The sequence below is a fragment of the Marivita geojedonensis genome, from assembly GCF_002115805.1.
Classification (GTDB): domain Bacteria; phylum Pseudomonadota; class Alphaproteobacteria; order Rhodobacterales; family Rhodobacteraceae; genus Marivita; species Marivita geojedonensis.
The window spans coordinates 1-56,839 of record NZ_JFKC01000021.1 but is presented as its reverse complement, the minus strand read 5'-3'; the positions used below and the strand labels follow the sequence as shown (position 1 = coordinate 56,839).

General features: G+C 59.9%; 53 protein-coding genes, 1 tRNA gene and 2 riboswitches (1 of these 56 cut by a window edge). Of the genes, 27 read left to right on the top strand and 27 right to left on the bottom strand.

Annotation, left to right across the window (positions count from 1 at the left end; translation table 11 throughout):
* On the top strand, positions 1-720 hold the 3' portion of the coding sequence (ribD, locus tag MGEO_RS16720) for a bifunctional diaminohydroxyphosphoribosylaminopyrimidine deaminase/5-amino-6-(5-phosphoribosylamino)uracil reductase RibD (protein ID WP_233139967.1). 369 nt of this gene lie to the left of the window's left edge; 720 of the gene's 1,089 nt are visible here — the last part of the coding sequence; the start codon falls outside the window, past its left edge; its stop codon occupies positions 718-720.
* Here ribD and MGEO_RS16715 read toward each other — a convergent pair.
* The 3 genes from MGEO_RS16715 to MGEO_RS16705 all read right to left on the bottom strand — a co-directional run bounded on the left by MGEO_RS16715 (position 696) and on the right by MGEO_RS16705 (position 5,283).
* Positions 696-2,720: a capsular polysaccharide biosynthesis protein gene (locus tag MGEO_RS16715; protein WP_233139965.1), complete on the bottom strand. Its 2,025-nt coding sequence runs from the start codon at positions 2,718-2,720 to the stop codon at positions 696-698. The two genes, ribD and MGEO_RS16715, sit on opposite strands and share 25 nt — an antisense overlap.
* A gap of 6 nt (positions 2,721-2,726) precedes the next feature.
* The gene (locus MGEO_RS16710) at positions 2,727-3,833 is read right to left on the bottom strand and encodes a polysaccharide biosynthesis/export family protein (protein ID WP_085640487.1); all 1,107 of its coding nucleotides are present in this window, start codon (positions 3,831-3,833) and stop codon (positions 2,727-2,729) included.
* A gap of 139 nt (positions 3,834-3,972) precedes the next feature.
* Positions 3,973-5,283 (bottom strand): capsule biosynthesis protein, encoded by a 1,311-nt coding sequence (locus MGEO_RS16705; protein WP_085640447.1) that lies wholly within the window; start codon positions 5,281-5,283, stop codon positions 3,973-3,975.
* A 107-nt stretch (positions 5,284-5,390) separates the two neighbouring features.
* Here MGEO_RS16705 and MGEO_RS16700 point away from each other — a divergent pair, with 107 nt between their 5' ends.
* Positions 5,391-5,975, top strand: a complete 585-nt coding sequence (locus MGEO_RS16700; RefSeq protein ID WP_085640445.1) for a riboflavin synthase — start codon at positions 5,391-5,393, stop codon at positions 5,973-5,975.
* A gap of 31 nt (positions 5,976-6,006) precedes the next feature.
* Here the strand turns inward: MGEO_RS16700 and MGEO_RS16695 are convergent, their stop codons facing one another.
* Positions 6,007-7,191, bottom strand: a complete 1,185-nt coding sequence (locus MGEO_RS16695; protein WP_085640443.1) for an MFS transporter — start codon at positions 7,189-7,191, stop codon at positions 6,007-6,009.
* Positions 7,192-7,293: 102 nt separating this feature from the next.
* Here MGEO_RS16695 and MGEO_RS16690 point away from each other — a divergent pair, with 102 nt between their 5' ends.
* A complete protein-coding gene (locus MGEO_RS16690; protein ID WP_085640441.1) occupies positions 7,294-9,741 on the top strand; it encodes a ligase-associated DNA damage response DEXH box helicase in 2,448 nt (815 codons plus the stop codon).
* Between the two features lie 58 nt (positions 9,742-9,799).
* Here MGEO_RS16690 and MGEO_RS16685 read toward each other — a convergent pair whose 3' ends face one another.
* Both MGEO_RS16685 and glyA read right to left on the bottom strand, forming a co-directional pair.
* Positions 9,800-11,362, bottom strand: coding sequence for a 2-isopropylmalate synthase (locus MGEO_RS16685; RefSeq protein ID WP_085640439.1), 1,563 nt, complete (start codon positions 11,360-11,362; stop codon positions 9,800-9,802).
* Between the two features lie 316 nt (positions 11,363-11,678).
* The gene (gene glyA / locus MGEO_RS16680) at positions 11,679-12,974 is read right to left on the bottom strand and encodes a serine hydroxymethyltransferase (RefSeq protein ID WP_085640438.1); all 1,296 of its coding nucleotides are present in this window, start codon (positions 12,972-12,974) and stop codon (positions 11,679-11,681) included.
* Between the two features lie 170 nt (positions 12,975-13,144).
* Between glyA and MGEO_RS16675 the strand changes: the two genes are divergently transcribed.
* Complete coding sequence (locus tag MGEO_RS16675) at positions 13,145-13,906, top strand: NAD kinase (RefSeq protein ID WP_085640436.1); 762 nt, start codon at positions 13,145-13,147, stop codon at positions 13,904-13,906.
* Positions 13,907-13,990: 84 nt separating this feature from the next.
* A complete protein-coding gene (locus MGEO_RS16670; protein WP_085640434.1) occupies positions 13,991-14,803 on the top strand; it encodes a trypsin-like serine peptidase in 813 nt (270 codons plus the stop codon).
* On the opposite strand, the gene MGEO_RS16665 is transcribed toward MGEO_RS16670, so the two are convergent.
* The gene (locus MGEO_RS16665) at positions 14,804-15,271 is read right to left on the bottom strand and encodes an Lrp/AsnC family transcriptional regulator (protein ID WP_085640432.1); all 468 of its coding nucleotides are present in this window, start codon (positions 15,269-15,271) and stop codon (positions 14,804-14,806) included.
* Between the two features lie 126 nt (positions 15,272-15,397).
* Between MGEO_RS16665 and hppD the strand changes: the two genes are divergently transcribed.
* Positions 15,398-16,492, top strand: a complete 1,095-nt coding sequence (hppD, locus tag MGEO_RS16660; RefSeq protein ID WP_085640430.1) for a 4-hydroxyphenylpyruvate dioxygenase — start codon at positions 15,398-15,400, stop codon at positions 16,490-16,492.
* 17 nt (positions 16,493-16,509) lie between these two features.
* Here the strand turns inward: hppD and MGEO_RS16655 are convergent, their stop codons facing one another.
* The gene (locus tag MGEO_RS16655; RefSeq protein ID WP_085640428.1) at positions 16,510-18,171 is read right to left on the bottom strand and encodes an NAD+ synthase; all 1,662 of its coding nucleotides are present in this window, start codon (positions 18,169-18,171) and stop codon (positions 16,510-16,512) included.
* A gap of 155 nt (positions 18,172-18,326) precedes the next feature.
* On the opposite strand from MGEO_RS16655, the gene MGEO_RS16650 reads away from it, so the two are divergent.
* Positions 18,327-19,724 (top strand): MORN repeat-containing protein, encoded by a 1,398-nt coding sequence (locus MGEO_RS16650; protein WP_085640426.1) that lies wholly within the window; start codon positions 18,327-18,329, stop codon positions 19,722-19,724.
* A gap of 48 nt (positions 19,725-19,772) precedes the next feature.
* Here MGEO_RS16650 and MGEO_RS16645 read toward each other — a convergent pair whose 3' ends face one another.
* On the bottom strand, positions 19,773-20,165 hold the full coding sequence (locus MGEO_RS16645; protein WP_085640424.1) for a metallopeptidase family protein: 393 nt from the start codon (positions 20,163-20,165) through the stop codon (positions 19,773-19,775).
* Between the two features lie 42 nt (positions 20,166-20,207).
* Positions 20,208-21,119 (bottom strand): MBL fold metallo-hydrolase, encoded by a 912-nt coding sequence (locus tag MGEO_RS16640; RefSeq protein ID WP_408607525.1) that lies wholly within the window; start codon positions 21,117-21,119, stop codon positions 20,208-20,210.
* Positions 21,120-21,300: 181 nt separating this feature from the next.
* On the opposite strand from MGEO_RS16640, the gene gltX reads away from it, so the two are divergent.
* Positions 21,301-22,638 (top strand): glutamate--tRNA ligase, encoded by a 1,338-nt coding sequence (gltX, locus tag MGEO_RS16635; RefSeq protein WP_085640485.1) that lies wholly within the window; start codon positions 21,301-21,303, stop codon positions 22,636-22,638.
* Here the strand turns inward: gltX and MGEO_RS16630 are convergent.
* The gene (locus MGEO_RS16630; RefSeq protein WP_085640421.1) at positions 22,635-23,882 is read right to left on the bottom strand and encodes a DUF2254 domain-containing protein; all 1,248 of its coding nucleotides are present in this window, start codon (positions 23,880-23,882) and stop codon (positions 22,635-22,637) included. The two genes, gltX and MGEO_RS16630, sit on opposite strands and share 4 nt — an antisense overlap.
* A complete protein-coding gene (locus tag MGEO_RS16625) occupies positions 23,882-24,445 on the bottom strand; it encodes a gamma-glutamylcyclotransferase family protein (protein WP_085640419.1) in 564 nt (187 codons plus the stop codon). The genes MGEO_RS16630 and MGEO_RS16625 overlap by 1 nt, the downstream gene beginning before the upstream one ends.
* Positions 24,446-24,537: 92 nt before the next feature.
* Between MGEO_RS16625 and MGEO_RS16620 the strand changes: the two genes are divergently transcribed.
* The 6 genes from MGEO_RS16620 to MGEO_RS16600 all read left to right on the top strand — a co-directional run bounded on the left by MGEO_RS16620 (position 24,538) and on the right by MGEO_RS16600 (position 30,720).
* Positions 24,538-25,008 (top strand): RrF2 family transcriptional regulator, encoded by a 471-nt coding sequence (locus MGEO_RS16620; RefSeq protein ID WP_170102920.1) that lies wholly within the window; start codon positions 24,538-24,540, stop codon positions 25,006-25,008.
* A 37-nt stretch (positions 25,009-25,045) separates the two neighbouring features.
* A riboswitch (glycine riboswitch) is annotated at positions 25,046-25,132 on the top strand.
* A gap of 3 nt (positions 25,133-25,135) precedes the next feature.
* A riboswitch (glycine riboswitch) is annotated at positions 25,136-25,202 on the top strand.
* Positions 25,203-25,290: 88 nt separating this feature from the next.
* Positions 25,291-26,415, top strand: a complete 1,125-nt coding sequence (gene gcvT / locus MGEO_RS16615; protein WP_085640415.1) for a glycine cleavage system aminomethyltransferase GcvT — start codon at positions 25,291-25,293, stop codon at positions 26,413-26,415.
* Positions 26,416-26,434: 19 nt separating this feature from the next.
* Positions 26,435-26,794, top strand: a complete 360-nt coding sequence (gcvH, locus tag MGEO_RS16610; RefSeq protein ID WP_085640413.1) for a glycine cleavage system protein GcvH — start codon at positions 26,435-26,437, stop codon at positions 26,792-26,794.
* A gap of 131 nt (positions 26,795-26,925) precedes the next feature.
* The gene (gene gcvP / locus MGEO_RS16605) at positions 26,926-29,769 is read left to right on the top strand and encodes an aminomethyl-transferring glycine dehydrogenase (RefSeq protein WP_085640411.1); all 2,844 of its coding nucleotides are present in this window, start codon (positions 26,926-26,928) and stop codon (positions 29,767-29,769) included.
* 130 nt (positions 29,770-29,899) lie between these two features.
* Positions 29,900-30,082 (top strand): hypothetical protein, encoded by a 183-nt coding sequence (locus MGEO_RS21190; RefSeq protein ID WP_106299217.1) that lies wholly within the window; start codon positions 29,900-29,902, stop codon positions 30,080-30,082.
* Complete coding sequence (locus MGEO_RS16600) at positions 30,079-30,720, top strand: NAD(P)-dependent oxidoreductase (protein ID WP_233139963.1); 642 nt, start codon at positions 30,079-30,081, stop codon at positions 30,718-30,720. Before MGEO_RS21190 ends, MGEO_RS16600 begins: the two co-directional genes overlap by 4 nt.
* Positions 30,721-30,730: 10 nt before the next feature.
* On the opposite strand, the gene MGEO_RS16595 is transcribed toward MGEO_RS16600, so the two are convergent.
* The 3 genes from MGEO_RS16595 to MGEO_RS16585 all read right to left on the bottom strand — a co-directional run bounded on the left by MGEO_RS16595 (position 30,731) and on the right by MGEO_RS16585 (position 34,945).
* A complete protein-coding gene (locus tag MGEO_RS16595) occupies positions 30,731-31,576 on the bottom strand; it encodes an inositol monophosphatase family protein (protein ID WP_233139962.1) in 846 nt (281 codons plus the stop codon).
* Positions 31,577-31,724: 148 nt separating this feature from the next.
* Positions 31,725-34,253 carry an ABC transporter permease gene (locus MGEO_RS16590; RefSeq protein ID WP_085640407.1) on the bottom strand — a complete coding sequence of 843 codons (2,529 nt, stop codon included), beginning with the start codon at positions 34,251-34,253 and terminating at the stop codon, positions 31,725-31,727.
* On the bottom strand, positions 34,253-34,945 hold the full coding sequence (locus MGEO_RS16585; protein ID WP_085640405.1) for an ABC transporter ATP-binding protein: 693 nt from the start codon (positions 34,943-34,945) through the stop codon (positions 34,253-34,255). The genes MGEO_RS16590 and MGEO_RS16585 overlap by 1 nt, the downstream gene beginning before the upstream one ends.
* A gap of 18 nt (positions 34,946-34,963) precedes the next feature.
* Here MGEO_RS16585 and MGEO_RS16580 point away from each other — a divergent pair, with 18 nt between their 5' ends.
* Complete coding sequence (locus tag MGEO_RS16580; protein WP_085640403.1) at positions 34,964-35,638, top strand: arylesterase; 675 nt, start codon at positions 34,964-34,966, stop codon at positions 35,636-35,638.
* A 200-nt stretch (positions 35,639-35,838) separates the two neighbouring features.
* Here MGEO_RS16580 and MGEO_RS16575 read toward each other — a convergent pair whose 3' ends face one another.
* Positions 35,839-36,045, bottom strand: coding sequence for a cold-shock protein (locus tag MGEO_RS16575; RefSeq protein WP_085640401.1), 207 nt, complete (start codon positions 36,043-36,045; stop codon positions 35,839-35,841).
* A 248-nt stretch (positions 36,046-36,293) separates the two neighbouring features.
* On the opposite strand from MGEO_RS16575, the gene MGEO_RS16570 reads away from it, so the two are divergent.
* Positions 36,294-36,557 (top strand): hypothetical protein, encoded by a 264-nt coding sequence (locus tag MGEO_RS16570; protein WP_085640399.1) that lies wholly within the window; start codon positions 36,294-36,296, stop codon positions 36,555-36,557.
* Between the two features lie 52 nt (positions 36,558-36,609).
* Here MGEO_RS16570 and MGEO_RS16565 read toward each other — a convergent pair whose 3' ends face one another.
* The 3 genes from MGEO_RS16565 to MGEO_RS16555 all read right to left on the bottom strand — a co-directional run bounded on the left by MGEO_RS16565 (position 36,610) and on the right by MGEO_RS16555 (position 37,921).
* Complete coding sequence (locus tag MGEO_RS16565) at positions 36,610-36,789, bottom strand: hypothetical protein (protein ID WP_085640397.1); 180 nt, start codon at positions 36,787-36,789, stop codon at positions 36,610-36,612.
* Between the two features lie 125 nt (positions 36,790-36,914).
* Positions 36,915-37,475 carry a L,D-transpeptidase gene (locus tag MGEO_RS16560; protein ID WP_198948122.1) on the bottom strand — a complete coding sequence of 187 codons (561 nt, stop codon included), beginning with the start codon at positions 37,473-37,475 and terminating at the stop codon, positions 36,915-36,917.
* 239 nt (positions 37,476-37,714) lie between these two features.
* On the bottom strand, positions 37,715-37,921 hold the full coding sequence (locus tag MGEO_RS16555; RefSeq protein WP_085640395.1) for a cold-shock protein: 207 nt from the start codon (positions 37,919-37,921) through the stop codon (positions 37,715-37,717).
* A 248-nt stretch (positions 37,922-38,169) separates the two neighbouring features.
* Between MGEO_RS16555 and MGEO_RS16550 the strand changes: the two genes are divergently transcribed.
* Complete coding sequence (locus MGEO_RS16550; protein ID WP_085640393.1) at positions 38,170-38,592, top strand: thioredoxin family protein; 423 nt, start codon at positions 38,170-38,172, stop codon at positions 38,590-38,592.
* Positions 38,593-38,639: 47 nt separating this feature from the next.
* On the opposite strand, the gene MGEO_RS16545 is transcribed toward MGEO_RS16550, so the two are convergent.
* From MGEO_RS16545 to putA, 5 genes are all read right to left on the bottom strand, one after another.
* On the bottom strand, positions 38,640-38,927 hold the full coding sequence (locus MGEO_RS16545) for a hypothetical protein (RefSeq protein WP_085640391.1): 288 nt from the start codon (positions 38,925-38,927) through the stop codon (positions 38,640-38,642).
* 296 nt (positions 38,928-39,223) lie between these two features.
* Positions 39,224-40,879 carry an energy-dependent translational throttle protein EttA gene (ettA, locus tag MGEO_RS16540; protein ID WP_085640389.1) on the bottom strand — a complete coding sequence of 552 codons (1,656 nt, stop codon included), beginning with the start codon at positions 40,877-40,879 and terminating at the stop codon, positions 39,224-39,226.
* 109 nt (positions 40,880-40,988) lie between these two features.
* A complete protein-coding gene (locus MGEO_RS16535) occupies positions 40,989-41,357 on the bottom strand; it encodes a GFA family protein (protein WP_085640387.1) in 369 nt (122 codons plus the stop codon).
* A complete protein-coding gene (locus MGEO_RS16530; protein WP_085640385.1) occupies positions 41,354-42,124 on the bottom strand; it encodes a rhomboid family intramembrane serine protease in 771 nt (256 codons plus the stop codon). Before MGEO_RS16530 ends, MGEO_RS16535 begins: the two co-directional genes overlap by 4 nt.
* Positions 42,125-42,155: 31 nt before the next feature.
* Positions 42,156-45,578: a bifunctional proline dehydrogenase/L-glutamate gamma-semialdehyde dehydrogenase PutA gene (gene putA / locus MGEO_RS16525; protein WP_085640383.1), complete on the bottom strand. Its 3,423-nt coding sequence runs from the start codon at positions 45,576-45,578 to the stop codon at positions 42,156-42,158.
* Between the two features lie 111 nt (positions 45,579-45,689).
* Here putA and MGEO_RS16520 point away from each other — a divergent pair, with 111 nt between their 5' ends.
* From MGEO_RS16520 to MGEO_RS16510, 3 genes are all read left to right on the top strand, one after another.
* Entirely contained in the window at positions 45,690-46,160 is a 471-nt protein-coding gene (locus MGEO_RS16520) for an Lrp/AsnC family transcriptional regulator (protein ID WP_085640381.1), read from the top strand.
* Between the two features lie 32 nt (positions 46,161-46,192).
* Complete coding sequence (locus MGEO_RS16515; protein WP_085640479.1) at positions 46,193-46,738, top strand: tetratricopeptide repeat protein; 546 nt, start codon at positions 46,193-46,195, stop codon at positions 46,736-46,738.
* Positions 46,739-46,821: 83 nt separating this feature from the next.
* Positions 46,822-46,907, top strand: a tRNA-Leu gene (locus MGEO_RS16510).
* 385 nt (positions 46,908-47,292) lie between these two features.
* Here MGEO_RS16510 and MGEO_RS16505 read toward each other — a convergent pair.
* On the bottom strand, positions 47,293-49,440 hold the full coding sequence (locus MGEO_RS16505) for a SulP family inorganic anion transporter (protein WP_085640379.1): 2,148 nt from the start codon (positions 49,438-49,440) through the stop codon (positions 47,293-47,295).
* Between the two features lie 71 nt (positions 49,441-49,511).
* On the opposite strand from MGEO_RS16505, the gene MGEO_RS21860 reads away from it, so the two are divergent.
* From MGEO_RS21860 to MGEO_RS16490, 4 genes are all read left to right on the top strand, one after another.
* A complete protein-coding gene (locus MGEO_RS21860) occupies positions 49,512-49,643 on the top strand; it encodes a hypothetical protein (RefSeq protein ID WP_269845901.1) in 132 nt (43 codons plus the stop codon).
* A gap of 288 nt (positions 49,644-49,931) precedes the next feature.
* Positions 49,932-50,192: a CBU_0592 family membrane protein gene (locus tag MGEO_RS16500; RefSeq protein ID WP_143746283.1), complete on the top strand. Its 261-nt coding sequence runs from the start codon at positions 49,932-49,934 to the stop codon at positions 50,190-50,192.
* Positions 50,193-50,221: 29 nt separating this feature from the next.
* Positions 50,222-50,647 (top strand): cyclic nucleotide-binding domain-containing protein, encoded by a 426-nt coding sequence (locus MGEO_RS16495; RefSeq protein WP_085640375.1) that lies wholly within the window; start codon positions 50,222-50,224, stop codon positions 50,645-50,647.
* 94 nt (positions 50,648-50,741) lie between these two features.
* Positions 50,742-51,110 carry a DUF3307 domain-containing protein gene (locus tag MGEO_RS16490; RefSeq protein WP_170102919.1) on the top strand — a complete coding sequence of 123 codons (369 nt, stop codon included), beginning with the start codon at positions 50,742-50,744 and terminating at the stop codon, positions 51,108-51,110.
* Between the two features lie 370 nt (positions 51,111-51,480).
* Here the strand turns inward: MGEO_RS16490 and MGEO_RS21760 are convergent, their stop codons facing one another.
* Positions 51,481-51,744, bottom strand: a complete 264-nt coding sequence (locus MGEO_RS21760) for a hypothetical protein (RefSeq protein WP_233139961.1) — start codon at positions 51,742-51,744, stop codon at positions 51,481-51,483.
* Between MGEO_RS21760 and MGEO_RS21950 the strand changes: the two genes are divergently transcribed.
* Both MGEO_RS21950 and MGEO_RS16480 read left to right on the top strand, forming a co-directional pair.
* A complete protein-coding gene (locus MGEO_RS21950; RefSeq protein WP_408607526.1) occupies positions 51,652-52,668 on the top strand; it encodes a FecR domain-containing protein in 1,017 nt (338 codons plus the stop codon). The genes MGEO_RS21760 and MGEO_RS21950 overlap by 93 nt on opposite strands.
* A 173-nt stretch (positions 52,669-52,841) precedes the next feature.
* Positions 52,842-54,971 (top strand): CHASE2 domain-containing protein, encoded by a 2,130-nt coding sequence (locus MGEO_RS16480; RefSeq protein ID WP_158091034.1) that lies wholly within the window; start codon positions 52,842-52,844, stop codon positions 54,969-54,971.
* Positions 54,972-55,140: 169 nt separating this feature from the next.
* Here MGEO_RS16480 and MGEO_RS16475 read toward each other — a convergent pair whose 3' ends face one another.
* A complete protein-coding gene (locus tag MGEO_RS16475) occupies positions 55,141-55,767 on the bottom strand; it encodes a Crp/Fnr family transcriptional regulator (RefSeq protein ID WP_158091033.1) in 627 nt (208 codons plus the stop codon).
* 545 nt (positions 55,768-56,312) lie between these two features.
* Here MGEO_RS16475 and MGEO_RS16470 point away from each other — a divergent pair.
* Positions 56,313-56,839 (top strand): glutaminase (locus MGEO_RS16470; protein ID WP_143746282.1); only part of this gene is annotated, 527 nt, incomplete at its 3' end.

Below are 56,839 nucleotides of genomic sequence, written 5' to 3'. Positions count from 1 at the left end.
GCGGCCGCCGAAGATCATGCGGGTTTTTTCACCCGTGTCGCGGAAGGCCGCCCATTGGTGACTCTCAAGCTCGCGACCAGCCTCGACGGGCGCATAGCCACCGCCAATGGTGACAGCCAGTGGATCACCGGCCCGGAAACGCGGGCCTATGTTCATCAGCTGCGCGCGTCGCATGACGCTGTGATGGTCGGTGCGGGAACGGTCCGGGCGGACGATCCGCTGTTGACGGTACGCGGTCTGGATGTACCGCAGCAACCGGTGCGGATCGTTGTTTCAAGACGGCTTGATTTGCCACACAACAGCCAGCTTGCCCGCACCACTTCGACGGCACCGGTCTGGCTTTGCCATGCGGCTGATGCCCATGAAGAGCACAAAGCCGCGTGGCAAAACGCTGAGGCGAAACTCCTTCAGGTACCCCTGGAAGGTCGACAGATCGATATCCCGGCGATGATGCAGACGCTGGGTCGGCAGGGCTTGACCCGCGTATTCTGTGAAGGTGGCGGAGAGTTGGCGGCAAGCCTTCTTGCTGCCGATGTTGTTGATCGGCTCGAGCTGCACATGGGCGGTGTGATTATCGGTGCTGAGGGGCGCCCCGCGCTTGGTGCACTTGGCCTCGACCGTCTGACAGATGCGCCGCGATTTGCCCTGCGGGCTGTCCGGCGGATTGGGGACGATGTCGTGCAAAGCTGGACGCGTCAGCGCCGCCAGATCCAGGAATAGCTTGCCAGAAGCCCTTGCGCTTTTGCGAGCAGTCGCAGGGATGACGGTTGCGCCGTCTTTCCCGAAATCAGCCGGTCCAGCGCAACCTCGACCGGGCAGGGCTGGCGGGTGACGGGATCGTAATAGCGCGGATAGTCGATCAGAGCCGCGTGCACCATTTGCTCCAGGCGCACCATCTGATCGCGGTGGTCCGGGATCGGGCACAGATCGGTCGTCAATCCCCACCCCGCGTAGAAGGGTACACCAAGCGTCGTAACGGGAACGCCGCGCAGAAGGGCCTCGAACCCGGTGAGTGAAGTCATGGTCCAGACCGCATCCACCTGCTCAAGCAGCGATGCCATGGAATGATCCGGCACGATATGGTCTGCCCAGCGTTCAGGGGTTTCGACCGAACCGGGCCGAAGTCCGGCAACAACATCGGGATGGGGCTTATACAGGATCATCGCGTCCGCATTGGCATCCCGCACGCGTGCCAACAGGGCGGCATTGGACTTGAGTTCCGGGCTTCCCAGAATGACCGAGGCATCGTCTTCGACCTGACCGGGAACAAGAATGACCGGTCGCCCCTCTGGGTCAGGGAGTGGCGCGTGTTCCTGTCCTGCGGCGTATTTCGTCACACCAGCCGCCACGATCCTGTCAATCAAGCGGCGCGCGCGGATCTGAGCATATTCAGGAAGCGATACGCTTTGCCTGATCAGCATTTCCAGGCGCGAGGGACGAGATGGATCGTAGTAAATCCCGATATCGTCCAGAACCAAAGACAAGGGCGGGGTCAGTTCTGCACCTAATCCCCGCGATCTCAGGAATCCGTCCTCCACGCGCCAGGGCGCACCTTTTTCCGAGGCGCCCCACGACATGAGCTTCGGGGTGTCGGACGGAACATTCCTGCAAAACCGCATCGGTTTGTGCTGTCCGAACAATGCCTGCATATGCGGCCGTTTCCATTGGCGGATGTTGTGCCCAACCCATCCATTCCGGTCTTCAGTCCAGGCGCGACGTGTAGCGGCGAGCGTGTCGATCACCCGACCCAGATCGCAAAGCCGATCCTCATAAGGGTCGTACCACACCGGAAATTTCATCATCGCCCCGGCAAACAATTGCGTCCGCGTGAGGCTGCGCTGCCGGCGTATGAATTGGTGTTCATCCTCGGTCAGGCCCCACCCCGCGTAGAACGGCGTGCCAAAAACCCTTGGCTTGTGCCCGGCGAGAATGGCCTCGAACCCCATCTGCGACGACAGGGTGTAGACCGCGATTGCACCTTCCAGCAGGTCCATTGGAGCAAGCTCTGCATCAATGAAGGAAATCCGCCCCTGTCCCTGTTCGGGGGTGTAGTGCCCCAACCGTTTCCCTGCACTGGTTTCCGGGTGCGTCCGGATCAGGATGCGGGCACCGGGGTGCTCTGTCTGGGCATAATAGAGCATCTCGGCAAACCGCGCTCTTGCCATGTCGGGGCCAGCAACCGATGCCAGAACAGACGCATCGCCTTCGACCTGATCAAGGACCAGAACATATCCCGGCTCTGGCAGGCTCAGCTGTGGATCGTAAGCACTGTATTTCGACAGACGCAGATCGCGCAGTCGGGTCATCTCGGTTCGGGCCTGGGCCAGCAATGCTGCGTCATCCAGCGGGTCCAGGATCAGCAGTGTTTCCAGATCCGAGGGGCGGGACGCATCGAAATGCAGCCCGGTCTGATCCAGCAGAAGCCCCAACGGTGGCTCCTGCGCAACCCGACCGGGGCGGAGGGACCGTAGGAAGGCGTCTTCTACCCGCAAGACCGGGGCATCCCGGCCCTCAGCCACCGACACACCGCGCTGGGCACTTGGCACATTGCCCCAGACACCGACCCAGTCGTCACCGGACGGTCGGCCTATCGACACCTGCCAGCCTGCCAGTGCCAGAATGCGTTTGATCCGGGCTTGGGTCAGAAACCCGGTATTGTAAACGCAAAGCCGCCGGAGAGAGTTCTCTCCGGCAGGCTGCAACGTGTCTTGGGGCGACACTCCGGATTACTCGCCGAGCGTTCCGCCAGTCGCTGCTGTCGTGAGGCCCTGCGCGCCACCAAGTGTACCGGTGATCGATGCGATGGTCCGGTTCCATTGTACGATCGGGGCTTCGGTGACGTAGATTGTGTCGCCGTCCCGGATCAGGAAATCGCGTGCCACGAAAAGGCCGTTCGGCTCGGTAAGGTCAAGCACGTAGATCAGGCGCTGTGCGCCCACCAGATCGTTGCGACCCAGAACAATGTTCGAAATCTCGGCCGGTTCGTTCCGGAAGACGAACACACCGGTCGGGTCTGCGGTCGTCGGACTCAGCCCGCCCAGTTGTGCCAGCGCTTCGACGAGCGACAGGGTCCGCGTGTCGAAGGTCAGCCGCGTCTGCGATCCGGCAGCCCCAAGCGCGGTGAAAGAACGCTGATCGGCTTCCACCAGAATACGGTCACCATCCCGCAGCGCGATATCGAGTTCGGGATTGTCATAAAGATCCTCAAACCAGATCGTTTCGCTTTGATTGCCCCGCGTCAGGGTGATCTGTGCAATTTCCGGAGACATGCCCACGCCGCCCGCGCTAGCCAGCATTGAGGCCAGCGTCCGCGTCGGTCGGGTGATTGGGAAGACACCCTGTGTTCCCGCCGATCCAAGGATCGAAACCGTGGCGCCGTCACCGGCCGTTCGGCGCACCTGAACCTGCGGATCGGGTGTCTGGTCTTCCAGCTTTTCCGTGATGATCCGGCGGATCGCCTCGGGTGTGTTGCCCGCTGCCTTGATCCGGCCAGCATAGGGAACAAAGATGAAGCCAGAACCATCCACCTGAACACTTTCCAAAATGGTTGCATTCGAGGCTTCGCCGGCCAGCAGGCCGTCATCGACGTTTTCCCAGATCGTCAGGCCGAGCGTGTCGCCGGGCCGGATGATGTCCGCGCTCTGAATGCTTGCATGGCGCAGCGTGTCAGAAAATCCAAGCGCCGGCACCACGGCGGTTGCTCGGGTGACCCGGTCGTTGACAGCCACGACAAACGCATCGCCTTCGCGCTGTACCGAGCCTGCAAAGATCTGATTCTTGGTCGGGCCAACACCGGGCAGACCACAGGATGCCAAAAATGATGCCGACAGCATCAATGCGATGGGTGCAACCCATCGGAACTTCGAAATGAACACTGCTCGGTCTCCTCGACCAGTTATTGTCTGCCTCGGTTTATATTTTGCTGGTAAACTACCGAAATCCGGTCTGTTTGGCCAGTACCACGGGTGGTGGCTAGCCGCGAACAAGGCGCAAGTGTTGCGGCTTGGTCTCTTGCGGTTGCAGGCGGTGATCGTAGGGATCTACCGGATCAAGCATCCGATCCACCACCTGCCGCAACAATTGAGCGCGGCCTCGGGACGAATAAAACCCACCTGGCAATTGGCTCGTTTCCAGCAGGAACTGGCGATAAATGGCATAGGCGTCGGGGTTGGGCGGTGTGGGTTCGGCAAAGAAATCGGAAAGAGGTTGGTGCGACACAAGGCTTGCCTTGTCGTAAACGCTTGTTCCAAAGGAGCGCACCGGCAACCCCCGCCATAATGCCTGATGGGCCGAGGTAGAATTGACCGTCACCGCAGAGCGCGCGGACGCGAGAAGATAGGCAAGCTTGCCGCCTTTGACGAAGAAGACCCTGTCGGACAGGCCATGCTGTTCGGCACTGGCTCTGATCGCAGCTTCAAGAGGTGCGCGGCCGTCTTCCAACGGATGCGCCTTGAACACCAGCCGGTGATGCGGCGGAGCGCCCCTCGCAAACTCCGAGATCACCATCTCAACGAAATCCGTCTGCGATTCAAATCCCGAGAAGGACCGGAAACTCGCGTCGTGCTCCAATTGCAGCAGGACCACGTGGAACGGCCAGCCACCTTTTCGAATGTGGCGTGTCGCGGCCCAGCGCTGAACCATGTGGCGTGGACGCCTGAGCAGGCGCAGCAGGTGCAGCCGGAATTCCTCGGCCACGGTCTGATCCCGGTGCGGCCGGTAGTGGGGAAATCCATGGTTTCGAAACAGAACATGCCAGTGATACAGCGCACCGTGAACCATGTGCATCCGAAGATCGCCCCACTGATCAGGCGGCAGGGCGGGCACATCTGCGGTCCGCGTCAGAGCCTGTTCCATCTGTGCCAGAGTGATCTGCATCAGCCGGGAATTCCCGTTGGACCCCTCGCGTTCATACGTAGCCCAGTAGGGTCGCAGGTAGCCTTCCTCAAAAACATGCACGGTCAATCCGGCTTTGCGCGCGATGGCTATGGCCTCGGCGTGGTGGCGGCGCGTGTCGCCATAGAGCACAATATCCGTGGCCTCTATGTCTTCGATCCAGGTCGCAAATTGTGCCGGCCAGTCCTCGATCCGATCGTGGAACACCAAGAGCGTATTACGGTCCTGCCAGCGTGACCCGTCGCCTGCGTTGAAAACCACGCGCCAGCATCGCGCGCCTGTCTGTTGCATGTGTTGTGCCAGTTCACTGAAGAACGGTCCGTGCGGGCCTTGCAGAAACAGGAACACCCGCCCCGAATTGGTGTCAGGCTTGCCCGTTGTGTTTGTCATAGCGGCGCAGTATCCCTCGGATTTGCGGAAGACTATCACAAGAGACGCATGTCTGAGAACGCAAATTCGCTGCATATGGTGTATGCGACGGCAATAAGGACTAAATAATGTTTACCGGCATCGTATCCGACATCGGAGACATCCGAGCTCTTGAAAGCAAGGGCGATCTGCGGGCCCGCATCGGCACTCATTACGACACCGACGACATCGACATCGGTGCCTCGATCGCCTGCAGCGGTGTCTGTCTGACGGTTGTGCAGCTTGGCCCCGACTGGTTCGATGTCGAGATCAGTGCCGAAACGCTGGACAAGACCAATATCGGCCAATGGGTCGAAGGTCAGAAGATCAACCTCGAACGTGCGCTCAAGGTCGGCGATGAACTGGGCGGACATATCGTGTCCGGCCATGTCGACGGGCTGGCCGAGATCGTCGAGATGCACCCCGAGGGCGACAGTGTCCGCTACACATTCGAGGCCCCGCGCGCCTTGGCGCGGTTCATCGCGCCGAAAGGGTCGGTGGCGCTTGATGGGACATCCCTGACAGTGAACGAGGTCGCAGACACCCGTTTCGGTGTGAACATCATTCCTCACACACAAGAGGTCACGACCTGGGGCGCATCCAAGGTGGGTGACAAGGTGAACCTCGAGATTGACACGCTGGCACGCTACGTTGCGCGGCTGGCAGAGATGTAGGGCTGACGAACGCGTTGACGCGTTCGGTGTTTCAGTCGACTGAAACACGCCCTTCCTCCATTGCCGCAACCGCTTTGCGACCCAACACCCACGTCACCAGAACACCGCCACCATAGGCGGTGATCAGGAACAGGAACGGCCCGAAGAGCGGTGCGCCCTGATAGAGCGCGATCAACAGCGGCGTCCCGCTCAGGTTCCCCAGATTCCCCATCTGTGCCAGAGCGCCATTCGCCAGCGCCCGCGAAGGTGCATCCGCGTTGATCTGTGGGACTACGGCAAAACCAGCGCTTTGCACCAGCGCCATGCTGGCGAAGAGCAATAGCACGGTGAGCGTGGTAAACCCGAAGAGCAGGATCAGAACAGCGACGCTTGCACAGAGCGCAAACCCCAACGTCACGACAGGTTGCGCCGGATGGCGCGACAGCACGGCAACACCAACCGTCAGTGCAACCCCAATCGAAACCAAAGGCGCGATTGCTGCCAGCCATGCCGGGGCAGCACCTCCGGTCAGCAGAGGCAGGGCAGTCAGAACCGAAACAAAGGTGAGTGTGTAGCAAAGCCACGCGAGCGCCGGCGTCGCGATCCCGGGCGTTGCATAGGCCGTCATGTGACGGCGCAGCACCGAGATGCGTGCCGCAGGAGCCGGGGTCATGACGGGACGCGGCAAAACCACGAGTACGGCAAGACAGGCCACCGCCATCCAAACGCCATGCGCACCGATCAGCAAAGACAGCCCGCCCTGAGCGATCACCCACGGAGCGATGACAGCGGTGAGCGCAAAGGCCACGCCGAAAAAAGTGCTCCACAGCGTCAGTGCAGCCGGTCGATAGCGATCCGGCACCGCCTCGGCGATCAGGGTGGGCGACGCAACGACGATCAAAAGATGCGACGCGCCCTCCAGCACCCGGCTCAGCATAAGCACGGGGAGGGTCGGCAGCATGGCCTGCCATAAAGACAGGGCTGCGCCCAAGGCCAATGCCGCCACCAGCGCTTTGCGGGCACCGATGCGGGACACCACGATCCCCGCAACCAGTCCGAGGATCAGACCCATGAGGCTGATGAGCGACACCGCCAGCCCGAGGATGGTCTCGCCCGACCCGGTATACACCTCGGTCAGGGCCACGAAACTCACCGCCAGTTTTGAGAACTGTCCGGCCGCGCCCAGGCCCGCCATGTAGAGCGTCAGCGTCAAAAGCAACGGATGGGGGGAGCGCATGCGGGAGCCTTTCAACACGTCCCGTACCTTCGGCGATAGCGCTCGCACCTGCAATGCGCGTTGCACGTTTTTCTTTGCCCTAGGGCGGCATATGTAGAGGGCATGACCGCTTTGCCCGCCTCTCTCCAATCCTGGTTCGACACCCGTGGATGGGCGATCCACCCGCACCAGCAGGACATGCTGAACCGGGCCTCCGACCCGTGTCTTTTGCTCATCGCGCCCACTGGGGGCGGCAAGACACTGGCGGGGTTTCTGCCGACACTGGTGGAACTGGCAAATGACCCTCGTGACGGACTGCACACGCTCTATGTGAGCCCGCTCAAGGCGCTGGCTGCCGACATCAAACGCAACCTGCGCACGCCCATCGACGAGGCGGATCTTCCGATCCGGGTCGAGGACCGGACGGGCGACACTTCGGCCCATGTCAAGAAACGCCAACGCGCCGACCCGCCTCATATCCTGCTGACCACACCGGAATCCCTTGCTCTGCTCACCAGCTACGAAGACGCGCCGCGCATGTTCAAAGGGGTGCAGCGGGTGGTGGTGGACGAGATCCACGCGCTGGCGGAAAGCAAGCGTGGCGATCAGTTGATGCTGGCGCTTGCACGATTGCAGGCGATGTGCCCCGACCTGCGCCGCGTCGGCCTCTCTGCCACGGTCGATGACCCTGCCGCCATCGCACGCCTGCTGGCCCGACACCCCGACGCCTGCGAGATCGTCGTTGCCGATCCGGGGCCGGAGCCCGACATCTCCATGCTGGTCACGGACGAAGCCCCACCGTGGTCCGGTGGCGGGGCGAAATATGCCATTCCGGCAGTGCTGGAGCAGGTGAAACAGCACAAGACCACGCTGATCTTCCACAACACCCGCGCGCAGGCCGAGATATTTTTTCACAACCTCTGGCTTGCCAACGAAGACGCGCTTCCCATCGGCATCCACCACGGGTCGCTCGACCGGCAGCAGCGCGAAAAAGTCGAAGCGGCGATGGTTCGGGGCGATCTGCGCGCCATCGTCTGCACGGGCAGCCTCGATCTGGGGATCGACTGGGGCGATGTGGATTTGGTGATCCAGATCGGCGCCCCCAAAAACGTGAAACGCCTCGTGCAGCGGATCGGGCGTGCTAATCACCGCTACAACGCGCCGTCCAAGGCACTGCTGGTGCCCGCCAACCGCTTTGAGGTGGTCGAATGCGTGGCCGCTTTGGAGGCGGTCAAAGCGCATGATCTTGACGGAGACTGGCGCGGGCGCGGGCCGCGCGACGTGCTCTGTCAGCACATACTGATCGCCGCCTGCTCTGGTCCGTTCGATGCCGACACTCTTTATGCCGAGATGACGAGTGCGGGCGCCTATGCGGATCTCAGCCGCGATGAGTTCGACTCCTGTCTGAATTTCTGCGCCACCGGCGGTTATGCCCTTCGCGCCTATGATCAATGGCAGCGGCTCAAGCAATTGCCCGACGGTCGCTGGCAGTTGCGCGATCCCCGATCCGCGGCGCGCATACGGCAGAACATCGGCACCATTCAGGACACCGACACGCTCAAGGTCAAATGGCGGGGGCGGGGGGGCGCGCCTCTGGGCGAGATCGAGGAAGGCTTTGCCGCCACGCTGACCAGGGGCGACACCTTCCTGATCGGCGGGCAGATTGTCCGCTATGAAGGGCTGCGGGAACTGACGGTCGAAGTCACCCGCGACCCCGGGCGCAAGCCCAAGATCGCCACCTTCATGGGCACGAAATTCGCCACCTCAACCCAGTTGTCGAACCGCATTCTGCGCATTTTTCAACAGGACGATTGGCCGGAATTGCCGCGCCACACAAGCGACTGGCTGCACATCCAGCGCCGGGTCAGTCGATTGCCCGAACCGGGGCGGCTGCTGATCGAAAGCTTCCCGCATGACGGGCGGGAGCAACTGGTGGCCTATGGATTTGCCGGGCGCAATGCGATGCAGACACTGGGCCTCCTGCTGACCAAGCGGATGGAGGAAGAGGGGCTTGCGCCCATGGGCTTTGTCGCCACCGATTACGCCGTTCTTATCTGGGGGCTCGATGCAGTGATCGACCCAGCGCCGCTCTTCGATCTGCCGGCGTTGGAGGCCGGCCTGGACGGCTGGCTTGCCGGCAATGCCGTGATGAAGCGTACCTTCCGGGCCTCAGCCACCATCGCCGGCCTGATCGAACGCAACCTTGGAGGCCAGCGCAAGACCGGGCGTCAGGCGACCATGTCTTCCGACATTCTCTATGACACGCTGCTGAAATACGACCCCGACCACCTGCTGATGCAGATCACCCGCGAAGAGGCGATGCGTGGCTTGGTTGATTTCGCCCGTATCCGCGAGATGGCGGAACGGGTGGGGGATCGGATTGACCTGATGCGCCTTGATCGGGTCACGCCGCTTGCTGCGCCTCTCTTCCTTGAACCGGGACGTGTGCCGGTGCGGGGGCAAGCCGATGAACGGTTGCTGGAGCAAGAGATCACCCGCCTTATGGAAACCAGCGGTCTGGCGCAGGTCGAGGCGCAGCCGAGCAAGCCAAAATGGCGGGTGCCGTATTGAGAACGGTGCGTGCAAGCACGGCACCCTACGTAGGGTGTGTGCTTGCACGCACCGGGGCTTAGGTCACATCCCGATACGAGATTTCCTTGACGTCCTTGCCGGTCTTGCCGCGCCGCACGATCAACCGGTTGAGCGCGTGGATATAGGCTTTGGCCGAGGCGACCACCGTGTCGGTATCCGCAGACTGCCCAGTGGCAATCATGCCGTCTTCTTCCAACCGAACACTCACTGTCGCCTGCGCATCGGTTCCCTCGGTCACGGCATGCACCTGATAGAGCTGCAAGCGTGCCTTGTTGGGGTGCAACATGCGGATCGCCTTGAAGGTCGCATCCACCGGTCCGTCGCCTTCGCTGACGGCGGATTTGTCCTCGCCGTTGATCTCCATCTCGAGCGTCGCCTCCGCCGGTCCACCGGTGCCGCAGACCACCTTGAGGTTCACAAGCTGCAGCGCATCGTCGCCTTCGGTCGTTGCCGTCACCAGCGCGAGGATGTCGTCGTCGAACACCTCTTTCTTGCGGTCGGCCAGATCCTTGAAGCGGACAAAGATGTCCTTGAGCTGGTTGTCCCCCACCTCGACGCCCAACTCCTTGAGTTTGGCGCGCAACGCGGCCCGACCCGAGTGTTTGCCCAAGGGCAGGGAGGTACCGGCAATACCGACATCCTCGGGCCGCATGATCTCGAACGTCTCGGCGTTCTTGAGCATCCCGTCCTGGTGAATACCGCTTTCGTGCGCAAAGGCGTTCTTGCCGACGATCGCTTTGTTGAACTGCACCGGGAAGCCCGACACGGTCGCCACACGACGCGAGATGTGCATGATCTTCTTGGTGTCGATGCCGGTGGTGTAAGGCATGATATCGCCGCGCACCTTGAGCGCCATCACCACCTCTTCCAATGCAGTGTTGCCCGCGCGTTCGCCCAGACCGTTTATGGTACACTCGATCTGCCGTGCACCGCCCGCGACAGCGGCCAAGGCATTGGCTGTCGCCATGCCAAGGTCGTTGTGGCAATGGGTGGCGAACACAACGTCATCGGCCCCTGGAACGGTTTCGATCAACCGGCGGATCAGGTCGGCGCTTTCCACCGGCGCTGTATAACCCACAGTGTCGGGAATGTTGATCGTGGTCGCACCGGATTTGATCGCGATCTCGACAACACGGCAGAGGTAATCCCATTCCGTGCGCGTTGCATCCATCGGCGACCATTGCACGTTGTCACACAGGTTCCGCGCATGGGTCACGGTCTGTTCGATCCGCTCGGCCATCTCGTCCTGCGTGAGGTTCGGAATCGCGCGGTGCAGCGGCGAAGTGCCAATAAACGTGTGGATGCGCGGCTGTTTGGCGTGGCGCACGGCTTCCCAGCAGCGGTCGATATCCGGCAATTGCGCCCGCGCGAGGCCGCAGATCACAGCATCCTTGGAGCGCTGCGCGATCTCGCTCACCGCACGGAAATCGCCTTCGGAGGCAATCGGGAACCCGGCTTCGATGATGTCGACACCCATGTCATCGAGCAGCTCGGCAATCTCGAGCTTTTCGTCATGGGTCATGGTGGCCCCCGGCGATTGCTCCCCGTCGCGCAAGGTGGTGTCGAAGATGACCACGCGGTCTTTGTCAGTCTGTGTCATTGTCTTGATCTTTCTGTCTTGTCCAAACCCGTCGGCGCGTCACGGTCATCCTCTGAGCGGTCGCGCCGGTTGGGCCGCGCTCAGAGGCGGATTAGGAGAAGACGGGTGGCCAGCGCAAGAGGCGCGCAGGAGCGCGTGCGGATTGCGGTATGGGCCAAACGTGTCATGGCGGCGACTATACGCGCCGAATTCCAAATGAAAAGTGCGTTTGGTCAAAAAAAGACGCCCGTCACTTGGGCGTCTTTCATTCTCACAGGGTGCGATGCGTTTCCGTTGACGGAAACGTCACGATGCGTCGACGCATCGTGCGCTCGGGTCAAAGGTTCGGATAGATCGGGAATCGGGCGCAGAGCTCGGCCACTTCGGCGCGAACCTTGTCCTCGACAGCACTGTTGCCGTCCTCACCATTGGCTGCCAGCCCATCGACCACTTCGATGATCCAGTCCGCGATCTGGCGGAACTCGGCCTCCATGAACCCGCGAGTCGTGCCCGCGGGCGAACCCAAGCGAATACCCGAGGTGATGGTCGGCTTTTCCGGATCGAACGGCACACCGTTCTTGTTGCAGGTGATATGCGCGCGACCCAGCGCCTTTTCCGTGGCGTTGCCCTTCACGCCTTTCGGGCGCAGGTCGACCAGCACCACGTGGGTGTCGGTGCCGTGGGTCACGGTGTCCAGACCACCCTTGATCAGCTGATCCGACAGCGCCTGCGCGTTGCGGATGACATTCTGCTGGTAGGTCTTGAACTCGGGGCGCAGTGCCTCGCCAAAGGCCACGGCCTTCGCAGCGATTACGTGCATCAGCGGGCCGCCCTGAATGCCCGGGAAGATGGCCGAGTTGAACTTCTTTGCCAGCGCCTCGTCATTCGTCAGGATCATCCCGCCACGCGGGCCGCGCAGGGTCTTGTGCGTGGTGGTTGTCGCGACATGCGCATGCGGGAAGGGCGAGGGGTGTTCGCCCGCTGCGACCAGACCGGCAAAGTGCGCCATGTCCACATGCAGGTACGCGCCCACCGAATCCGCAATCTCGCGCATCTTGGCAAAATCGATCTGGCGCGGGATGGCCGAACCACCGGCGATGATCAGCTTCGGCTTGTGCTCGTTGGCAAGCTCCTGAACCTGATCATAGTCCAGCGTGTTGTCCTGCTTGCGCACGCCGTACTGGATGGCGTTGAACCACTTGCCCGACTGGTTCGGCGCCGCGCCGTGGGTCAGGTGACCACCGGCATCGAGGCTCATGCCGAGGATCGTGTCGCCCGGTTTCAAAAGCGCTGTAAAGACGCCCTGATTGGCTTGCGAGCCGGAGTTCGGCTGCACGTTTGCAAACCCGCAGTTGAAGAGTTGGCACGCCCGCTCGATGGCGAGGTTCTCGGCCACGTCGACAAACTGGCAGCCGCCATAGTACCGACGACCCGGATAGCCTTCGGCATATTTGTTGGTCATCACCGAGCCCTGCGCTTCCATCACAGCGCGGCTGACGATGTTCTCGGAAGCGATCAGTTCGATCTCGTCGCGCTGGCGGCCCAGCTCGTCGGTAATCGACTTGAACAGGTCCGGGTCGCTGTCGGCCAGCGAACTGGTGAAGAAACCGGTGTCACGGTGCGGGGCGTTCATGGGCAGGGCCTCCTTGAAGCGGGTCAAACTTTGGCGGTTACGTATAGGAGTCGGGCCAAAAGGCAAAGACGGGAAAGCGACCAGACGCAACAAAGCTGCGCCATGGCTGGCGCAAGCGTGGCGATTGTGATTGTTTCGGAGCCAGACGACCCCGATAGGAACATCTTTCCATGTCACTGCGCATCGCTTTTGCGGCCAGTCCCGCGCCGATAGCCCAAGCCGCCAAGGCAGGTCTGACCCGCCGTTATGGCGATCACGCCGAGGACGGCGCGGATGTGATCGTGGCTTTGGGCGGGGACGGGTTCATGCTCTCCACGCTGCATCGTACGCAGGATCTGGCCGCGCCGGTCTATGGAATGAACCGGGGGACCGTCGGCTTCCTGATGAACGAATACTCCGAGCACGGGCTGGAAGAGCGGTTGGAGCAGGCGCAGGAAGAGGTGATCAACCCGCTGTCGATGCTGGCCACCACGCAGGATGGTCAGTCCCACCGCGCTTTGGCGATCAACGAGGTCTCGCTTCTGCGGGCAGGACCGCAGGCGGCGCGCCTCCGGATCAGCGTCGATGGCAAGGTGCGGATGTCGGAGCTGGTCTGCGACGGCGCATTGGTGGCCACGCCCGCAGGCTCCACTGCCTACAACTATTCTGCACACGGTCCGATCCTGCCCATCGGATCTGACGTGCTGGCGCTCACCGCGATGGCCGCATTCCGCCCCCGGCGGTGGCGCGGGGCTCTCCTGCCCAAGACGGCCGAAGTCACCTTCGAAGTGCTCGATCCCGACAAACGCCCCGTCATGGCCGAGGCCGACGCCCGTGCCGTGCGCAATGTGGTGCAGGTCGATATCAAGTCGGAACCGTCCATCGCCCACCGGGTCCTGTTTGATCCGGGACACGGGCTTGAAGAACGGCTTATCCGCGAGCAGTTCGTCTGAGCCCGGATTGCCGCAAAGCCGCCCATCTTGTGCCTTCTCGGCGGGTTAATCTGACCGCCCGGTTCGACAAGAGGGTGGTCTTACATGCGGCGGTACTTCGGTCTTCTTTTTCTGGCTTTGATCGGCCTTCCCCTGTCCGCACTGGCACAGGAGCGCGACCGTCTGGATCACCGGGGCGAGGTTCTGGGCTGGGAAGGTGTCGGGCGGCTGGATACCACCATGGGCACCTGTACCGGGACGCTTATCGCGCGCGATCTGGTTCTCACAGCGGCTCACTGTGTTGTCGACACCGACACGAGGCAGGTGCTGTCCAAAGACGCGATGCGCTTTCGCGCCGGTCTCGCACATGACTTCACCGCTGCCGTCCGGGGCGTCAGCCGGATCGTACTGTCCGAAGGGTATCTCGGGTCCTTCGATGTTTCCCTGACCGAACAGGTGCGCACCGATATTGCGCTCCTGCGCCTCGACAGCCCGATTTTCAGCACCGAAGCCGAACCTTTCCGCATTCACGACCGCGCTCTGGACGACAGCTCGGTGATCCTTGTGTCCTATGGGCGCGGCCGCAATACGTCGCTTCAGCGCGAGTCCGGATGTCGGCACAAGCAGACCTATCGCGGCGGGCTGATGACCTTTGACTGTGACGTGACCTTCGGATCGTCCGGCGCGCCGGTCTTTGTCAACGATCAGGGGCGGCTGCGCATCGTGTCAGTGGTGTCGATGATGTCCACCGCATCCAACGCCGAGAAAGAGGCGATCGGGATGTCGCTGCCCGCTGCTGTCAGCGCCATGATGCGCGACATGCGCAACGACGCGGCCCGCGCGCCTGTGAGTGCCGGGGCACGGCGCGTGACTGTGGGCGAGCGCGCTGGTGGTGCGCGGTTCATCAAGGTGGATTGATCAACGCGGCAAAGGCAACGCAGTGTCGTCCTTGACCTGATCCATTACGATCTGGCTGTGCACCCGTCCGATGGACTCGTGCGGCAAGAGCACCTCCTGCACCAACCGATTCAGCGCCGCCAGATCCGTGCAGTAGACCCGGAAAATGTAATCCGCCTCGCCGGTCAGCGTCCACGCGGCAACGATCTCGGGGGTCGTGGCGACCAGCCGTTTGATCGACTGATGGGTACCATTGGTCTGGGCGCGTGTCTCGACCTGGATGAAGGCCTGCACATTCAGGCCGAGCCGATCCGGGTTCAGCCGACACGGTGTGCCTAGAATATACCCCTCGGCCTCCAACCGCTGCCGCCGACGGCTGATCTGGGAGGCGGACATGCCAAGGTCATCTGCCAAGTCCTGAGCAGAGATCTGGCCGTTCTTCTGGAGGCGGGCGAGCAGCTTGATATCCTTGGGGTCGAGCGTAGACATGCGGGAGATGTGCATCTTTTCAAGTAAACATGCAAGGATCACGCATATATTGGTGGAAAACCATCCAACTATGAGCACACCCCGCAGGGTGCCGGACGTATCTTCTTCACAAACAAGGAGGATGCCATGGGTCCGTTTCCGCACGATGCACCAAAAGCGAAGATCACCAATGACAACCCCGCCGGGACCGACGGGTTCGAATTCGTCGAATTCGCCCATCCCGATCCGGATGCTCTGCGCGAGCTATTCACCAAGATGGGGTACACCCACACGGCCACGCACAAGACCAAGCAGATTGAGCTGTGGCAGCAGGGGGACATCACCTACATCCTGAACAACGAACCCGGCAGCCACGCGATGCGCTTTGTCGAAGAGCACGGCCCCTGCGCGCCGTCCATGGGCTGGCGTGTTGTTGATGCGAAACACGCCTATGACCGCGCGGTGATGCTGGGGGCCACGCCCTATGACGGCGACGACAAGGCGATGGACGTGCCTGCGATTGTCGGCATTGGTGGCTCCCTGATCTACTTCATCGACCAATATTACGGTCAGAACCCCTACAACGACGAATTCAATTGGGTCTCAACCGCCAATCCCGAAGGTGTGGGCTTCCACTACCTCGATCACCTCACCCATAATGTCCACAAGGGCAACATGGACACGTGGTTCAGGTTCTACGGCAAGATCTTCGGCTTCAAGGAAATCCGGTTCTTCGACATCGAAGGCAAGTATACCGGTCTGCTGAGCCGCGCGCTGACCTCGCCCTGCGGGCGCATCCGTATCCCGATCAATGAGGACCGGGGCGAGACCGGGCAGATCGTCGAATACCTCAAGCGCTACAAGGGCGAAGGCATCCAGCACATCGCGGTTGGCGCGCGCGACATCTATGACGCGGTGGACGAGATCGCGGAACGGGGCCTCAGGTTCATGCCCGCGCCGCCGGATGCCTACTATGACCTCAGCAAAGAACGGGTTGTGGGCCATGAAGAGCCGCTCGACCGGATGAAGAAACACGGCATCCTGATCGATGGCGAAGGTGTGGTCGGCGGCGGTGAAACGCGCATCCTGCTTCAGATCTTCTCGAAGACCGTGATCGGGCCGATCTTCTTCGAATTCATCCAGCGCAAGGGCGATGACGGATTTGGAGAAGGCAACTTCAAAGCCCTGTTCGAGAGCATCGAAGCCGACCAGATCGAACGCGGTGTACTGAAGGCAAGCTGACCTGTGCGGCGCGGCCCCTAGCTTGGGTCGCGCCAGCGGTTCACGATGGGATAACGCCGATCCAGCCAGAACGCGCGTTTCGACAGGCGCGCGCCGGGGGCGGACTGGAATCGCTTGTATTCGCTGATGTAAAGCAGGTGTTCGATCTTCTTGGCATCGGCGCGGTCATACCCGGCGGCAACGCAATCGGCGATGGACCCGTCTTCGTCGACGAGGATCTCCAAGATACCGTCCAGCACCGGATAATCAGGCAGGGAGTCGCTGTCTTTCTGATCCTCGCGCAGTTCTGCCGAGGGAGGCTTGGTGATGATCGCCTCAGGGATTACAGCGCCCTCCGGTCCCATCATCCAGCCGCGGTGGTTCGCATTGCGCCAACGGCAGCAGTCGAACACGCGGGTCTTGTACATGTCCTTGATCGGATTGTAGCCGCCCGCCATGTCGCCATAGATCGTGGCATAACCGACCGCGACTTCGGACTTGTTGCCGGTGGTCAGAAGCATCTCGCCGAACTTGTTCGACAGCGCCATCAGCAGCAACCCGCGGATGCGGGACTGGATGTTTTCTTCGGTCAGATCCGGCTGTGTGCCTTCGAAGAGCGGGGCCAGGGTTTCGGTCACGGCTTCACGGGTTTTACCAATTGGTAAAAAATCGTACCGGCAGCCAAGGTTCTCTGCCACCGCCTTGGCATCGTCCAGCGATCCCTGCGAGGTGTATTCCGACGGCAGCATCACGCAGCGCACATTTTCTGCGCCCAACGCATCGACCGCAATGGTCGCCACGATGGCCGAGTCGATCCCGCCGGACAGACCCAGCAGCACCTTCTTGAAACCGGTCTTTGCCATGTAGTCCCGCAGCGCGGTGACCATGACGCGGTAATCCTGTTCCATCGCATCGGGATGCGTGGTGAAATCCCCGTTCAAAGCGTGCCAGCCGTCATCCCCGCGTTCCAGATCGACATGGCTGATCACCTCGTCGAAAATCGGAAGCTGCACAGCAGGAACACCGCCGCGATTGAGCACAAACGACCCACCGTCAAACACCTGATCGTCCTGACCACCGACCATGTTGAGGTAGATGAGCGGCAATCCGCTTTCGACAACACGGGCGACCATGTGGTTCAGGCGGGTCTCGAACTTGTCGCGGAAATAGGGCGATCCGTTGGGAACGAGGATGAACTCGGCGCCACTTTCCTCAAGGGCTTCGACCACATCCGGATACCAAGCATCTTCGCAGATCGGCATCCCGATGCGCACGCCATTGACCGCCACCGGACCTTGCATCCGGTCGCGCGAGAACAGGCGGACTTCGTCGAAGACGTTGAAGTTCGGCAGGAAATACTTGTGTACGACCGAAGCGATCTTGCCGCCTTGAAGCACGAAATAGCTGTTGTGCAGTTTGAGGTCTTCGCCCACAGACGGACCGCCTATAGAGAGTGCGGGTCCATCTGCGCAGGCTTCGGCAAGAGCCGCCAGTTCCGCCTGCGCAGCAGCCACAAAAGCAGGCTTCACGATCAGGTCCTGGGCCTGATACCCGGTGATGAACATCTCGGGCAGGGCGACAAGATCGGCACCTGCAGCCTTGCCCTCTTCCCATGCGGCGCGGGCCTTGGCAGCATTGCCTGCAAGGTCGCCCACGGTGGGGTTCAACTGCGCCAGAGTGATGCGAAACCGGTCCGACATGGGGCGGTCCTTCTTTTCCCGATATCGCGGGTGACATAGCAGAACCCCGCGCGAGGGAAAGTCACTTGTGGGATAAGTCATTGTCTGACCCCGCCCCGTCGCATAGGTTTCGGGGACAGGGACATGGCAACGAACATGCGTGGGACACCAAAGAAATGAGACCGGGCAGCATAGTCATTCTGGGAGCAGCCGTCGCGTTGGCCGTCACACAGGGCGCGCAGGCACAGGATGGTGAGGTTCAGACCAAACAATACGATGACGGGGGTGTCTACGAGGGCACCTTCCTGAACGGGCTGCAGCACGGCACTGGCACCTATCGTCTTCCAAACGGCTATGAATACACCGGCGACTGGGTTGAAGGTGAAATCCGAGGCGATGGCGTTGCGCGCTTTCCCAACGGGTCGGTGTACGAAGGCCAGTTCGCCAAGGGCAAGCCCGAGGGGATCGGAAAGATCGTCTTTGCGGACGGCTCGACCTATGAGGGCTCCTGGCTCGATGGCAAGATCACCGGTCAGGGTGTGGCGCTTTATGCCAATGGCGTGCGCTACGAAGGGTCGTTCCGCAACGCGCTGCACCACGGGCGCGGCACGATGCAAAGCCCCGGTGGCTACGTCTATGAAGGCGACTGGGTCAACGGCGTCAAGGAAGGCAATGGGACGATCACCTATCCGGATGGCTCGGTTTACGAAGGTCGTGTCGCAGACGGAGAACGTGAAGGGCAGGGCACGCTCACAATGCCGGATGGGCTTGTCTATGAAGGCATGTGGAAAGACGGGCAGATCGATGGAATCGGCAAGCTGACCCAGTCCAATCGCGATGTCTACGAAGGCCAGCTTGTGGCCGGCCGCCGCGATGGGCCCGGCAAGGTGATCTATGCCAACGGCGACGTGTATGAAGGCGATTTCAAGGATGATCTGCGCCACGGTCAGGGCACCTTTGTCGGCACCGATGGTTATCGTTATGAAGGCGCGTGGGTGGCGGGACAGATCGAAGGCATCGGAAAGGTGACGTACCCCGATGGATCTGTTTATGAAGGACAGTTCCGGGGCGATCTGGCGAACGGAGAGGGCAAGATCACCTATCCTGACGGGTCGATCTACGAAGGTGCGTGGGTCGATGGCGTGATCGACGGACGCGGTCGGGCGGTTTACGCCAACGGTCTGGTTTACGAAGGTGAGTTCAAGAACGCCCGAAACCACGGCGTTGGTACGATGACCTATCCCGACGGTTACAAATACGAGGGCGAATGGCAGAACGGCCAGCGCCATGGTCAGGGGACGGCGACATATACCGACGGCACCGTGTATGTTGGCCAGTTCGCCGAGGGCCAGAGACATGGGCAGGGGACCATCACCATGGCCGACGGGTTCAGCTATACCGGTGAATGGCGCAATGGTGAGATCAGCGGTCAGGGCACCGCGACCTACGCGAATGGCGATGTCTATGAGGGCATGTTCCTTGACGGCAAACGTCAGGGGACCGGGACGATGCGGTATGCCTCGGGCGAGGAGGCCACGGGCGAATGGGTCAACGGGGCCTTGACGGACGGCTGAACCCCAAGTTTGCAAACCCGGTACGCGGTTTTGCAAAAAGCGCTGGGGTTATTCCCACCATGGGTCAATTTCTGCGATTTCATCATCGGTCCAGCCGAAATGGTGCGCGATTTCATGCACGACGATATGGGTCACCAGATCCTGTAATGTGACCGATTTCCGCTCGCGCCATTCGGCAAGGATCGGTTCTGCATAGAGCCAGACCTGATCGGGAAAGGGCGACGGATCGCCTGCGGATTTCTCGGTGAGGGGAATGCCGTCATAGAGACCGGTTAGTTCCAAGGGATCGTCGATCTCGAGCTCGTCCAAAATGTCCTGCGGCGGCACGTCGGTGACCTGAAGAAGAATATCCCGACACAGGTCACGAAACGGCAAAGGCAGCCCGTTCAGGGCTGCCTCGGCATAGCGTGTGATGTCGTCGATATCGTCTTGCGCGGTCATGCGCGTATCAGCACCGCGCTGGGCGACCGCGTCAAGACGGGATCAGAGCAGCAGCTGGTAGCTGTGCGGCACGTAGTGGAAGCCGTCACCGCGCGTTTCGACATAGCCCACACCCGGGAAGGGCATGTGGTAGCCGATGAACGGAACGGCGTCGCTGGCCAGCATGCCCAGCACTTTGCGGCGCGATGCGGCTGCGGCGGCTTTGTCCATGTCGAAGCGGACTTCCCAGTCAGGATGCGCCAGCGACCAGACATAGTGGTTGGTCAGGTCCGCGAGGATCAGCAGTTGCTGGTCATCGCTGTCGAGCATGTAGGTCATGTGACCCGGTGTGTGCCCGAACGCAGCCATTGCCGTGATGCCGGAGGTGACGCTGTCTCCGTCGCCAAGGAACGACATCTTTTCCGCGAGCGGTTTCACGTTGTTCGCAAAGCCCTCGTTGTCGGTGCCGGACCAGTGGTCGAATTCCGCTTGACCGGTGATGTAGGCGGCGTTGCCGAAGGTTTCGGCGCCATCGGTCATCAGACCGCCGATGTGGTCGCCGTGCATGTGGGTCAGAACCACATGCGTCACCGCGTCAGCGGAATAGCCCGCCATCTCGACCGCCTGTGCGGTAGCCGCACCATTGAGGCCGGTGTCGAACAGGATCAGCTCGGACCCTGTGTTGACCAGGGTCGGCGTGAAGAAGAATTGCGCCTTGTCGACAGGAATGCGCGCTTCAGCGGAAGCGGCCGCGAATTCTTCGGCACTGACATTCATGCCGAAAATGCCCTGCGGTTCTTCGACGGTGCGGCTTCCGACGAGCATGGTTGTGACTTCGAAGTTCCCGACGCCGAAGCGGCTGACGCGCGGGATTTGCGGGCCCTGCATGTGGCCGGCGGCGCTTGCCTTGGTTGCTCCCAGGCTGGCGGCCATCGGGATGGCGGCGGCCCCTGCAAGCATTGCGCGACGTGACATGGAAAATTCAGACATTGTGGTCTCACTCCTTTACAATGATAGGGAGAGTAGTCTCGAATTGCGTCCGGACGTGTCCGATCACGCATTCGTGATCAGGCATAGGCGCCTGATCCTGGTGCGCAGCTTTCTGGACAAACGCATCACGGTATGGGAAAGCGCGGGCCAACAGGAGACCCGTCCCATGACAACCACCCGTTTCGCGCCGTCGCCCACCGGATACATCCACGTCGGCAACCTGCGCACCGCCTTGTTCAACTACCTGATCGCCCGCAAATCCGGCGGCACATTCATTCTGCGCATCGACGACACTGATCCTGAGCGGTCTAAGGAAGAATATGTCGATGCGCTCAAGCAGGATCTTGAGTGGCTTGGCCTGACCTGGGACCGGGTGGAGCGTCAGTCAGAGCGGCTGGACCGGTATCACGCGGCGGCGGACACGCTGCGCGACATGGGGCGGTTTTACGAGGCGTTCGAGACGCCGACTGAACTGGATCTGAAGCGCAAGAAGCAGCTGAACATGGGCAAACCGCCGGTCTATGACCGCGCTGCGCTTGCGTTGTCGGAGGATGAGAAAGCCAAGCTGCGCGCCGAGCGGGGCGATGGCGTCTGGCGGTTCAAGCTCGATCAGGAGCGGATCGAGTGGACCGATGGAATCCTTGGCGATATCTCGATCGATGCGGCAAGTGTCAGCGATCCGGTCCTGATCCGCGCGGATGGGCAGATCCTCTATACGCTGGCCTCGGTCGTGGACGACACGGAAATGGGCGTGACGCATGTCGTGCGCGGCTCGGACCACGTGACCAACACGGCAACGCAGATCCAGATCATCCGCGCGCTGGGTGGGACAGTACCGTCCTTCGCCCACCATTCGCTGCTGACCGGCCCGCAGGGGGAATCGCTGTCCAAGCGTCTGGGCACGCTGGCGCTGCGCGATCTGCGCGAACAGGGTGTGGAACCGGAGGCGCTCTTGAGCCTGATGGCGCGGCTCGGTTCGTCCCAGCCGGTGGAATTGCGGATGTCGCTGGACGAGATCGCGGAGGGGTTCGATCTGAGCCAGTTCGGCTTGGCCCCCACCAAGTTCGATTTCGAAGACCTGTTCCCGTTGACTGCACGCAAGCTGCATGGGTTGGACATCGCGGCCGTGCAGGCCGACCTCGACGCGTTGGGTGTGCCCGCAGACAAGGCCGAGGCGTTCTGGACCGTGGCCCGCGAAAACATCACCACCCGGCAGGATATCGCCAAGTGGTGGGACCTGTGTGCCAATGGTGCAGAACCGCTGGTTGCGGATGAGGATGCGGAGTTCATTGCCGAAGCGATGGCGCTGCTGCCCGAAGGGCCGCTTGGCCCGGATGCCTGGAGCACCTGGACCACGGCTGTCAAAGAGGCGACGGGCCGCAAGGGAAAGGGCCTTTTCATGCCGCTGCGCAAGGCGCTGACGGGTCAGGAGCGGGGGCCGGAAATGGCCGATCTTCTGCCGCTCCTGCAGACCATCCCGGCGCGGAAGCTGGCGAAAGCCTAAACTTCTTTCGCCTTCTGATGCAGAGCTTTGACTGCGTCGGGGTCGTCGATCCGCCGATCGATGATCCCCAGCGTGGCGTCGCGGGTTCTTTCGGCAGCTTTGGCAAGGTCTGACCAGTCGCTCTTGCTGAGCCGGTTCGCGGCCTTGAGCATCTGGGCCATGACATCGAACCTGTTGCCGCCGTCCTGCATGAGGCTGGCAAAGCCATCATGCAGCAGGTCATCTGCCGAAACAGTTCCGATAATCACCCGGGCGAACTGTGTTTCGGTGTCGCGATCCTCGGCCGTCATACCCTGGCCCAGATCCCACAGAATACGTTCGATGCGGTGAATTACATCGATGGCGGTACCGGGATCGTTCACGCCCGGTGACAGAGCGCGGGAGGCAACTTCGGAGAGGATCACCAGACCGAAGCGCGCATCCTGTTCGACCGTACGTTCATCGCCGAGTTTGAAGTTTTCGAGCAATGCATCGGTGTCGCAGTCTCCATCTACAAAAGCCAAAGGCGTGTCCTTGAGCACCCAGCTACCGGGTGGCGTGTAGACCCAGAGCGTGGCGTTCTGCTTTTCCAGTTGGTCGTTCAGTTCGGACAGGCTGATGAATTGCACAAAGCCGCTACGAGGTGAGCGCAGTGGCGTTGCCTCATCCGGCGCGCGGGGCGCGTCACTTGCAGCGCGTGCGCCAAGATTGGGTTTGTGTGCCAGCCTTTCGAGCGGTGGTCGGGCGGCCTGTTCCACCATCGTCAGGGTGTGATGAAGGCTCCCCAATTGGCTCAGATGCGCAATCCAGCGCAGGATCGCGACCACGATCATGACGATACAGACAAGCGTCATAGCAAAGACGATGACAGCAGCGGAGTCGCCGTAGTATCCCGCCCGGAACATCACGATTGCTGCCAGAGAGAACAGGAAGGCCCCGACAAAGACAGACATCACGTTGAGTGTGGTCATGTCCTGCATCAGGAGCCGGTACACCCGAGGGGTGGCCTGACCCGCGGCTGACCGGAAGGCCTGGACCATGATACCGAGTGAAAAGGTCGTCACCGCGAGCATGGATGACGCAAGGATGTTGAGGATCGGCAGGACCGCATCCCGAGAGAAGCGCTCTGCGAGGGACGCGGGCAGAGAGCGGTCCAGTAGCGGCGCGATCAGCGCAACAAGAAGAGCGGCGGCACCGAAGGCCGAAATACGGATGCCGGGGCGCCGCCAGAGCCGCTTCAACCAGAGCCAGATCCGCTCGCGCATCAGGCAAACACCCGCGCACGGGCAGACAGCAGCATGTCGTCGACAAAAGTTTGCTCCGAAGCGGTAAGTTGCTGCGCGCGTGGGTAGATGGGTGAGTCCCGGTCGTTGCGGATGGGTGTGTCCCAACCCTCTGTCGTTTCGATGAACCGCACCGCACCGGTTTCACCGTACTCCCGCAGATAGCCCTGCAAAACCGCATCGACGTAGCTGAGAAGGATCGGGTTGTCCCGGTCGGGAGGGGCCGCGTCCTGTGGAGGGATCGCGTAAATCGAGATGTCCCGCACGTCACGCGCATCATGGGCCACAGCGTCGGTTACACTGATGCGCGCATAGGAGAATTCGCGGGCGTCGAGTGCCACCCAGTCATCATTGGGAACCGGGGCAATGACGCCCTCGATCTCGGCCCCGGTTTCGGCGACGACCGACAGGAATGCGGCAGGCCGGTTCGGCGCACGCTGCCAGACACGCCGCCAGCCCGTGATCCGCGAGACATGGATCGGCGTGAAATCGTGGGTCCTGCGATTGACCAGAGATCCGTAGCCAAAGAAGTGCGGATGTTTCACGGGGCTATGTGCTCACGAGCGGTTGATGTATATCAAAGACAACTTTGCATGAACCGGTAGGTTTGGCCAACCGATCTGAAAGGATGACTGCCTTGCGTGTCACCAAAAGAACCAACATCGCGATGCGCGTCCTCATGTTCTGTGCTGCCAATACCGGGCGGCTTGTGACCAAATCGGAAATTGCCGAACGCTGCAACGCATCGGAAAACCATCTGGCACAGGTGATCAACCAACTGGCGCAGCTTGGGTTCCTGCACACGCAGCGGGGTCGCAACGGCGGGTTGTCTCTGGGACGCCCGGCCGAGGACATCCGGATCGGTGACGTGTTTCGCGTGCTCGAAGCACCAGTGCCACTGGCCGAGTGTTTCGCCGATGTGGACAACACCTGCCCGCTGACCGAAGCGTGCCGCCTGCGCACGGCACTGACCGACGCCGTCGAGGCGTTCTATCAGTCGCTCGATCCGATCACGCTTGATGCCTTGGTCTGCACAAATGCCGATTTGCTGGACATTCTGAATCCTGAACGCGCCTGCACAGCACGCGAGGCCGCGCTTGCAGTTTGACACTTGAGGCGTGTCCGGATTCGGTCTACCACTGCATGCATCTACGATGGGAGAACCGGTTCATCCGGTGCCGAAGGAGCAACCGCCCCCGGAAACTCTCAGGCCGAAGGACCGTCGTGGACATAGACTCTGGAGAGATTTCGGGCCTGACCCGGAACGCCGAAGGGATAACGATCTCAGGCGAAAGGACAGAGGGGGCATAGGACGAACGTGCTTTGGCGCGGTTTGGAATATGCCGGATGCCGCTTACCCCGCACCCGGTCACAGACGAAGGGATGCCGCGTGAGCGATTTGAAACGCACACCGCTATACGATCTGCATGTCAGCCTCGGCGCCAAGATGGTGCCGTTTGCGGGCTATGAGATGCCCGTGCAATATGGGCTCGGCGTGATGAAGGAACACCTGCATTGCCGTGCCGCTGCCGGGCTGTTCGACGTGAGCCACATGGGCCAGGTCATTCTGCGGTCCGAAGACCCGGAGGTCGCCAAGGCCGCGCTGGAGACGTTGATTCCACAGGATGTGCTGGGACTGGCCGAGAACCGGCAGCGATACGGGTTCTTCACCAATGATGCAGGCGGGATCGAGGACGATCTGATGTTCGCCAACCGGGGCGATCACCTGTTTTTTGTCGTCAACGCTGCCTGCAAGGACGCAGACGTTGCCCGGATGCGCGCGGCGCTGGAACCTGATGTAACGGTCAAGTTGTTAGAGAACCGCGCGCTGCTGGCGCTGCAGGGGCCCAAGGCTGAGGCCGTGCTGGCAGAGCACCACCCGATGGTGGCCGAGATGCGGTTCATGGACGTGGCCACCGTTCCAATCGCGGGCGCGGAATGTTGGGTGTCGCGGTCGGGCTACACCGGCGAAGACGGATATGAGATATCCGTGCCTGTTGCTTCCGCAACAGATTTGGCGAAAGCCCTGCTCGCGCACGAGGATGTGGAGGCCATCGGGCTTGGCGCGCGGGATTCGCTGCGGCTTGAGGCCGGGCTGTGCCTTTACGGGCATGACATCGACGCCACCACTTCGCCTGTTGAAGGCGGGTTGACCTGGGGCATGCAGAAGGTGCGCCGCGCCGGTGGCGACCGCGCAGGCGGGTTCCCGGGGGCCGACCGTATCATGCGCGAGTTGACCGAAGGCGTTTCGCGCAAGCGTGTCGGCCTGTCGCCGGAAGGACGTGCGCCGATGCGGGAAGGCACCCCGCTTTTCGCCAGTGCTGACGGCGACACGCAGATCGGAACCGTCACGTCGGGCGGGTTTGGTCCGACAGTCGGAGCGCCGGTGGCGATGGGCTATGTCGATGCGGCCCATGCCGAAAACGGCACCGCGCTTTTTGGCGAAGTTCGGGGCAAACGTCTGCCGGTTTCTGTTGCTAAGCTGCCCTTCGTGGCGGCAGGATTCAAACGATAATCACACCAAGAGGGACCACATGAAATTCACCGAAGAACATGAATGGCTGCGCGTCGAAGGCGACGAAGTGGTTGTTGGCATCACCGCACATGCCGCTGAACAATTGGGCGATGTGGTGTTCATCGAACTGCCCGATGAAGGCCAGACGGTCAGCAAGGATGACGAGATCGTGGTGATCGAGTCGGTCAAGGCCGCGTCGGATATCCTCGCGCCGCTGGACGGTGAGATCACCGAAGTGAACGAGGCGCTGGTCGAGGAACCCGGCAAGGTCAACGACGACCCCGAGGGCGATGCATGGTTCTTCAAGATGAAGATCGAGGACATGTCGGCGCTGGACGACATGATGGATGAAGCCGCGTACAAGGACTACATCGGCTGATTTTGCCGGGCAGGTCCTGAGACCTGCCCGACCCTTGCCCGACGGCGTGCCCGGTGGCCCCGTTGCGTGGCTTATTTTTGATGAGAAGAAGCAGGGGACGGGGCGCCGTTCCGAACCGCAAGGAGAGCGATATGGGTTACGATGCCATAGACTATCTGCCGTATGATTTTGCCAACCGGCGTCACATTGGCCCGTCGCCTGCCGAGATGGCCGATATGCTGACGACGGTCGGCGTGTCCAAGCTCGACGAGCTGATCTCGCAGACGGTGCCGGAGAGCATCCGTCAGGACAAACCGCTGGATTTCGGCAAGGCGCTGTCTGAGCGGGAACTGCTTTACCACATGCGGGAAACCGCATCGCAGAACGAGGTTCTGACCTCGCTGATCGGTATGGGTTATCACGGCACGGTCACGCCGCCCGCGATCCAGCGCAATATCTTTGAAAACCCGGCATGGTACACGGCGTACACACCCTATCAGCCGGAAATATCGCAGGGTCGTCTTGAGGCGCTGTTGAACTATCAGACCATGGTCAGCGATCTGACCGGGCTCGAGATTGCAAACGCGTCGCTGTTGGATGAAGCCACCGCCTGTGCCGAGGCAATGACGATGGCGCAGCGGGTGGCGAAGTCGAAGGCCAAGGCGTTCTTTGTGGATGAGAACTGCCATCCGCAGAACATTTCGGTCATGAAGACGCGCGCCCAGCCGCTGGGGATCGAGATCATCATTGGCGATGTTGCTGACTTGGACCCCGAGGCGGTATTCGGGGCGATCTTCCAGTATCCGGGCACCTACGGGCATCTGCGTGATTTCACCGATGACATCGCGCGGTTGCATGAGGCCAAGGCGATTGCCATCATGTCTGCCGATCCGATGGCGCTTTGCCTGCTGAAAGAGCCCGGTGCGATGGGGGCGGATATCGCGGTCGGATCGACCCAGCGTTTCGGCATTCCGCTGGGGTATGGTGGCCCGCACGCGGCCTATATGGCTACCAAGGACGAGTACAAACGCGCGATGCCGGGGCGGATCGTCGGGATTTCCATCGACAGCCATGGCAACAAGGCATATCGCCTCGCGCTGCAGACGCGCGAGCAGCACATCCGTCGGGAAAAGGCGACGTCGAATGTCTGCACGGCGCAGGCGCTTCTGGCAGTGATGGCGGGGTTTTACGCGGTGTTCCACGGGCCCAAAGGGTTGCGCGCGATTGCGCAGCGCATCCATCGCAAGACGGTGCGTCTGGCCAAGGGGCTGGAAGCGGCGGGTTTCAAGGTGGAACCCAAGGCGTATTTCGACACGATCACCGTGGATGTGGGTCTCTTGCAGCGCGGCGTGTTGCAGGCGGCCGTACGAGAGGGCCTGAACCTTCGCGCCGTAGGCAAGACCAAGATCGGCATCACGCTGGACGAGAAATCGCGCCCGGCGACGATCGAGGCGGTCTGGCGCGCCTTCGGTCTGCTCAAGAACGACGATGATCTGACACCGGAATACCGCTTGCCGGAGGCGCTTATTCGCACGTCCGAGTATCTGCAGCACGACGTGTTCCACATGAACCGGGCCGAAACCGAGATGATGCGTTACATGCGCCGTCTGGCGGACCGTGATCTGGCGCTGGACCGCGCGATGATCCCGCTTGGGTCGTGCACGATGAAGCTCAACTCCGCAGCGGAAATGATGCCGGTGAGCTGGCGCGAATTTGCGGATATTCACCCCTATGTGCCAGACGATCAGGTGCGCGGCTATCACAACCTGATCGCCGATCTGAACGCCAAGCTGTGCACGATCACCGGCTATGATGCGATTTCCATGCAACCTAATTCCGGTGCGCAGGGGGAGTATGCGGGGCTCTTGTCCATCGCGGGCTATCACCGGGCAAATGGGCAGGGGCATCGCAACATCTGCCTCATCCCGGTGAACGCGCATGGCACCAACCCTGCCTCGGCTCAGATGGTGGGTTGGAAAGTGGTGCCGGTGAAGTGTGACGAAAACGGCTCCATCGACCTTGATGATTTCCGCGCCAAGGCCGAACAGCATTCCGAGAACCTTGCCGGGACGATGATCACCTACCCATCGACCCACGGCGTGTTCGAAGGAACGGTCAAGGATGTCTGCGCGATCACGCATGAGCATGGCGGGCAGGTCTATATCGACGGGGCCAATATGAACGCGATGGTGGGACTGTCGCGGCCGGGTGATCTGGGCGGCGATGTGAGCCACCTCAACCTGCATAAGACCTTCTGCATTCCGCATGGCGGCGGCGGGCCGGGCATGGGGCCGATTGGCGTCAAGGCGCATCTGATCCCGCATCTGCCGGGGCATCCGGTGTCGGGCGAGGGCGCGGTCAGTGCGGCTCCTTTCGGCTCGCCGTCACTGCTGCCGATCTCTTGGGCGTATTGCCTGATGATGGGCGGTGAGGGGCTGACACAGGCGACGCGGGTGGCGATCCTCAATGCGAACTATATCGCAACGCGGCTCGAAGGGGCTTTTGACGTGCTGTATCGCGGTGAAAAGGGCCGCGTGGCGCATGAGTGCATTCTGGACGTGCGGCCATTCGAGAAATCGGCAGGCGTCACGGTCGAGGATATCGCCAAGCGCCTGATCGATGCCGGGTTCCACGCGCCGACGATGAGCTGGCCAGTGGCGGGGACGCTGATGGTCGAACCGACAGAGTCGGAGACCAAGGCCGAGCTTGACCGTTTCTGCGATGCGATGCTGGCGATCCGCGAAGAGATCCGCGCAATCGAAGCAGGGGACATGGATCGCGAGGTGAACCCGCTCAAGCTGGCGCCGCATACGATGGAAGACCTCGTCCGCGACTGGGATCGGCCCTACAGCCGTGAACAGGGGTGCTTTCCGCCGGGCGCGTTCCGGGTCGACAAATATTGGCCGCCGGTCAACCGGGTCGATAACGCCTATGGCGACCGCCATCTGGTCTGCACCTGCCCGCCGATGGAGGACTACGCCGAGGCGGCGGAATAACGGGCCACTCACACCGTACGAAATTGGATCAGGCCGGACCCGGTGTCCGGCCTGATTAAAATGTGATTGGTGCAAGCCAAAAACCGGGACGCAGGTTGCAACCAAACGTGCCGCGCTACGTTTCTCGGGTATGAAGCACCCACTGAAGACCCTGAAGCATTGGTTGCGGGGCAGGCGACCCAAGACACTGACGGATGAGCAACGCGCGATCCCCGTGGTCACGGTAGCACCCTATCGTGGCAATCTTGCGCTGAAGCATGATCGCGCTCAGCACCGTCGTTATACGGCGCATTTCGAGGATTTGCAGAATTGACCAAACCGATCCTGATCATGGGGGCCACGTCCGGCATCGGACGCTGCGCGTTGGACGAAGCTGTGCGGCGAAGGCTGCCTGTTCGGGCTTTTGCACGCAGCGCGGACACGCTCACTGCGACCGATCTGGTGGAGCCTTTCAAAGGTGACGCCACCTCTGCGGAGGATGTTGCCCGGGCGCTGAAAGGCGTGCGGGCGGTAATCTACGCTTTGGGCATCACTGAACGTCTGGCGATGCTGTGGGAAGAGGAAACGCTTTTTTCGGAGACCACAAAAGTGCTTCTCGACGCAATGGCGCACTCTGACGTCTCTCGGCTGGTGGTGGTCACCGGGTTCGGTGCCGGCCGCAGCAAGGCGGCAATGAGCTGGGTCGAACGCACCGGGCACCGCGCCGTTCTGGGTAAGCCCTATGCGGACAAGGACCGTCAGGAGGCGCTGATCGACGCGTCATCGCTCGACTGGACGATCGTGCGGCCGGTGATCCTGACCAAGGGCGCGCGCACTGAGGACTACCGCGTTCTTCGCGATCCCAAGACCTGGAGGAACGGTCTGATTTCCCGTGCGAGTGTGGCGCATTACCTGATCGACGCGGTAGAGCAGGGGCTGGACGTCAGGGCAGACGTGGTGCTGACCCGCTAGGCGGAGAAGGTCACTCGCCGTCCAGCAGGAAGGACATTGCATCGCGCACCCGGCCCCATGTGGCGGCATCCGAGGCGCAGAGCAGATAGCCTTCGCGCATCTGCGCACGGTACTCGGAGCCGTCGAGGCAGGCGACATGACCCCCGGCGCGTTGGACGATCAATGCCCCCGCCGCGTGATCCCATGGGCTGAGATTGAAGCTCAGCACAAAATCCACATGTCCGAGTGCCATCATCCGGAATTCATGCGCGGCACAGCGGAGCATATAAAGACGCTGGAACCGGGTCATGAGTGCAGCCATCGCCGGTCGTTTGTCCTCGGGAAGGTTGTAAAGAGACGCAAAGCCGCTCAGGTCCTCGATGGGTCCGCCCTTCGATACTGATACGCTGCGGGCCGGTCGTCGGGGGGCGATCACCTGTGCTGTGCTGGTTTCATCCGCGATCAGGACTTCATCCGTCACCGGATCATAGATCAGGCCGAAGATCGGTACGCCAAACCGAGTCATGACCAGAATGACACCAAAGGTTGCGAGGCCGTGGGCAAAATTCCAGGTGCCATCGACCGGATCGATCGCAAATCCCATCTCGGCATCGGCCAGTTCTGCGATCCTGGCTTCGGTCATGCTTTCCTCACCGACGATATGCGCGTTCGGGAACATGGCAAGAAGGCCCCGCACGATCATTTTCTCGGCTTCCTTGTCGGCGGCGGTCACCACGTCCATCGGTCCCGATTTCTGATCGATCTCTGCCTGTCCCAACGTCCGGAAGCGCGGCAGGATCTCTGCGCGCGCGGCGCGTCTCACCAAGTTGGTGATCTGGGTGCGCTGCGCCGGTGTCAGTGGCGCCGGGATCGTCATGGGAAGGCTATTGGACATCTGGCGACTCGGTCTTTCTGTGCGGTTTGTGTTGGGGCGTGCCAAGGGCGCGCCGGTAAGGCAAGGTGGTATATCGCCATGGGCAGGTCGCCCAAAGCTTAGCGTCAGACGGGTTATTCGCGGGGGCGCATTATTCGCGGGCGCGCAGCACTTGCGCGGGACGTGCCGCGAGCGGGCGCCATGCAAACACCAACCCGGCCACCAGCGTTGCCAGAACCCCGCCAATCACGATCCCCAGAGCCGATGGCCAAACGACCGCAAAGCTCGAGTCCATGATGAATGTCATCACCGCCCAACTGCCAAGAATCCCCGCCGCCAGCGCGACAAGTCCTGCACCGCCCCCTAGTAGAGCAGACCGCAGCGCGAAGCTTTGGAGGATGCGGGCGCGGCTGGCACCAAGTGTCTTCAGAACGGCTGCTTCATAGGTGCGCGCACCTTCGCCAGCGGCGGCCGCACCGATCAGAACAAGGAACCCGGTCAGAAGCGTGGCTGCAGCGCCCCAACGGACGGCCGCGCCGATGCCTTCAAGCAGCACACTCACGCGGTCGATCGCATCGCGCACGCTGATGGCCGTGATATTCGGAAAGGCAGAGGCGAGTTCCCGCAGGATCCGTGCTTCGTCTTCAGGCGGCGCGTACACGGTCGAGATGAAGGTATGCGGCGCGCCCTGCAGGGCGTTCGGGGTCAGAGTCATGACAAACCCCATGCCAGCGGTGGAGAAATCCACGTCCCGGAAGCTGGTGATCGTCGCTGTGATGTCGCGCCCGAGGATGTTCACCGTCAGCGTGTCACCGAGTTTCAGGCCCATTTCCTCGGCCTCTTCGATGGCAAAGCTGACCTCGGGTGGTCCATCGTGGTCGGCGTCCCACCATTCACCCGCCACAACGCGCGTATTTGCGTCGGGCTGCGCCGCGTAGGTCAGCCCGCGATCACCCGTGACAACCCAGTGATCGCCTGCGACTTCGCGCGCGGGTCGGCCATTGATCTGGGTGAGCACGCCCCGGAGCATCGGAGCGGTGTCGATGCGCGCGACGCTTGGATCGTCTTCCAGTATCCTGCGGAAGCGGTCGATCTGGTCGGGTTGGATATCCACGAAGAAATAGGCGGGCGCCACCTCGGGGAGGTCCCGGTCAATCGCCGTGCGCAGGTTGCCATCGATCTGACCCACGGCGGCGAGAACGGAAAGTCCGAGGCCCAGAGACAGGACCACTGGCGCGGCTGCATCCCGCGGGCCGCCGATTGAAGCAAGCGCCCAGCGCCAGACCGGATGCCCACGCGTTGCCTTGGTTGAACGCTTGGCCAGCCAGCGGATCGCAATGGCTGCAAGAACGAGAACGATCAGCGCACCGATCAAGCCACCGGCGGTCCAGAGCGTCAGAAACGGGCTGCCTGAGAACAGTGTCGCCACACCGACCAGCAGCGCCAGTAGGACAAGTGTTGCAATAACGTAGCGCCATGCCGGCAGCGCCTTGGCCCCGTCCAGCGCATCGCGGAACAGCATGGCCGGGCGCACCTCTTCGGTGCGTGCCAGTGGCCAGAGTGTGAAGACAAGCGCGGTCAGGATCCCGTAAAGCGCGGCTTCAAAGAGCGGCGCCGGATGGATCGTGAAAATGGCGGGCACGGGAAGCGAGGCGCTGATCATCGGGCCGAACAGGATCGGAACCATCGCACCGAGGATCAGGCCAAGAGCGATGCCCAGAAGGCTCAGTGCGCCGATTTGCAGGAAGTAGGTCTGAAAGATCGTGGCGCGGGTCGCACCCAACGTGCGCAGAGTGGCAATCACGGATGTTTTGCGGGCGAGATAGGCGCGAACAGCAGCGGAAACCCCGATGCCGCCAACGGCAAGTCCGGAAAGCCCAACGAGGATCAGGAACGCGCCAAGGCGTTCGACGAAGCGTGCAACACCGGGCGCACCATTGCGGGAATCCCGCCAGCGCAAACCGCTGCTCGGGAAAGCGTCCTCCGTTGCGGTTTCGAGCGTGTCGAGGTCACTGCCCGGAGGAAGCAGCAGCCGGTATTCGGTCTCATACAGCGTTCCGGGTTGCAGCAGTCCGGCTTCGCGCAGCGCATCAGTGGTGACCAGCGTGCGCGGCCCGAGCGAAAAGCCGGAAGCGGAACTGTCCGGCTCGGTGACGAGTATCGCGGAAAGGGTAAAGTCCTGTGTCCCAAGGCGAAAGCTGTCGCCGGGCGTCAGGCCCAGTCGGTCGGCCAGAAGCGGCGCCATAACCGCACCGGGTTGTCCAGCCGTACCGGCAAGGGCTTGTGACAGCGCCATCGGCGGGTCGAGCACCACTTCCCCGGTCAAGGGGTAGGCCGCGTCGACGGATTTCACCTGGGTCAGCGCGCGTTCCGCTACGCCGTCCGGGTCTTTGACCACCATTGACCGGAAGTCCGTGATTTCAGATATCGCGGTCGAAATGCTTTCCAGATAGGCGCGTTCTTCTGGCTCCGCAAAGCGGTAGGTGAATTCGACCGATGCATCGCCTCCAAGCAGGATGGACCCCTGTGCCTCGAGACCCGACTGGATTGCAGACCGGACGGACCCGACGCCAGCGATTGCAGCCACACCGAGGGCAAGACAGGCCAGGAATATGCGGAACCCGTGAAGGCCGCCGCGCAGCTCCCGGCGCGCGAAACGGGACGCGGTTGCGAGGGCCATTATTCGGCGGCCTTCAGCGCGTCTTCGGCGACATGACCGTCAGTCAACCGGATCACCCGGTCGCACTTCGCCGCAAGCTCGCGGCTGTGTGTCACCAGCACCAGAGTTGCGCCGTGGCGATCGCGCAGCCCGAACAGCAGGTCGATGATGGCCTGTCCGTTCACGCCGTCCAGATTGCCCGTCGGTTCGTCTGCAAGCAGGATTTCGGGACGCGTGACAGAGGCACGGGCCAGCGCCACGCGCTGCTGCTCGCCGCCTGACATCTGTGCCGGGTAGTGGTCGGAGCGATGTGCCAGCCCAACCGCTTCAAGCTCGGCCTCGGCGCGTGCATATGCATCTTTTTCCCCAGCGAGTTCCAGCGGCGTCGCGACGTTTTCAAGTGCGGTCATTGTCGGGATCAGGTGAAAAGACTGGAACACGACTCCCATGTGCTCACGACGGAAGCGGGCCATCTTGTCTTCGTCCATCGCGGTCAGATCCTGTCCCAGCGCAATGACGCTTCCCGAACTGGCGTTCTCAAGCCCGCCCATCACCATGAGAAGCGAAGATTTGCCCGATCCCGACGGTCCGATCAGGCCGAGGGTCTCGCCTTTGTGAACGGAAAGCGTGATCCCGTGCAGGATCTCGACCATTCCGGCATTGCCCCTGAGGCTGAGCGTGACATCTTTAAGATCGAGAACAGGCTGGGTCATGGAATACGGAGCTTTGTCATGTTGCGTTGGTTCACATATGGGGCGTCACGGATGCTGAGCAAGGTGCGGATGGCGGCTCTTTGCCTGAGCGCGGCGACAGCGGCACAGGCAGAACCCATTGAGGTGATCGCATTGGGAGACAGCCTGACCGCGGGCTACGGGCTCATTGATCAAAACGGTTTTGTTCCCAAAATGCGGATATGGCTCGAGGAGCAGGGCCTCGACGTGCGTCTCGTCAATGCAGGTGTATCGGGGGATACAACTGCCGGAGGACTGTCGCGCGTCGCGTGGTCGCTGACCCCATCGACAGATGCTCTGATCGTCGCGCTGGGCGGGAATGACCTTCTGCGTGGGTTGGACCCGTCCGTGTCCCGCGCCAACATGGAGGGTATTCTCAAGGTCGCTCAGGAGAACGATCTCGAGGTTCTGATTGTCGGGATGGAAGCCCCCGGCAACTACGGGCCCGAATACAAGGCGGAATTCGACGCGCTCTATCCAGAACTCGCTGAAGCCTACGGAGTTCTCTATTTCCCGCGGTTCTTCGAAGGTCTCTACCAGGTTGGTGAGACGCCAGCAGAACTCCGCGATTACATGCAGATGGACGGCATCCACCCGAATGCCGAAGGTGTCGACCTCATCGTTGAGGCCATGGGGCCAGCCGTTGCCGAGTTGGTGGCACGCGTAAAGGAATGATGACGGGGCCGTACGCCAGTTGAGGCTGTTCGGGATTTCCACGACAGGCCGCCCAGGCGGTCTGATTGAACCCGACCAAGTTTAAACCTTATGGACGGGCGACGAGAAAGCCGCCCGCAGAGTTTTTCAGCCGTGGCCTGATGGTCGGATGATGATCACCAAAGCCAGGGATGCGGACCGGTCTGGGCCCGGATTGACGATCAGGCGAGGGCGATGTTCACCGCAGCTTCGCGGCCGTCACGACCCGCTTCAAGGTCGTATGTTACCTTCTGATTGTCAGCGAGGCCGGTCAGTCCGGACCGTTCGACCGCAGAAATGTGGACAAAAACGTCCTTTCCGCCGGTCTCGGGTGCGATGAAGCCGTATCCTTTTGTGGTGTTGAACCATTTGACGGTGCCAGTGGCCATCCGTTCTACTCCTGTCTTTCGTGTCTTCCGCCGTGCAAGACGGCACGACGGGCTCGGTCAGTCAAAATCGCTTAACTGAGCCGGGTCGGAGCAGTGGTCGAAATTGGTAACTTTGCGACACAAGTTTTCAGGTGATTCCGGCAATGACGCAAGGGAAAAGCCGGACTGTCGCATTGATGTGAAATGTCCTTGCCTTGCGTTCGATCCGCCCCATGTCTCAAAGGACTTTGATCAAAGGGAGAGTGACCATGTCCGGTGTGGATGCGCGTGTGTTTGCGAGGGAAGAACAAACAATGCTGGATACCCGCTATGCTGAGGCGCGTTCGGAAATTGAGCGTAACCGCTTGATCGAAAACGGCCAATCCGGCGCGCTGATGTTTGCTGCGCTGGCTTATGGCGATGCGTTGGAAGAGAATTCTCTGTTCAGGACGGCGTCGCATCTGGCCAAGCTCTTCTGCATCGCCGCGGTGTTCATCATTCCGAACCTGCTTGTCCTGCACGTTTTGCTGTAACGCGCCCCGCATTCGGCAATAATCCGCGCGTCACGGCAGCGGGACATCCGCGTCAGGCCGAAGTGTCATGTGCCGTTCGGCAGCTTGCGGCGAACAGGAGGGCTGCCGTGCTGAAAAAGCTGGTGAGCAGGAAGATGATGAAGGCGGTGGACGCGAGGCTGCCTGCCATCAGCGCAAATGCAGCCAAGGCCCAGCCAACCAAACTTCCCGCGATGCAAATCAGTGCTGCCATGGCCAAGCCCCTTTTGGGTCAACATGCACGCTGTCCGTTAACAGCCGATTAAGGCCGGGGCGCGTGCGGAGGATGGCAGCTTTTCGGTGAGCGAAGGCCAAGCAGCTGGCCTTCGCTGTGTGTCGTCAGAGAACTGTTACAACGGTCCCGATGGGCACGCGCTCGTACAGGTCTGTCACGTGTTCGTTGAGCATCCGGATGCAACCGTTCGACACCGACTGGCCAATGGAGCGTGGCGCCGTTGTTCCATGGATGCGGAAGAACGTGTCCCGGCCATTCTGGAACAGGTACAGCGCCCGCGCGCCAAGCGGGTTTTCCGGACCGCCCGGTTGCACGTAGTCGTTGTCCACAAACTTCGCATAGGTTTTGGGTTCGCGCTCGATCATCTCGTCGGTAGGCCGCCAGGTGGGCCACTCCTTCTTCACGGCGATTTCAGCGGTTCCGGTAAACTCAAGCCCGGCACGGCCAACTCCGACACCATAGCGACGGGCTACGCCGGGCTGTGTGACGTGATACAGGAAATGCGCGCGCGGGAGGATCAGGATCTGACCGGGTGCAATGTCTGATTTGATGCGCACGTTCTGCGGCAGGTAGATCGGGTTGATCTGAAAGCCCTGCGCGGAGGCAAGGCTTGGGGCGGCAAGCCCGGCAGCAGTAGCGGCGAGAAAATGTCGTCTTGAGATCATGGGCAGCAGTCTTTCTCCTGATTCCTGACTCGCTATGCGAATAGATGTGAAATTTGCCAAATCATTAGGCGAAAACAATCCGATCCGCATATATGCCCGGCGCTGCGGCTGAAGAATTGCGGCATATTGGACACAAAATCGGGTGGTTGAGCCGTTTGACCGGTCAGGCCAACGGCCGAAACGCAAACCGCCCGGATGCAGGGCACCCGGGCGGTCAGGGATCCGAAGATCAGAGTGGTTTAGGCGAGAGCGAGGTTAACCGCGCTTTCGCGACCGTCGCGGCCAGCTTCGATGTCGAAGGTCACCTTCTGGTCATCGCGCAGACCTGTGAGGCCCGAGCGCTCAACGGCGGAGATGTGGACGAAAACGTCCTTGGAACCGCCATCAGGTGCGATGAAGCCGTAGCCTTTGGTGGTGTTGAACCATTTCACTGTGCCAGTGGCCATGTGAACTATCCTTATGTTTTCCGTTGCCCGCGACATGCGGCAACCCGGCGAAGTCACGTCTGGATCGAAGACTGCGTGCCGGTTTCGGAAAACGTCAGGGTCGAAGAGAAGATCGTTAGCAGCGCCCGTATGACAGGTTGCCGCACCTGATTCAAGGAAAATCGGGTATTCCTGCGTGGATCACGGGGTCTTGAGGGAATGGATTTCCAAACATATGTAGATTCCGGAATGTTTATGGAGGACACGCTATGTCCGGCAAGAAAATCACCTGTCTCGACTGTGGGCAGATCAATCGGGTACCCGCAGACCGACTTGACGCGAGCCCGAAATGCGGCACCTGCGGTTGGCCGTTGATGCCTGGAAAGGCCATCGAGGTGGATTGGGCCACACTGCAGAAAGCAGCGCGGACCGATGAGGTGCCGTTGGTCGTGGATTTCTGGGCGCCGTGGTGTGGGCCCTGCAAGATGATGGGACCGGAGTTTTCGAAAGCTGCGGGAACGCTCAAAGGGCGGGCACGGCTGGTCAAACTCAACACCGAGGACTTCCCCCAATCCGGTCAGACCTACGGCATTCGCGGGATCCCGACGATGATCCGTTTCGAGAAGGGTCGCGAAGGCGCGCGTCAGTCGGGTGCCATGCGCGCGGATCAGATCGTCGGTTGGGTCGAGTGACCCCGAAAAAGAAGGGGGCCAGATCTGGCCCCCTGTCTTGTTGCGGATTATGAACCGCCGTCAGTCCCCAGTGGAAGGGCCACCGCCAGACGCTCGATCATGTCGATCATCTTGACGCCATTGTCGCCATCGCTGGTGAATTCGACATAAATCCGGTCGCCCTGCCCCAGATCGGCGGGGATCGCCATGTCCGCGGGAAGCTGCCAGACACTGTGGTCAGCGAGAATGATGGTGTGGGCCTGCCGGTCGAAGGCAAGGATCAGACCTTCGGTCTGATCGGCAAGAGCGGGAACGGCGACCAGGGCAAGGGCCGCAGAGAACAGAAAATTTCGCATCGCAAGATGTCCAGAAGAGGATGGCGCTCTCGGCGTGATCCATCACACCTGCAGCCGCCGGACGGAACCTCGCGCCCGGATTGCGTGCACATAGGGCCGAGCGCTGAGTCGCACAAGAGGGTCGCAGGGGGCCGCAAGAAATAATTCTTCCAGACTCGCGCCTCTTTTCTTCGCCGGATACGCGCTCACGTTCCTGAGCACTCCGGATGCGCGCGGCAGCAAGATTGGCCAAAGGTAACCTTGCGAGAAAACAGTTGGGCAGGCCAGCACTTTGCCCGGCCTGCCCGTGGTGCAAACTACCGCACGAACTTCTTGAACTTCACGCGCTTCGGCTCCACCGCATCTGGTCCCAGGCGGCGTTTCTTGTCCTCTTCGTAGTCTTCGAAGTTGCCTTCGAACCATTCGACGTGGGCATCACCCTCGAAGGCGAGGATATGCGTACACAGACGGTCGAGGAAGAAGCGGTCGTGCGAGATGACGACGGCGCAGCCCGCGAAGTTTTCGATGGCGTCTTCGAGGGCGCGGAGGGTTTCGACGTCCAGATCGTTGGTCGGTTCGTCGAGCAGTAGAACGTTGCCGCCTTCCTTGAGCAGACGCGCCATGTGGACGCGGTTGCGTTCACCGCCCGAGAGCAGGCTGACTTTCTTCTGCTGATCGCCACCCTTGAAGTTGAAGGCCGAGCAATACGCACGGGAATTGACCTGCGCATCGCCAAGCTCGATGATCTCGGCCCCGCCCGTGATCGCTTCCCAGACCGTGTCATTGTCCTTGAGGTCATCGCGGGACTGATCGACATAGGCCAGCTGAACGGTATCGCCGTAGGTGATTTCACCTGCGTCCGGCGTCTCCTGCCCGGTGAGCATCTTGAACAGCGTTGATTTACCGGCGCCGTTCGGGCCGATCACACCGACGATGCCGCCCGGGGGAAGCGAAAAGGACAGGTCTTCGATCAGAAGCTTGTCGCCCATCGCCTTCTTCAGACCGTTGACCTCGATAACCTTTCCGCCAAGGCGCGGGCCATTCGGAATGATGATCTGTGCGCGACCGACGCGTTCACGTTCGGACTGGCTTGCCATCTCGTTATAGGCCTGAATACGCGCTTTGGATTTGGCCTGACGCGCCTTTTGCCCCTGCCGCATCCACGCAAGTTCGCGCTCCAGCGTTTTCTGCTTGGCCTTGTCCTCGCGCGCTTCCTGTTCAAGCCGCTTGGCTTTCTGTTCCAGCCAGCTTGAGTAGTTGCCTTCGTACGGGATGCCGCGACCGCGATCGAGTTCGAGGATCCATCCGGTGATGTCATCGAGGAAGTAACGGTCGTGGGTCACGATCAGGATCGTGCCCTTGTATTCGATCAGATGGTTCTGCAGCCACGCGATGGTTTCGGCGTCGAGGTGGTTGGTCGGTTCGTCCAAAAGCAGCATGTCCGGCGCTTCGAGCAACAGTTTGCACAGCGCGACGCGGCGCTTTTCACCACCGGAAAGAGACGATACATCGGCTTCGTCCGGCGGGCAGCGCAACGCTTCCATTGCCACGTCGATCTGGCTGTCCAGATCCCAGAGGTTATTGCTGTCAATTTCGTCCTGCAGTGCAGCCATCTCGTCAGCGGTTTCGTCACTGTAGTTCATCGCCAGTTCGTTGAACCGATCAAGCTTGGCTTTCTTGTCGGCCACACCCAGCATCACGTTTTCCCGCACGTTCAGATCCGGGTCGAGCTGCGGCTCCTGTGGCAGGTAGCCGACCTTTGCGCCCTCAGCCGCCCAGGCCTCGCCCGAGAAATCCGTGTCGAGGCCGGCCATGATCTTGAGCAGCGTCGATTTACCCGCGCCGTTGACACCGACGACACCGATTTTCACGCCGGGCAGGAAATTGAGGTTGATGTTCTCAAATGTCTTCTTGCCACCGGGGTAGGTCTTGGAGACCCCGCTCATGTGGTAGACATACTGGTAGGAGGCCATGGATGGTGTCCTTTGAAATCCGATTTTGCCGAGGGATACACGTGCAGGCCAAGCCGTGCAATCGCGTGTGTCCCGCCATTGTTCGGAAATCAGGCCGTGGCTGGTGGGATCACGTATCCGAGGGGTGGTTCACGCCGTCATGCCAGCCAATCGGTTCGAAATCTCTGGGGTTCACGCCTTCTATGCACCCCATATTGACGCCGTATTCATCCGGATCCGATCGGCGCTGGTGGTGTGTGTAGATCCCACAGGTCTTGCAGAAATAGTGTTTCGCTGTGTGGGTTCCGAAGGTGTAAAGGGTCAGGTTTTCCGCCCCTTTGACGATGTGAAGATCTTCGCGGTCAACGCTGGCGGTCGGAGTTCCCCGTCTCCTGCAATAAGAGCAGTCACAACGCCGCGCCGCCTCAAGACCATCTTTCAGACGCACTGAAAGTTCGACTGCGCCACAGTGGCAGGTGACTTTGGAGTGGCCGTTCATTTTCTCCGGATCCGAGGAACATTGCTCCGAGGGCCTGTGTGCGGGATATTGCTGCGCGAAAGCCTGTATGTCGCCTCGGGGTGCGGCGGGTGGCCTTCGGTTTGGTTCCAATAGCTGGGCCCGCCAAGCCGCAACCACAGCGGTACCGTCAGACCAAGCCCGATCACGAAGCCGCCGACATGCGCCCAGTACGCGACGCCGCCCTCATCTGCGGCGGTGCCAAATCCGCCGAAGATCTGCATTGCGAACCAAAGCCCCAGCATGATCCACGCTGGTATGGGCAGGATGCGGAAGATGATTACGATGATGATCAGGATATCCACTTTGGCCTTCGGAAACAGCAGCAGGTACCCGCCCATGACCCCCGCAATCGCGCCGGATGCGCCAACCGTGGGCACCTGGGACAGCGGAGCACTGATGTAGTGGATGTATGCGGCGCCCAATCCTGCGGCCAGATAAAAGAGCAGGAAGACGAAGTGCCCCATCTCGTCTTCCATGTTGTCACCAAAAATGAACAGGAACAGCATATTGCCGATCAGGTGCATCCAACCGCCATGCAGGAACATCGAGGTTAGAAACCCGCTGAACCCCTGACCTTCGCTGACAAGCGCCGGGATCAGCGCATAGTCAAAATAGAAGCGCATGATCTCCTGATCGTTTTGCATCAGGGGAAAATAGCTCAGAAAAATCCCCACATTCGCGATGATCAGCGCGTATGTGACAAAGGGCGTTCGGCCGGACGGGTTGTGATCGCGGATCGGAAACATGCCGCGACAGTTGTGCCAAAGCGGCGGCGCGTCAAGCCGCGCCGCTCAGAAGCTGTGCGTTTCCGCCCGATGCCGTGGTGTCGACGCAGACATGGCGTTCGTGACAGGCATGGCCTTTGTCCGGCATCCCGGTGATCAGCGGCAGGATCGGCCCTTTCCGGCTGGCGAGTTCCGTACGAAGCGCGCGGGCCGTTTCGTCATCTCCCCACCAGATCGCGCCCTCGGATTCGAGATCGGCCAGCCAGTCCGGCGCAATTCCACCCTCTGCCTTAACGGCTATCCCTCCCAAGGCCTCGACCGCGCGGGCTTGCGCCTTGGCGGCCTCTGGTCCCGGTCCAAGACACAGGATCGGCCCCCGCGCCATTGCGGTCAGCACGTTGGACTCTCCGGTCGGGCCGGGCAGGGTGGTCTTGGTCGCGGATGCCTTGCCGCCGGCAGAGGTCAGCGCTTTGGTCAGACGATCTTTGCTGTCCTGCGACGGCCATACGTCTCCGGCCGTGTCTGCCGGATGCCTGCGGAACCGCGCCAGATAGTTCGGCCCACCGGCTTTCGGTCCCGTGCCCGATAACCCCTCGCCACCGAAAGGCTGGCTGCCGACAATTGCGCCGATCTGGTTGCGGTTCACGTAGATATTGCCCGCCTTGATCTGCTCTGAGACATGCTGCACCCGGTCGTCGATCCGGGTTTGGAGACCGAATGTCAGGCCGTAGTCAGTGCCGTTGATGGCGTCGATCACGGTGTCGATGTCTTTTGATTTGAACGTCGCAATATGCAGGACTGGACCAAAGATTTCACGTTCCAGATCGGCGATGCCTGACACCCGGATCAGGGTCGGCGGAACGAATGTGCCACCGCCGGGCAGGGGAAGGCGGTGAAGAACCCGACCTTCCACCTCTGCCGCATCGACATAAGAGATGATCCCATCGCGCGCCTCTGCATCAATGGCGGGGCCGACATCGGTGCCGTAGATCCACGGATCGCCAATCACCAAAGCATCCATCGCACCGGTCAGCATTTCGACAAAGCTTTCGGCAATGTCTTCCTGCACATAAAGACAGCGCAGCGCCGAACAGCGCTGACCTGCAGACTGGAAAGCGGACTCGACGATCGCCTGCACCGCCTGTTCCGGGAGGGCCGTACTGTCGACGATCATGGCATTGAGCCCGCCGGTCTCCGCGATCAGCGGCGCACCGGGTGCAAGGTGTTTGGCCATGCTGCGATGGATGATCTGCGCGGTCTCGGTCGAGCCGGTGAAGGCAACCCCTTTGACCGCCGGGTTCGACGTCAACGCCGCACCCACATCGCCCGCACCGGGCAGGAGTTGCAGCGCCGTTGTCGGAACACCCGCCTCGTGAAGCAGTTGCACGGCACGATACGCGATGAGCGGTGTCTGTTCGGCAGGCTTCGCAAGCACTGCATTCCCGGTGGTGAGCGCCGCCGCGATTTGCCCGGTGAAGATCGCCAGAGGGAAGTTCCAAGGGCTGATGCAGGCGAAAACACCCTGCGGGTCAGGCCCTTCAGCACGGGCGGCGTAGTAGCGCAGGAAATCCACCGCCTCGCGCAGTTCCGCTACGGCGTCGAGCAGCGACTTGCCCGCCTCACGGGCCAAAAGTGCGAAGAGTTCCCCGTAATGTGCTTCGTAAAGATCGGCGGCCTTGTTCAGAACTTCTGCGCGCTCTGCCGCGTCCGCGTTCCACGGCGTTGCTACGGTGCAGGCTGTTGCAACGGTTCCGGACGTCGCCCATGTGACCGATCCGACCGTGTCGCCGGGGCGTGCGGGGTTGATCACCGGGTCTGTTGCGCCGGTTTCGGCATCGCCAGCCACCAGTGGTGTTGCCGTCCATTGAACACCCGAAAACGGCTTGCGCGCGGCTTCGATTGCGGCGCGGGTCGGTCGGTGCGTGAGGTCCCATCCCTTGGAATTCGGGCGTTCGGGGGCAAACAACTCTGGTCCGGTGGGCAGCTTGGGCACCGCCTGCGTGTCGAACGGGTCAGCGGCCACCTCTGCCGCCGGCACATCTGTGTCAACGATCTGGTTCACAAACGAACTGTTCGCGCCATTCTCCAGCAGCCGCCGCACAAGATAGGCCAGAAGATCACGATGCGCGCCCACTGGTGCGTAAATCCGGCAGCGCGTGCCCTCATCATCCTTGACGATGTCATGCAGCGCCTCGCCCATGCCGTGCAGACGCTGGAATTCGAACAATGTACGGTCCTCGGCCATATGCAGGATCGCGGCGACCGTATGCGCATTATGCGTGGCGAATTGCGGATAGATCCGGTCTGTCATGCCCAGCAGCTTGCGCGCATTGGCGATGTAGCTGATGTCGGTGTGGTGCTTGGCGGTAAAGACAGGGAACGCCGGAAGCCCGGCCACCTGTGCGCGCTTGATTTCGGTGTCCCAATAGGCACCCTTGACCAGCCGCACCATGATCTTGCGGTCCAGCCGTTCAGCCAGATTGTAGAGCCAGTCAATCACATGCCCGGCACGTGGCCCGTAAGCCTGCACAACCACGCCAAATCCGTCCCAGCCCTTGAGCGACGGTTCCGACAGCACGGTTTCGATCACGTCGAGCGAAACGGACAGGCGGTCCGCCTCTTCGGCGTCGATGTTGAGCCCGATCCCGGCCGACCGCGCCAGTTGCGCGAGCGTGCGCAGACGCGGAACAACCTCGTTCATCACCGTGTCCTGCTGCGCTTCTTCGTAGCGTGGATGCAGCGCCGACAGCTTGACCGAGATGCCCGGATTGTCCCGGATGTCCTTTGACTTAGCCGCTTCCGCAATCGCGCTGATGGCGCGGGAATAGGACAGGTGATAGCGCCGCGCGTCGGTCTCCGTCCGCGCTGCCTCGCCCAGCATGTCGTAGGAATAAGTGTAGCCTTTGGCCTCCATCCTGGCTGCGCGCTTCATCGCGGACTGGATGGTTTCGCCAAGAACGAATTGCGCGCCCATTTCCTTCATCGCGCGGCCCACGGCGGTGCGGATCACCGGCTCCCCCAGACGTTTGATAGCGCCGCGCAGGTGGCCGACGGGGCCGGGCTGTTCGTCCTTCAACACCTTGCCGGTCAGCATCAGGGCCCAGGTCGAGGCGTTCACCAGTGGCGACGTGCTCTCGCCAAGGTGGCTGGCCCAGTTCGACGGTGCGATCTTGTCTTCGATCAGCGCGTCGATGGTGGCCGCGTCCGGCACCCGCAACAATGCTTCGGCCAGACACATCAGTGCAATGCCTTCTTCGGTCGACAGGCCGTATTCGCTGAGAAACACTTCCATCAGGCCCGGGCGCGAATCTTCGCGGATCTCCGTGACCAGCTTGGTGGCGCGGGCTTTGATCGCATCGCGGTCCGTCTGGGTCAGTTGCGCGGTGGCGCGCAGGCTGTCCACCTTAAGGGCTTCGTCAGCGTAGGTGTTGTCGTCGATCAGGGGGCGTAGGTTGGGCATTTCATCACGAGGCATGGTGATCTCCGGTCATTTCCCCTAAGATACTTGGGAACAGGCAGTCCAAGCGCCGGATTATGCTTGGATCGTGATCCGTTTTGACTGATTTGGAGGGGAGAGGCAGGAGAAATGGATATTTCTGATCTCGACAGGTTTGATCGGGCGATTCTTCAGGAAATGGCACGTGATGGACGGGTGTCGATTACCGAGTTGTCGCGAAGGATCGGATTGTCGAAATCTCCGACCCAAGCCCGGTTGAGGCGGCTCGAAGAGATCGGCGCAATTCAGGGTTATCGCGCGCTGCTCGACCCGATCCGGCTCGGGCTGGATCACATCGCGTTCGTTGAGGTCAAGATGACCAACACCCGCGAAGCGGCACTGGCTGCCTTCAATGAAGCCGTGGCCAAGATTCCCGAGATCGAACAGGCGCATCTGATTGCCGGGAATTTCGACTACCTGCTCAAGGTCCGGACAGCCAACATGCGAAACTATCGAAAAGTGCTGGCCGAGAAAATCTCGACTTTGCCGCATGTCGCGGCGACCTCGACCTATGTCGCCATGCAGGCCGTGAAGGAAGAGACTTTCGGGAACGTGACTTGACGCGTGCGTGGTTGCGCGGTCAAACTTTTGAAATGCGTACTGTCTTTACCGTACTTGCCATTCTGGCCGCGCAGGGTGCCGCCGCAGATGGCTGCCCGGTCGCTCCGGATCATACCGAGGCGCTTGACCGGCTTTATGCCGAGGTACAGCGCGCGCCCAACAGTATGGTGGCGCGGACGTATTCGGATCAGATGTGGCAGCTTTGGTTGCAGGCACCCGATGAACCTTCGCAGATGATGCTGGATTCCGCGCTGAGCGCGATCCGTGTGGGCGATTACCTGCGGGCGATGGATCGGCTCAACACGCTCGTCTCGTACTGCCCGTTCTATTCCGAGGGGTACAATCAGCGGGCCTTCGTCAATTTTCTGCGCGGAGATTTTGAGGCGGTCCTGCCGGACGTCGATCGTGCCATCGAATTTAATCCGCGTCACACCGGAGCGCTGACGGGCAAAGCTCTGACCCTGATCGAGTTGGGCCGGAACGAAGAAGCACAGGTTGTTCTGCGCCTCGCCGTTGCGTTGAATCCCTGGCTAAGTGAACGGTTCCTGATCACCAAACCAGAGGGCGAGGATCTCTGACCCCCTTGATCCCGCACGGTGCAAAGCAAAGCCTCAGAGAGACCATTGTTTTCGCCGCATCCCCCGGCTAGGGATAGCCTCAGGCGGGCGTGATGGAATGGTAGACATATCGGACTTAAAATCCGAAGGCCCTAGCGCCGTGTGGGTTCGAGTCCCACCGCCCGCACCATATTTCTTTATTAAATCTATGTAATGATTTTATTTTTATAGATCATTTTGCGTTTTATCCCCCTGAATATCCTCCTTAACGAGTGTGTTGCGCGACTAATCGGCACCGTAGCGACTCATGTTGCGACCTGCGTCGCGTACTAACCCTCGCGATTACTATCGATGCGAAGCGGTATCACCTAATTGACTTGAAGGCGGATGGGCAGAAACACCGAGCCGAAGAGTGCCTATCCGCTTCGCCGTGTGAGGCTGCTTGCGGTGCACGGCTTTTTTCTGCATCAAACCAAGCGTCGATAAAATCTGTGAACCCGTCCAGCTTTGGCAGCTTAATCGGCTTCGGCCGCCGTTACCGTGGCCAAATTTTGCACAACCTTTCTCAACCTGGCTTAAGGGCTCAGATCACGAATGTAATCATTCATTCGCATGACACGCATCGCCAAAGATCGTGCCGCAGCTTGGTGAAACGCGTAAAGACTTGGCGAGAAAGTGCCGTCAACGTCACTTAAGTCAATGCGAAGAACGTGACTGGGCTGATCTGCAACCACCCAGGCGGTTCGAGGGACATTGGCGTAATAAGCAAGCTCGCCGATCAAGGCACCCTCTCGAAACTCGGCCACGCGCAAACGAGCTGCCTTTTCGGTTTCAATCTCGGCACGCAACTGACCTTGGACAAGGATATAAAGCTCAGATGATCCTGATCCGATATGTAGAAGTATCTCACCCGCCTGCAGGTCAATCCGCCGGATGATGTCTTGGCGATCTGCAAATTCCGCTTCAATATCTTTGACCAAGGAGATCACATGAGGAACCGTTCCAAGGCTGTTATGGTTGGCGTCTTTCAGCAGTTGGTCTTCAACATGTTCGAGCGCGGCGTCACAGGACGCAAAGAACCTCACCATCCGCGGTATTGGACCAACTTGAAGGAAATGCCGTTTCAGTTTGGGTGCCATCGCACAGAATATGACCTCAACCCCCGAGGCCTGCGCCCTTGTCACTACGTCGGTCAGAGACAGATTAGCCGAGGCATCCAGCCCGCTGACACGTTCGAAGTCAAGGATCAGGAATTTAACTCCTTCGTTTTCCAGCTCCGAGAAGGTCACCCGTGCAATCCGATCGGATGTTCCGAAGAACAGAAAACCGGTGAGCTCCAGAATGACACAAGTATCGCCTGCTGAAGACAGGTATTCCATGGCTTCGTTCGAACGTTCCACTCGCGAACGGCGCTTGCGGCCAGTTGTCCTAGATCGCAGGATATCGGCCTTGGCGTAGGAGATCACAAATATCGCGGCAGTCGCGAGCGTCCCAAGCGCGAGGGCTTCGAGAAACCCGAAGCTTGCGGCAACGAGAACGATCAGGACGACCACAGCATATTCATATTTTGGAAGACGCTTGCTGCTGGACAGAAGCCAACTGCCGAGCAAGTCAAACCCAAGATATGCAACAATCATCGCCATCAAACCAGCGGGCACATATACTAGGTATTGGGTCCCCAACAAAGCCGCGACACCACAGGCCAACGCGGCAGATAGTCCTGGCAGGACACCCGTCAAGCCCATCTGGCGCGCAAGGATCGACTCGCCGAGGATGAGGAAGCCGGGCATGCCCCCAAAAGCTCCAGCTGCGATATTTGATATCCCGGTTGCGCGCATATCGCGCTCGGAATCGAGTGTGAGGCCAGTGCTCATGGCGAACCCGGTGCTGTTGAGCATGGAGCCCAAAAGCGTAAGGCCTGAAACGGCGACCAATGTGGGCGCTGCCGCGATCACGGCCGTCCATTCGATCCGCCCCACAAAGCTTGAGCTGAACACGTCGTTGTTTTTGGCGTCGATAAACGGTCCGAGAAGTAGCCCTCGCTCCAAAGCGGTGTCCAGTGAGAGACCCAAAACCCAAATAATGCAAAAGAAAATTATTGCTGCGAGACAGAGCGCGATCGGAATGACAAATTCACTCTGGAGTTTTCGCGTCAGGATGGCGAGGCCCAATCCGGCGGTGATCCAAGGAAGCCAATGCATCACTGGAAGCGAAAGCACCACCGTGCCGATCGTAAACAAGGTTACGCTTTCCCGAGAAATAATCCCTATCGCGCCCATCACCAGCAGATAACCTGTTGCCGCAAGAAACCCCGCGATCACGGGATAAGGCGCATAGTTTACAAGCGCTCCGATCCGCAGAAGCCCTGAGGCAAGTGCTGTGATGCCGGCAACTAGACTGGCGGCGATGATGAGGGCCAGGATCGTCGGAAAAAGAGCGTCTCCCACGACCGCGCTCGTTGACGCGATCCCAACAGCTGTCGTTCCAAGCAGCACAGCAGTGACATCTTGTGGATTACAGATACTGCCGCGTAATGAATAGCTAAACGCTCCAACGGCGGCCATGGCGGCGGCTCCGATGAGTGCAAACGGAATGCCTTCGCCCAGATGTGGCGCCAGAATGCCGGTATATATCAGAGCGGCGAAAGACATCGTCAATGTGACAGCCATTGCCCCGATAATGACGCAGCCGACAAGTTGACGTATGATATCGGCAAGGATCATTCCATGATGTTCCTGATACCTGCCTTGTTCTGGCGGCTGGATGAATGAGGCGCTTCTGGGGCAGGGCCCCAATGTCCAAGACCAATAACGAGGGACTCGCGGGTCTCGGCGCGGCGATCAACCATGTTCAGGATTCGCTGTCATTGTCGACGAGAGTCCCCTTGGCTTCCTTTATCTCTATCTTTGCCATCGAAGAGAGTTGACGCTTGTTTGGCTCTGAAACACTGGCCACATCAATTTGGTCCAGCAAGCAAAACCTGTCAAACTCTACATAATTCAGGCTGCTTCGTGTGTTCGCAGTTTATCTTGGCGCCCCACAGACGAAGCTTTCCTGAGACAAAGCACCGCAAACCGCAAAAGGTTCTGTATCGGCAGACAACATCGTCTCAAGCCGGGTTGGTTGAAATTTCCGATGGCAAGGCGATGTGTCGTTTGCATGAAGACTGAAAATACGTTTTCTCGCTCCTTGTTCTGATGCTAGGCAATAGGTCGTGAGCGGTTTAAACAACCAATCAGTCCTTGAGGTGGCTGGCCTTTTGGGTGTCGTGTTGTACATCGCGTCGGATTTCTTGCTGCATGGTGGGTTGGTTCGCATCTCCGGCTATATTTATCCGGCGGTATATCTCACCGCCGATGGCCCGGAATTCTTCAGCCTCTCCCAATCATTCAGCCGGTCCTCCGCTATCATTCAAACGATGTTGATCGTTATTAGTTTGTTTGGGATAGGTCGCATTATTCGATTTGATGCGTGATTGAGATTTAGCGCGGAGGAGCGCGCGCGGTGGATGATGCCCCAAGCGACATGACGCTCTCACTCGCCCGGAGATTTCTCAACGCAGGTGTATGGGCAGATGTGGCCTCGGGGACGCTGCTGACTGAAGAAGAGGCTAAGTTCACGGCGTTGCGCTACTTGGCCTGTGAGGATGCGACAGTGAGTGTGCGCGGAAACGCACTTGCCGAGATCAAGCGTAGTTTTATGGGTGAAATAGGGGTACTGTGCGGTCAACCCGCGATGGCAATGGTGCAGATCAAAGATCCGTCGCGACTTTTTTTGATTTCGAGCGACACGCTGAGCAAAATCTGCAGGACCGAAAATGAATTCCGCTGGAGTATCAATCAGTATCTTGTCAACGCGACCAAATCAAAACTGGTCGAAGCGAACAACCACTTGCCGAACCGGACGGCGCAGGGATCAAATCAGCAATGAGCCGTGACACCTATATTTGCAACTTCCGCCATTCTGCGATGGGCCTGAAATACGAGGTTAACATGTCGGCCCGTTGGATCCAATGACCGTCGGGATGATCTTTCTGATACTGGCCTTGCTTCAGACCAAGCATCTCATTGTAGATTTCATTCTCCAATCCGCTTGGATTGTCGAGGGCAAAGGAACCTATGGTCACCCGGGAGGTCTGGTCCATGCCGGCGAACATGCGTTGTTCACGGCTGCTATCTTGCTTCTCGCCCCAATTTCTTTCGCCACTGTTCTGATCATTGCGGTATCGGAGTTTGTCATACACTACCACATTGACTGGTTTAAGGACTGGAGTGTGAAGCGTTTGGACGCCGACCCCAGGCAATGGAAATTCTGGGTGCTCACAGGAGTGGATCAATACGCGCATCAGGTGACTTACTTGGGAATCCTCGTAGGTGCCCTGCTCTTGGCCTGAGGTATCAGCCCGTCTTCTGAGCTGCGACTAGAAGGGAAGACTTGGCTGCTCGTGGCTGATTCGGTCAGACGTCGTGTCGGATGTGCCAATTCCGGGACTGCAGACAAGAAGTGAACATTGTGGCAACATTTGATTGAAGACTCCGATTGAAAGTGCATTTTTCAAAATCTTCGAACATAGAGCTTGCTTAATTTACCCAGGGTCAAGCACACTTCGAGTGTCGGCAACGGGTAAATGTATCTGCCGCGGTTTTTTATTGTTATTCGGTCAACTCTCTTACCCTTAACTTTTCTGAGCTGGGGTGACACCAGTGTTTATTTCTATGTCCAAATTGATAATCGCGGCGTCGGTCGTCTTTATCGCCGCCGCATCAGCCGCTCTGGCCAATATTGGCACAGCTGTGGATGTCGTACAGGGGGCAACTCTGGTCTCTGGGGGCAAGACGTATCGAATGAGAAGCGGCGTCGCCGTAAATAATGGCGACCAAATTCGAACCGACGGGTCCGGAGTTGTCCAAATTATCTTTGCAGATGATACGAAGATGGCAATCGGTCCGAATTCGCAGCTCGAAATCAACACCGACCTTCTTCAACGCCGTAACAGGGCCAGCCGGTTTGCCATCAGTACCGTTCAAGGAAGCTTCCGTTTCATTTCCGGGAAAAGCCGGCGGGACGCTTATGAAATCACCACGCCAACGGCGACCATGGGCATTCGCGGGACAGCCTTCGATTTTGCCATTGCCCCTCAAAGAGAGACCGAGCTTGCCATATTTTCTGGAACTGTCCGAATGTATGTCGGCGGCAGAACTCTGTTTTCGGGACAGCGCTACGCGGATATTTCTGGTCGGTGCACGCTAGTGAGAACCGAGCGTCGACGTGGCGTCGCTGTCCCTGACACACCCCAAGAAGCATTGCGTATATTGCAAACACGGTTTCCATTTATCCTTTCACAGCAAAATTTGAATCCGGCGTTTCACACTAACACCCGGTCCTGCGGCGACCACTTCCGCCAGGTTCGTATTCGGCAAGAGGAGCGGACACGCCAGGCGCGAGCGCCATCTCAAAATCAGGAACCGCCGCCGCCGGCGCTTCAACCTGCAAACGAGGCCTCGCAGCCACCTGCACCGCGTCCGGAACCACCTGCGCCGCGTCCGGAACCACCTGCGCCGCGTCCGGAACCACCTGCGCCGCGTCCGGAACCACCTGCGCCGCGTCCGGAACCACCTGCGCCGCGTCCGGAACCACCTGCGCCGCAGCCCGAGCCACCTGCGCCGCAGCCCGAGCCACCTGCGCCGCAGCCCGAGCCTCCGACCGGTACTTTCCCGGGTCAAAGTGGACCGACAGGGCCGAGCGACGGACGAGGAAATGACATAAGTCAAGGCCAGGCGGGTCTTGGAACAGGTAAAGGTCAAGGTCCTGGTAATCGCGCTGATGCCCCTGGTCAAACTCGGCTTGATCCCCCTGGCCAATCGGGAGATAGAGGTCGGCCGGCGACTGGTCCTGACAATGCAAACTCAAATGGAAACTCAAATTCCAAAGGGAAATCGAATAGGCCGTGAGGATTCCGTTGCAGAGGGCACGATTCAAAAAATGCAAGTGAGATCAGTTGGCGACATGATATTCCGTACGGAGATGAAGATGAGACGGGCTTTTGTAGGCTGGTTCTTTCAGATCTGTCAGGTCGGCGGGGATGCAGTCTAAAGGGTCGATAACGCGACGTCCGGGGGGCTTATTGTTTCTCCTTGGTTTTGCCCTAGTAACCTTCGGCGTCGGTCTTCGATTCTTGGATCCGCAGCCCATTCAAGACTTACGATATTGGTATTTTGATCAGCTCCAAAGGCTCTCCCCTCGAGAAGTCAGTGATCTTCCAATACGTGTTATCGACATTGATGAGCAAAGCCTTGGTACAATTGGTCAATGGCCATGGCCGAGAACGGAAGTTGCTCGTTTGGCCCAAGAACTCATGGAGTTAGGAGCAGCCACAATCGTTTTTGACATCCTGTTCGCAGAACCGGATCGATATTCGCCCGCCAGATTATTGAGTGACCCCAGACTGGCCGAGATGGTTCAGGATCAGGAAGGTTGGGGCCGGGTGGATAACGACGAGATTTTTGCCGAATCAATTCGGGGATTACCCGTCGTCTTAGGCGTTGCATCCCGTCTGGGCGGAGAGACGCCCGAGAACATTCAATCGAAAGCAGGTGTTGTGGAGATTGGAGAGCAACCCACAGCTGCTTTGTATTCTGTTCCTGTACTCACTGGGTTGGCACCACCGCTTGCCTCAGCCGCAGCTGGTATAGCTAACATTAACGTGTCACCACAAATGTCTGGCGGTGTCGTTCGCAAAGTTCCACTTTTTTGGATGACACCAAACGGTCCGCTGCCGACACTATCACTTGAGGCGCTTCGATTGGCGCTAGGGGAAACCACCTTCTTTGTCGAGGGTATCCCGGGTGTTCCCGGAGCTGTGCAATCTATCGGTGTTGGTGGATATACAATCCCGACCTCGGACCAAGCAGAGATATGGGTGCGGTACCGACACGATCATCCATCTCTCTACGTTCCTGCTCATGTTGTCCTAAACACCCAGGAACACGCGGCAGTGCGCGAGCTTATTGAGGGCCACATTGTGTTTGTCGGAACCTCCGCGGCTGGGCTTCTGGATATCCGCAGCACCTCGCTGGGTGAAAATGTACCGGGAGTATCCATCCACGCGCAGATTCTTGAGCAGATTCTGTTGGAGGACGGTCTTTTCCGCTCCGATCTTGTCGCAGGAATTGAGGTCTTGGCGATTGTTGCTTTGGGTCTGATCGTGTCACTGATGATGTCGGTTTCCGGTCCAATTCCCTCCCTCGCTGCAGGGGGGGCTGCGGCTTTGGTTGTACTGATGGGAAGCTGGATCGCGTTCCAAAGACACGGGGTCCTGTTTGACTCCGGGTTTCCGCTGGCGGTCGGCGTTGTGAATTTTGGACTACTCGTTGCCTACCAGTATATTGTGACTGATCGTGAAAAGCGGATCATACGCAGGTCATTTGCACAATATGTTGCTCCCGAAGTGCTGCATAAGATCGAGGCGAGTGGTGGTTCCGTTGAGCTTGGAGGAGAAAATCGCGAGGTCACAGTCTTGTTTTGTGACATTCGGAACTTCACACCACTGAGCGAAACTATGTCGCCACCGGAATTGGTGAATGTTCTCAATGCGTTATTTTCCCATTTAGGCGATGAGATCCTCGCTGAAAAGGGGACAATCGACAAGTTTATCGGTGACTCGATCATGGCGTTCTGGAACGCGCCTTTGCCGCTTGATAACCATGAAAGGCACGCCGCCATGGCTGCATTGAAAATGCGCCAAGCGCTTTCTGCATTTAACAAAGACCCCATTATGGAGAGTCGCGCGCCCATTTCTCTCGCCATTGGCTGTGCCACGGGGCCTGCCTGCGTGGGCAATATTGGATCGCGACAACGTTTCAACTATACGGCGATCGGCGACACTGTTAACATTTCTGCGCGGATTGAGGCAAGCTGTCGCGCGCTGGCATATGATATCGTGATCTCCGAAGAAATGGCTAAGGCAGCCAATGGTCAGCTTGCAACTCTTGAAGCGGGTGATATTGCCCTGAAAGGAAAATCGTCCCGACTGACGTTACATGCCTTGGTTGGAGGGGATGAGGTCGCCGCAAGCGAGGCGTTTGTTACACTTTTGAAGGCACATTCGGACTTGATGTCGTGTATCCGAAAGGGGCAAACGGATATGGATCAACTGTTTGTGCACTGTGCCGAGCTCAGCCGTCGGGTGGAGCCAGGTCTTCCTGCATTCTATGAAGCCATGTCGCTCCGGAGAAGCGATTTTATATTATCGTGACCTCCGGTAACGCATGGCTTGAGTTACCTGTCCTCCTCGGATCATATAAAGGAATGGATGCCGGAGCCGGATTATGATCTGTCTCGAAACAGCCGGGAGCGGCAAGTATCCAGGAGATATCTTGAGCTCAGGAACAAAGGCACTCCCGAGCGCGTGCTCCTGATGCGTGTTATGTGTTTTTCCCTGCGTTTTTCGGATCATTGAGCGCATTCTCCTCGTTCTCCACAAGGCGCGTCACCATGAGCCGGGTCAGAAAAAGGGCGAAGTCCGGATTATTCCGATAAAGACGAATAAGTGTTTCCCGATCAATCCAGGCAAGTGTGGTTGGGCCCGAGGTCCGCACAGTTGCCGTCCTTTTGGCATCCGTCTTAAAAAAGGCAACTTCCCCGAAGATAGATCCTTTGGGCAGTGTCTGCTCGAAATCCTCAACAATGACGTTTCCATCAGCCACGACATACATTTTGTCGGCGGCGTCGCCCCGGTGGAAGACAACTTTGTTGTCGGCGAAGTCCTCGCGCGTGGATAAGGGCAAAAGAAAATCCAAGTTTGGTTCATTGTAGAGAGCCGAACGCATCCGCCGCCGGGTCTGCAACTGTTGTGCGGTCCGAAACAAATTCATTGGCAAAAGGAGAAGGTGCAACGTGAGAATGGGGGCGAGATCGGCAAGGAAGCCATACACGATGAAGAAAATATTGGACGTTATGGCAACCAGCCGCAGCGGTAGCAGCGTCCGCATGCAGAATGTCAGAAACACGAGTGCCGATGCGGTAAACCCGATAATGTCGATGATTGGCATACTCATAGCGCTGTCAACGGTTGCTCTTCATGTTCCTCGGAGGAGCTCCCACAGTTGCCGTTCTCCTTGTCAGCCACGCACTGCTTTTGTTTCGACACAACATCCCTGCGCCGCGCCTCAATCAACATCAGTAAATCACTCTGAGCCATCAGCATGGGCTATACCTGCTTTCGCATCAAGGGGGACCGCGGGAAGCCGCCTGCCAAAGACGTTTAGCATTTCGCGTGCCTTTTTCATGGCAGAAATTGAGGACGACGGGCGCTAGCATCGCCCGGTCGAGCCGAGAAGAGAGCGCCTCGTTCGATACTTTTCGCAAGGTCAAGGCGCCACCTTGCGGCCAGGACAGGCAGAGCCAAAGTCACTGTGACGCTGACGCAATGTGATCAAAAATCTTGCAAAATACCTGTGAAGCTCAGCTTGGTGGCGAGTTTTTTTTTGCTTGCTTCGATAGCCCGAAGGATAATCCTCGCGTCAGGCTTCGGAAGAGCCGTTAATCGTTGAAGTGTAATGCGCGCGGAACCACCACACCTCAGGACTTAATCGCAATGACAGGCAAACCGCTAGCTCAGGATTATTCCCCGTTCGAGCTCTATCTCAAAACGCTGCATGAAGCGCTCATTGGTGTCGAGGAAGGTGAGGTTGCAAGTTACATTCCGGAACTAGCCAAGGCGTCGCCATCAAGTTTTGGGATCTCCTTTGCGACGATCGACGGCAAGGTCTACTCGATCGGAGATTATGCCACCGAATTCTCGATCCAGTCTGTGTCGAAGCCCTTCTCTTACGGCGCGGCCTTAAGAATGCTCGGTTCGGAGAAGGTGCTAAGGAGGGTTGGCGTTGAACCAACCGGCGAGGCATTCAACTCCATTGTTCTCGACCAGAAAAACAATCGCCCCTTCAATCCGATGGTCAATGCCGGCGCCATAGCGGTATCGGCCCTTACACCCGGCGATACGCATCAAGCCCGCATAGACAATATGGTTCAGCTTTTTTCCGCGTTTGCTGGCCGTGAGTTGACGATTGATGAATCTGTCTATCGATCCGAGGCAGAAACGGGACATCGCAACAGGGCGAT

Bases quoted from the DNA above. Each gene is read 5' to 3' on its own strand.
- MGEO_RS16575 (WP_085640401.1), bottom strand. From the start codon at position 36,045: ATGGCCACTGGCACCGTCAAATGGTTCAACACCACAAAAGGATACGGC.
- MGEO_RS16515 (WP_085640479.1), top strand. From the start codon at position 46,193: ATGCGTACTGTCTTTACCGTACTTGCCATTCTGGCCGCGCAGGGTGCC.
- MGEO_RS16530 (WP_085640385.1), bottom strand. From the start codon at position 42,124: ATGTTTCCGATCCGCGATCACAACCCGTCCGGCCGAACGCCCTTTGTC.
- MGEO_RS16535 (WP_085640387.1), bottom strand. From the start codon at position 41,357: ATGAACGGCCACTCCAAAGTCACCTGCCACTGTGGCGCAGTCGAACTT.
- gcvH (WP_085640413.1), top strand. From the start codon at position 26,435: ATGAAATTCACCGAAGAACATGAATGGCTGCGCGTCGAAGGCGACGAA.
- MGEO_RS16640 (WP_408607525.1), bottom strand. From the start codon at position 21,119: ATGTCACGTCGCGCAATGCTTGCAGGGGCCGCCGCCATCCCGATGGCC.
- MGEO_RS21860 (WP_269845901.1), top strand. From the start codon at position 49,512: ATGTCCAAGACCAATAACGAGGGACTCGCGGGTCTCGGCGCGGCGATC.
- MGEO_RS16670 (WP_085640434.1), top strand. From the start codon at position 13,991: ATGCGGCGGTACTTCGGTCTTCTTTTTCTGGCTTTGATCGGCCTTCCC.
- MGEO_RS16705 (WP_085640447.1), bottom strand. From the start codon at position 5,283: ATGACAAACACAACGGGCAAGCCTGACACCAATTCGGGGCGGGTGTTC.
- glyA (WP_085640438.1), bottom strand. From the start codon at position 12,974: ATGAACGCCCCGCACCGTGACACCGGTTTCTTCACCAGTTCGCTGGCC.
- MGEO_RS21190 (WP_106299217.1), top strand. From the start codon at position 29,900: ATGAAGCACCCACTGAAGACCCTGAAGCATTGGTTGCGGGGCAGGCGA.
- MGEO_RS16505 (WP_085640379.1), bottom strand. From the start codon at position 49,440: ATGATCCTTGCCGATATCATACGTCAACTTGTCGGCTGCGTCATTATC.
- gcvP (WP_085640411.1), top strand. From the start codon at position 26,926: ATGGGTTACGATGCCATAGACTATCTGCCGTATGATTTTGCCAACCGG.
- MGEO_RS16475 (WP_158091033.1), bottom strand. From the start codon at position 55,767: ATGCCAATCATCGACATTATCGGGTTTACCGCATCGGCACTCGTGTTT.
- MGEO_RS16650 (WP_085640426.1), top strand. From the start codon at position 18,327: ATGAGACCGGGCAGCATAGTCATTCTGGGAGCAGCCGTCGCGTTGGCC.
- MGEO_RS16550 (WP_085640393.1), top strand. From the start codon at position 38,170: ATGTCCGGCAAGAAAATCACCTGTCTCGACTGTGGGCAGATCAATCGG.
- MGEO_RS16545 (WP_085640391.1), bottom strand. From the start codon at position 38,927: ATGCGAAATTTTCTGTTCTCTGCGGCCCTTGCCCTGGTCGCCGTTCCC.
- MGEO_RS21950 (WP_408607526.1), top strand. From the start codon at position 51,652: ATGGCAATCGGTCCGAATTCGCAGCTCGAAATCAACACCGACCTTCTT.
- MGEO_RS16595 (WP_233139962.1), bottom strand. From the start codon at position 31,576: ATGACGATCCCGGCGCCACTGACACCGGCGCAGCGCACCCAGATCACC.
- MGEO_RS16700 (WP_085640445.1), top strand. From the start codon at position 5,391: ATGTTTACCGGCATCGTATCCGACATCGGAGACATCCGAGCTCTTGAA.
- MGEO_RS16655 (WP_085640428.1), bottom strand. From the start codon at position 18,171: ATGTCGGACCGGTTTCGCATCACTCTGGCGCAGTTGAACCCCACCGTG.
- MGEO_RS16585 (WP_085640405.1), bottom strand. From the start codon at position 34,945: ATGACCCAGCCTGTTCTCGATCTTAAAGATGTCACGCTCAGCCTCAGG.
- MGEO_RS16560 (WP_198948122.1), bottom strand. From the start codon at position 37,475: ATGATCTCAAGACGACATTTTCTCGCCGCTACTGCTGCCGGGCTTGCC.
- ettA (WP_085640389.1), bottom strand. From the start codon at position 40,879: ATGGCCTCCTACCAGTATGTCTACCACATGAGCGGGGTCTCCAAGACC.
- MGEO_RS16690 (WP_085640441.1), top strand. From the start codon at position 7,294: ATGACCGCTTTGCCCGCCTCTCTCCAATCCTGGTTCGACACCCGTGGA.
- MGEO_RS16685 (WP_085640439.1), bottom strand. From the start codon at position 11,362: ATGACACAGACTGACAAAGACCGCGTGGTCATCTTCGACACCACCTTG.
- MGEO_RS16565 (WP_085640397.1), bottom strand. From the start codon at position 36,789: ATGGCAGCACTGATTTGCATCGCGGGAAGTTTGGTTGGCTGGGCCTTG.
- MGEO_RS16710 (WP_085640487.1), bottom strand. From the start codon at position 3,833: ATGCTGTCGGCATCATTTTTGGCATCCTGTGGTCTGCCCGGTGTTGGC.
- MGEO_RS16675 (WP_085640436.1), top strand. From the start codon at position 13,145: ATGTCACTGCGCATCGCTTTTGCGGCCAGTCCCGCGCCGATAGCCCAA.
- MGEO_RS16630 (WP_085640421.1), bottom strand. From the start codon at position 23,882: ATGCGCGAGCGGATCTGGCTCTGGTTGAAGCGGCTCTGGCGGCGCCCC.
- MGEO_RS16645 (WP_085640424.1), bottom strand. From the start codon at position 20,165: ATGACCGCGCAAGACGATATCGACGACATCACACGCTATGCCGAGGCA.
- MGEO_RS16580 (WP_085640403.1), top strand. From the start codon at position 34,964: ATGTTGCGTTGGTTCACATATGGGGCGTCACGGATGCTGAGCAAGGTG.
- MGEO_RS16665 (WP_085640432.1), bottom strand. From the start codon at position 15,271: ATGTCTACGCTCGACCCCAAGGATATCAAGCTGCTCGCCCGCCTCCAG.
- MGEO_RS16590 (WP_085640407.1), bottom strand. From the start codon at position 34,253: ATGGCCCTCGCAACCGCGTCCCGTTTCGCGCGCCGGGAGCTGCGCGGC.
- hppD (WP_085640430.1), top strand. From the start codon at position 15,398: ATGGGTCCGTTTCCGCACGATGCACCAAAAGCGAAGATCACCAATGAC.
- MGEO_RS16570 (WP_085640399.1), top strand. From the start codon at position 36,294: ATGTCCGGTGTGGATGCGCGTGTGTTTGCGAGGGAAGAACAAACAATG.
- MGEO_RS16695 (WP_085640443.1), bottom strand. From the start codon at position 7,191: ATGCGCTCCCCCCATCCGTTGCTTTTGACGCTGACGCTCTACATGGCG.
- MGEO_RS16520 (WP_085640381.1), top strand. From the start codon at position 45,690: ATGGATATTTCTGATCTCGACAGGTTTGATCGGGCGATTCTTCAGGAA.
- putA (WP_085640383.1), bottom strand. From the start codon at position 45,578: ATGCCTCGTGATGAAATGCCCAACCTACGCCCCCTGATCGACGACAAC.
- MGEO_RS16490 (WP_170102919.1), top strand. From the start codon at position 50,742: ATGATCTTTCTGATACTGGCCTTGCTTCAGACCAAGCATCTCATTGTA.
- gltX (WP_085640485.1), top strand. From the start codon at position 21,301: ATGACAACCACCCGTTTCGCGCCGTCGCCCACCGGATACATCCACGTC.
- MGEO_RS16555 (WP_085640395.1), bottom strand. From the start codon at position 37,921: ATGGCCACTGGCACAGTGAAATGGTTCAACACCACCAAAGGCTACGGC.